The sequence below is a fragment of the Allomuricauda sp. CAU 1633 genome, from assembly GCF_017313225.1.
GTDB lineage: Bacteria > Bacteroidota > Bacteroidia > Flavobacteriales > Flavobacteriaceae > Flagellimonas.
Map to the genome: position 1 here is coordinate 1 of NZ_JAFLNE010000006.1, position 57,671 is coordinate 57,671.

Genomic DNA, 57,671 nt, shown 5'->3' on the forward strand with positions numbered 1-57,671 from the left:
TCGTTCTCTTTAAGTGCCCGAATGATCTGGCTCTCGGTAAACTTGCTTTTTTTCATGTGACAGTTAAAATTTAAAGTTAGAAAATTCTAATTTTAAGCTGTCCTATTTTTAGGGAAGGCTACACAATAGATCGTCACCACCTTCACAATTAGTATCAATATATATTTTGGAAGGTTCAAATTCTAATTCATGACTGATGTTGCCATCAGTATCGTAGAATTTCCACAAACCTGTTCGATAGTAGTAGTATTGTGCACAAGCCCCACCAAAACAGCATTGCACATATGAACCTAATTTATAAGTTCCTTCTTTTTCTAAAATCCCATTTTGATAATATTCTTTCCAGTAACCTACACGAAGATTAGTTGATTTGTTTTTTTGAAAGGCTACTTTACCAACTCCGATAACTTTTCCTTGTTCATTTCTCAATTCTATACTTCTTGAATTGTCGGGTAATCCATCGGTAATATCTCCATAAATATTGTCGTCTAAAATATAGATTGATTCTTGACCAACTACGTATGATGAAAAAAGAAGAACTATAACCCAAAATAGAATTGTGCTTTGTATTCTCATCGTTTATTTAAACTAAGTATTGGATTGTAATCCCATAGAACCATTTCCATTCCTGCATACATTTATTGTTAATTACTTATCGAAGTATAAATATTGTATTCCTTTAGTATTTCACCATTAATCCAGTTAATTTCCAATATTTGATATCGCCTACTAACACCTGGTTCCTTTGCAGGAAATTGAATTTTCCAAGACATTGTATTGTTTCCAGAATCGTATATCAAGTCCACATCATAATCATTAGAATCAAGCTTTTTCTTTTCTGCCCATTTCAGCACTCTCTTCTCAATCTCAACACGTGATACAAAATCATTTGGTTTTCCAAACCGCTTTCTTGGCCAATTACAATTAATTATTTGTCCATACTCATCCATATCAATTTTTAATGGATAGTTCACAATTCCAAGTTCAGGTACTTTTAAATTATATACAAATTGATATTTCGTAATAATCCAACCACGATCAAAAGTATTTGGGTTTTCCTTGAAATATCCTGCCAAATCTGAAATATAACCATCACGAAATTGAGCATTTACATACAATTTATCTAGGATTATACTCAAGTAGTTTTCAAGATTGAATTTGATTTTTTCGGGTACTTTTTTTAAATCGCTTATGTAAGTACTATGGTCAATCAAAGAAGAAAGGTTAATAATGTCCTTGTCAACTACTATTTTCTTCTGCGCATGAGACTTGAGGCAAAAGATCATCACTGTTATTGTAAATATTTTTCTCAAGAACATATAACAATTCCGTATTTTTTAAATGTAGGAAAATTCTATTTATCAAGAATTAGGTTTTCGGTGAAATTGAATAGGAAGCAGTCAACTGGTTTTGATTTTCCTTTTGTGCTTTTTGCAATAAGCTTTGTCGAAAGCTTGGTTCTTGTCCCAAAACAAATCTCCGCATTCCATACACTTTCTTCTGCCTTGGTGAGCGAAATATTTATAAAGGGTCTTTTTAGAACCAACATCAATAAGTTTCATGATTTCTTCAATGCTCAGCTTATTGTCCCTGTAGTATCGTTTATTTGAACTATTGGAAGAACTGGATCAGGGCTTTTCATAGGGCACTGTTCATTTATTCTTCAACTTTTCGTTAAAAGAGCTATTTTCTGCCAAGATTTTTTTCTGTGAATAACCTCTAATTAAAAATGAGATTCCAGCTGTTAAGATTATTACACCAAATAAGAGAGATATAAATAATAAAATAAGAATTCCAGATACTGTTAAAAAAACTCCATAATTAATGTTTTTTGCTGGTTTCAACGAACCATTTTGGCTCCTAGAAGGTCCAGCAGCGTTAAGTTTAAGGTTTAATTTTCTTTCAGCTTCTTTTTCGTCTTTGATGAAAAATTCGCACTCATCCTCAAAATCAGGTTTGTGATTTGTTAAACTACAAACAAGTCCAATTTTAAAATCAGTTTTTCGGTTTGTACATATTTTACAAAAATCTAATCTTTCTTCTAATGTCATATTTTCATATCAATTTTCACATGGAGGTTGGTAAAATGTTGCGTAACGTAGGGGTATGATCAATGTTTGTATATGCATTATGCCTTTAAGTTAATAATCGTTTATTTGAACTTTTAATCATTTTTCTTTAGCTCCTTTCAATTTTTTTGAGGGGCCCCTTCTGTAAAAGAGAAATGTTATCTAAAGAAAAATCAATGATTTAATCGAATAAACAAACATAAATATCGAAACCCCCTACATTAAATGTTGAATTTTAAGTTCCTTTTCTATATTTGAAAAATGAAGAAAACTCTCCTCTTACTTTCTGCTTTATCAGTTAGTTATTTCAATTTAGCACAGGAAAAAATACCATTTGTTGACTTTGATTCAATTATTAGTCAGGTTGCCGATGAGCAACAAAAAGGGCAATATGAAAAAGCACTTGAGCTATTAGGTCAAATAAATCCAAATGATTCCTCTTATTTGTCCAGCATTGTAACCAAATCATATTTTAACATTTTGCTTAAAAAGTATGATGAGGTGATTCGGTTGACTGACCTTGGTCTTCAGGAAGATTGCAAAGATTTATGCAGCTCATATATCATCAATAAAGTAGTAGCATTACTTGGCAAAGAGAAATACCAAGAGGCTTTAAACCTATGCGATCAAGGGCTTGAAAAATTTCCAATGAACAAAACCCTTTGGTTCAATAAGGGGTTGAGTTTTGAAAGCTTAGGCCAGATTGAAGATGCTGTCAAAATGTATCAAAAGGTCATCCTACTAGATCCGCTATACAAAAAAGTGTATTTGCAATTGGGAAATATATGTTACAAGCAGGAGTTGATGAGTCAAGCATTAATGTGTTTTGATATTTACCTACTGCTTGAACCAGATGCGTTTGCTACTCTAAAATCCCTTAATAATGTTGTAAGTTCCAAAAATGAGAACTCTAGAAACCCTAATTTGACGGTTTCCATTGACGACAACAGCTTTGAAGAGATTGATCTGATTCTTAACAATAGAGTGGCTATGAATGAGAAATATGAAACTGGTAATGAAATTGATATTGCATTAACCAGGCAGAATCATGCTCTCTTGGAATCTTTAAAGAAATTTTCAGGTAATGGTGGGTTTTGGGATAAAAAGTTTGTTCCATTTTATCAGTGGATTGTGAACAATGGACATTTCGATGTTTTCAGCTATACACTTTCATACTCTATCGAAAATGAATCTTTCAAAAAAATAGTTGAAAAAAAGGCAGATGAGATTTCTGAATTTTACGGCATGGCCAAACAAAAATGGGCAGATGTTGTCCAAAAGAACACCGAAGAGTGGTACGGAAAAAAAGAAACCATTACCTATTACTATGAAAATGGAAAATTGGGAGCTATTGGCAAAATGGAAGATGATACCCCCTTTGGGAAATGGAATTTTTATAACGACCAGGGCAGACTAACGGTTAAAGGCAATTTTAATTCATCAGGAAATAGGGAAGGAGATTGGACATGGTACAATTATAAAGGAGAAAAAAGCGAGACAGGAAATTACATTGATGGTAATTCAAATGGATTGAACCACCAATATTATGAAAATGGTAGGAAAAAGCTTGTTGCTTATTATAAAGATGGCAAGCTTGATGGCGAGTATAGATATTTCACAGAAAAGGGTGCCTTACAACAAAAAAAATATTTTAAAAATGGAGTACTGGATGGAACCTACCAATCTTTCTACAACATTGGTGAAGAGCTGTTAGAGTCAAAAGTAGAATATATTGAGGGTAACGCCCAAGGCACTTATTTTGAATATTACCCAACAGGTACTGTTAAGTCTGAAATAAATTTTGTTAATGGTGAGAACAATGGCCCCGAATACAGTTACTACCTAAACGGAAAGCTTTCCATGGATGCAAATAGCGTAGATGGATACTGGAACGGACCTTATAAAACTTATCATCCTAATGGTAATCCCAAAGAAGTAGGACAAACCAATACCGGTTATTATGTTGGTCACTGGCAAACCTTTTACAGTAATGGAACACTTGAAAGTGATTTCTATTATGATGATGAAGGAGAAATAACCGGGGAATACAAGTATTATGATAAAGACGAAAAAATCCATTACGAATACGAATATCGAAAAGGAGAGGTGATCGCATATAAGTTTTATGACAAAAAAGGTGCAGTCATAGAAGAAAACCGAAAGAAAGGAGGCGAATTCTACTATAAAGGATATTCTCCATATGGAAAAATAACTTCCGAAGGCTTATATGACATCAAAGGGGGTAAAATCGGTATGTGGAAATATTATTCATCTCATGGGGTGATTACTGGTGAAGGAAATTATAAAGACAATAAACTGAATGGTGAGTATAAAGAGTATTATGGCAATGGTAAACTTCATTCTGTTTCTCCCTATAAGAATGATACGCTAAATGGATACTATACAGATTATCATCTTAATGGCAAGATGAAGACACAAGGGTGGTATAAGAACAATCTACATCATGGTGAGTGGAGAACGTATTCTCCTGATGGCACAGTAACAGCCATCAACTTCTTTCACAAAGGAATGTTACATGGAGAACAACAGTTTTTTTCTGGAGAAGGAATTAAGAAGACTTCTAGCATATATGATTTTGGAGAGAATGTAAAAGATATTGCTTATGATAAACAAGGTAATGTTGTTTATGAAATCAATCATCAAGGACATGATGGAAAATATGAAATGATAGTATACCATTATAACAAAAAACCGAGTGTTAAATATACTTATGTAAATGGTGTAAAGCATGGTCCATGTACTCTCTTTGATTTTTATGGGAGAAAAAAGACGACGGGTGAATATTTAAATGGAAATATGCATGGTAAGTGGATATGGTATCATGATAACGGAAACGTTGAAACAGAAGCAAATTATCTGAATGGTGAATTGGATGGAGATTACATATTTTACTACAAAGATGGAAGTATAGATTTTAAAAATAATTACTTGTTAGGCAAACGGGAAGATGAAGTCAACTCCTATTATGAAAATGGAAATATTTATACAAAGGTTAAGTATTTAAATGATGAATACCATGGAAGAAGAGAAACATATGGCCCAGATGGGAACCTGCAAATCGTTAGGTTTTATGAATATGGCCGCATGATTGGATATAGTTATTTGGATGAAAATTCAAAAGAATTACCAATGATTCCAATTGAAAATGAAACGGCAAAAATTTTCACCTATTATGACAATGGCAAGGTTTCGAGAGAAATGGAATACAAAAATGGTGAACTCATTAATCAGTATAAGGAATATCATTACTCGGGCCAATTATTAGAAGAGGTATTTTACATTGATGGAGAGTTTGATGGGAAGAGATTGGAGTATTTTTCAAATGGAAATGTAAAAGAAGAAGAGGTTTATCAGTTAGGGAAAAGGGATGGAATTGCCAAAGAATATTATTCGAACGGTAATCTAAGAAAAGAAGTGAACTACTTGTATGACATTAAGGAAGGAGTTTCCAAATCATATAATGAAGATGGTAAATTGCAAAAAGAAGAATTATATTTTGATGACAGTATCGTATCATCTAAGACCCTGTAGGGAATTTTTAGTCGCTTTATGCGCTTACTTTTTTGTGTTTAGTTCATACTCTCAAATTACTTCTGAGTATAAAAGATATAAGGAACTATACCCAAATTCGCATTCAATAAGATTGAGCCAGGAATCGACATTGACGATTGGCCTTGATGATGGTAAATTTAAGATAACTCAAGACTTTTCTGAGGAAGACATCTACTTGGACGATGGGGCAAAAAATAATGCCAAACAATCTTTGAGTTTTTCGACCTTTTATGATTTAGAGAGTATAGAAGCATCTTCTTACGCTATCGAAGGAGATCAGTATCAAGAATTCAGTGTTTCTGACTTCAAAGAAAAGGATGATTTGGACAATGCATTCTACGATGACTTAAAATCCATAAATTTTATTTTTCCTCGGTTAGGTACAGGAACCAAAACCAAGTTAAAGTATGAGCAAACCATAAAGAACCCAAGGTTTTTGAATGCCCACTATTTTGGGAGCTTTTACCCTATCAAGAATAATAAGTTTACGATTATTGCGGATAAGGATATAAACCTTCGTTTTAAGGAATTCAACACGGATAGTATTCCCATTAAGTTTTCAAAGAGTCAAACTAGAAAAAGTAATATCTATACTTGGGAGTTGAAGGATATGGATGAATTTAAGTATGAGAGCCGTTCGCCAACTTATAAAAGCATATTGCCACATATCATCCCTATAATTTCTTCCTATAAATACAATGGTGAAACAATTGATGTCGGGAACGATGTTTCTAACCTTTATAGCTGGTATTACTCCTTAACTAAAAATATCAATAAAGAAAAAACTTCAGATGAGTTGGTTCAAATTGTAAATGACTTAACCAAAAACAAAAAGAATGAACTGGAAAAAGTCAAAGCAATCTACTATTGGGTCCAAGAAAACATCAAGTATATAGCTTTTGAATATGCTTTAGGAGGGTTTGTGCCAAGGGAAGCAAATGAAGTTTTCAATAAAAAGTATGGGGATTGCAAAGACAATACAAGCCTACTATTTAAAATGTTGGAGATTGCGGGTATTAAAGGAAATTTAGCTTGGATAGGCACGAGGAGTATTCCTTATAGTTATTCGGATGTTCCTACTCCATCCGTTGACAATCACATGATTTTGTACTACGAAAACCAAGGCAAATCATACTATTTAGATGCAACAGGGAGATATAACCCTTTAGAGGTTCCTACTTCATTTATTCAGGGGAAAGAAGCCCTTGTTTCTATTGGAAGGGATTCATTTATGCTTAAAAAAGTGCCTGTTATTAAATCGCAAAAAAGTGTATATAAAGATTTTGCCACTATAAAATTGAATGGAAATGATTTAACGGGAACATCCAAGGCAGAAATGACAGGCTATACCAAAATAAACTTTTTCTATGATCTCGAAAAACAAGATTCAAAGGATAAAATAAGGGACTACTACAAGTGGTTTTTTGAAAAAGGGAACAATAGTTTTTTGATAACTGAATTCGCAGAAACAAATAGGTTTGACTATGACAAAGATTTTATCGTTGATTATGGTTTCAACGTGTCCAACTATGCCAAGAAAATAGGTGATGAAATCTATATAAATCTAAACCTTAACAAAGGCATGGCATTATTGAAAACAGACGATGATAGAGAAATGCCCTTGGAACATAAATACTTGGATTCATTCGATTTCCAAAACACTTTTATTATTCCTGAAGGATACAAAGTAGACTATCTACCTGAGAATATCGATATTTCAAACGAATACATAAGCAGCAGCATTAGATATGAATTGTTAGACAGCCAAATAATTTATAAACACCATATAGATCATAATAGCTTAATACTTGATATCAATACTCAAAAGAAGGTCAACGACCTTATAAAGAAGATTGAGCAGGGGTATAAAGAAGTTGTTGTATTAAAGAAAATATAATTGACAATGAGCATTTTAAATAAAAGACTACCCATATTAATCATTCTCCTCTTACCTGCTTTGGTAACTTATTCTCAGAACACTCTTTATGTGTCCAATTATGATTGGGATAGCAATCCGAGTTATTCTATAGATACTTCGAATGAGAAGCCAATGATGGCATTAAAAGAAAAATATGTTGTTGAGTTTGCCTATTCTGAAGATGGTGCCCTTGAGGAGTATTATTTAGAACATAAAGCTTTATGGCTAAATAGCAACGAACGAATAGATGCATATAACAAGATATATCTGCCATATTCCAATACATCCGAATTGCTTAAAAGCAAGGCCCGAGTAATTACAAAAGGAGGAAAGATAATTGAGCTTGATGATTCAAAAATATTGAGCGCTCAAGATGAAGAGACAGGTAAATATTATAAGTATTTTGCCTTTGAAGGCGTTGAAAAAGGGAGTATTATAGAATATTTTTATGTTGAAAAAAAGCAGCCAAGTTATAGAGGGACAGCTTTTCGATTGCAGACTGAATATGACAAAAGAGATATAGGTTTTGATTTGTTCTCCCCTTCCAATTTGATATTTGCATTTAAATCCTATAATGGTTTGCCGGAGGTCACTAAGGACACTTTGGTGAAAGATCGATTGCACTGGAAACTGGATATTGAGGCCATAGATGGTCTTGATAACGAAACACAGTCTCCTTACGATGCGTCGAGAGCCTATTTGGTCTATAAATTGGATAGGAACACCGCCAAAAATCTGAGTGATATTTCCTCGTATGGAGATGTGTCACAAAACATATATAATTATTATTACAATGAACCCACAAAGAAGGCAACATCATTAATCGAAAGCTTTATTGCACAGACAATACAAAAAGAAGATGAAGGCGTCGAGGCAAAAATTAGAAGGCTCGATAATACCATAAAAGCTGATTTCTACTTGTCAAAGGGAGGCGACGAAGCGCTAAAGGATTTGGAGGAGATTTTATCTAAAAGAGTAGCCAATTCCAGTGGTATGATGAAGCTATATATTGCACTTCTTACCCATTTGGGGATTGAACATGAAATTGTAATCACGAGCAATAGGGAAAGCTTAAAATTTGATAAGGAATTTGAGGCTCACAATTTTTTAAATGACTACCTTATTTATTTTCCAAGGTTCAAAACATATTTGTCCGCAACGGAAACAAACTCAAGATATGGGTATCCGCCAGCATGGTTAACCGACAATTATGGCCTATTTATAAAGGAGGTTAGTGTTGGAAGTTTTAAGTCAGGAGTTGGCAAAATAAAGTATATAGACCCGTTGAGCGCAGATAAAACCATTGATGAAATGGTTCTTGACGTTCAGTTTGACACTGATGATCTTACTTCTAATTCCATTGCTTTGGATCGTTCTTTTACCGGGTATTATGGCCTTCCAATACATCCGTATATGAATCTGGTCAAAGGGGATGATAGAACCAATATCATTGAAAGTTTAGCCAAATTCATGAATGAGAACGTGACAGTAGAAGAGTCTACCATAGTGAACGAAGACCCTAACCTTTTTGGTGTAGAGCCCATTCATTTTGTAATAGATGCCAAGTCAAACGCATTTGTCGAAAAAGCTGGGAGAAAGTATCTGTTCAAGATTGGCGAGCTGATTGGTCCGCAAATTGAAATGTATCAAGAAAAGGAACGAAAGCTACCGTTGGAAAATGAACATACCAGAAGCTATATCCGTACCATAAAGTTAACTGTTCCTAAGGGATATAAGGTGGCCAATTTGGATGAATTGGTAATGGAAAATGTTTATGAAGAAAATGGCGAAAACCTTTTTTCCTTCGTTTCATCCTACAAAGTTGACGGCAATACCATAACCGTCAAAGCGGATGAGTATTACAAGACCAATATTGTTCCTCCATCCATATTTGAAGAATATAGAAAAGTTATTAACAGCGCAGCAGACTTCAATAAAATTACATTGGTATTAGAGCCAACTAATTAATTTACCGTGAAATCGAAAATCGAAAAGGTGAGATTGGATTGAAATCGTTTATTTGAACTTTGTTTACTTATTATGAAGTAATGTATTTTTAATATTGTTCCTTTCCAAAGAAAATTCATCCCTTTCATCATCAAGGTAATTTATTAGCTGGAGAATGGTTCTCTCTAATCTTTCAACCGAATTGGTTTTATCATTGATGATTTTGCCGTAAAGATGGACATTAAGTTTATCCAGGTCCTTAGTATTTATATTTTTTAGTTTAATAAGCCATTTTGAGAATGGGAGTTCCAACGTTTCTTTAAGTGTAAGATTGCCCTGAGCTATCAATGCTTTTTCCAACTCTTCTTCACTAGGTTCCATATTTCCATTACCCTCAAACAATCTTTGAAGAAAATCAGCAAATGACTCTATAAGTATCCCTAATCCTCTCTCAGTCAATCCCATTCATTAATCGTTTTATTGAACTTTTGTTTCGATTAAATCTCTAATTTGGGTTACAAAACCTTCATGTTCCTTCAACCAAGTTTCAAAATTGTAATCACTAATATTAATGATATATGGAGCTCCTCCACCATGATATTCACTAAAAGGGTAAAACTCTATCCAATTGGCCTCCTCATTTTGAAAAAAGGTCAACCAGTTTTTAGAATCTATTGCCACCATTTCCAATTTTCTTGACTGTATAAAATCATCGGAAAATTCCCAAACACCAAATCCCATATAGTTTCTCATCGTTTTAGTGAACTTTTAAAAGGGATACATTATCATTCTCTTCAATTATTTCCAATACCATTCTTAAGAACTGCGGTTTAAGACTTGCTTCACTTTTGGAAAAATTTTTCCATTTAAGGATGATTTTCTCATTACAATCGAATTGACCAAAACCACCCCTCAAAACATCATTAAAAGCATCTAAATTTCTGCCGATCTTCCAATTCAAGCCATTTGTTAAAACCTTCTCGATTTCATTATAAAAACTCTTTTCACTGGTTATTCGACTCCCATTAATCACAAACTCGGCTATCATCGTTTATTTAAACTTCAATTATAAAGAAGCTGATTAAAAATAACATTTTAATTCAACCGCCTTTTAATCGCTGCCTCAACTTCTTTTAATGATTCTAGGGTAATAGGTCTAAAACTATCCCACTCATCCTCAAATTCATTATAAAATCGGGCAACCATGTTATCGAAAACTTCTTTGGTAATATTGGGATTTTCAAAATTTCTTATGCTGTCAACCTCCTCTTCCATTTTACGTCTATAAGTCTCTAGCAAGTCAAATTTGGCTTGTCCAATTCGTAAATCATCTAAATGAGTTGTATCTGAAACTGTTGATTCTGTGGTTGAGAAAGTAGTGTGAGATCGAAACAATATTGGTCTTTCGACATTGTAACGAACACTTAATCCTACTTTAGTATATATCGTAAATGAGGTTTGGGTAGAATCGTATTTATAATCGGTCCATCGCAGTTTTTTGTTGTCGGACCAAATAATTTTGTCTTCTAATGTCTCCTTTTCCATTTCGTCAAATGGGTTTGATTTTCTTTTGCAATGTATTCCCAACATGCAAATAGAACATCCAATAATAACGATTTTCAAAGTTTTCGCCATGCAAGTTTCAATTGGTATAACGTTGTATAGCTGAATCGTTTATTTGAACTTTAAATACATTTAATTGTAAACAGTATTTGCAAAACTGTTGTCCCTTATTCTGCCCTCTAGTATACGTTTTAATTCGTTAACGGATTTTTGCTTTTCCGAACTATAACCAAAATGAACCATTCCAATTCCAAATGCAATCATTATCAATGGTACAATTGCGAACACGGGATTAGTGTCTTGGGTAATTATCCCATAAACTGTTCCTATCAAGAAAAAACCAATCATGCTTAGCCAAATAGCCATAAATACTATTACGAACCTATGAATTGACAAATCAATCTGTACTTTGGTTCCGTTTAATCCTTCCTGTATTGTTCCTTTTATTTGAGGTAAAAAGGAGTTTTTGCCATTTATTACTCTTTGTATTTGGAAACCGTTTTGGGTCAAAACACCTTCAAAAGCTTTCTGATTTTTAGGTTTGGTCAGTCGTATCTCAATCCCTCTCTTAGGTTGAATATTTTCTTTTAATCTATATTCCACTTCCGCTTTTGTATGCGGGCTTATAATATCAATTTGGTCTGATGGTATTAGCTTCATTTATTTATCTTAATCATCTTCAGCGTAATGAATGAAATCGTTTATTTGAACTTTATGATTCATTAGGGTAATCAAATGAATCTTCTGATTGAACCCATTCTTTGGCTGCTTGAATTGCTCTCTCTAATTCTTCAATTGGAAACCGAATGATATTGTCACTGCCATATATTTCAAATTGAACAGTGCCTCTTTTTTCGGAAACAAATCGACACAAAGGATAAAGACCAACATCAATTTCATCTCCCTTCTCATCTGCGGCCAACAATTCTAATTGTGTTCCAAAATTGACTTCTGATGTGGTTTGATTGATAATTCTCTTAAGTGAGACTATATCGTTGTTGTCCATTTTTTAATTTTTATTCCAATCGTTTATTTGAACTTTGTTTTAAGTGAAAATTAATTTATCGAGGGATAACAATATTACTATTGTTCCAGAAATAGCCCAATCACGAATTTTAATACCGTAAAAATCTCTAATTGGCCTTAGGGTCAAAATGACCACTAAACCAAGTAATAGGAATATAATTATTCCTGTAATTACGTAATCTCCTCGGTCTTCCAACAATTCGATACCTTCACTAAATCTATCCCTCAATATTAGAATTATCGCAATAGGGTACACCAATAAACTTGATACGCTTGTAATCCATCCCAATCGTTTACGCTTAATCAAAAGAATGCCTGACACCAAACCAAGCAATCCTATTAAGAAAACAAAATGGGATTGCTCAATTAGTTTAATAAAGGATACTCTTTCCCTGCTCAATCCAAACTGTTCCAAATTGTTTAGAATCATATACCAACTGAAAATGGATAATATCATAACCGAAATACCGAATAGAATTTCGATTATTCCCAATGATTTATTTATTGCACTCCAGTTTTGATTCACCCTATTTTTGGTTTTTCAATAATCGTTTATTTGAACTTTAATATCTTTTAGGTTTAGAGATTTTGAATTTCATTCCAGTCTAATTTAGTGATTGTATTTCCTTTCAATATTAGGATAGAGACCTCTTTATCTTTTGCTGTTCCATAATAATCCATATTTATTAACGTATAAGGTCCAAAAGTTTTAGTAGTTGGAGTATGTGTATAAAATCCATCATTGAACAGGGGGCTTACAATCTCAATTCTTTGATTTTTTAATTCAACGATGAAGGTCATATCATTGATATGTGCTAAATATAATCTACGGTCATCAACTTCAAAAGTTGAAAAAAGTAATATTTCGAAGCCTTTAAACCTATATTCGAATGCAGAAGAATCGTCATAGTAATTCAAAATTCTTCCTTTTCTCCTTTTATTCAAGAAGCTTTTAGTACACTTTTCCAGTAAACCCAGATTCTTGATTTCCTTTATGCTCGTGGAACCCATCATATGCCCCATATGAGCTACTACTAAGTAGCTAGTTCGATCTTTTATTACAGTATTAGAACAAGTTGACTCGGTGAAGTATATATCTTCTGTTTCCTTATCATAAAAATACACTATGCCTCCCCATTCACCATTGCAATCATTGAATACAATATAATCTTCATCCTCAAACAGTTTTGGTTGGCTCTCCAATGGGAATCTTTCTTTATACCTTATCCATCTTCCATTGCTGTACAGATAGATTGTACTACCTGATAAAGCTCCAAGTTCTCCATTGATTACCCAATGGTATTTAAATTTTTTGGAGTTCAATTTGTTCTCAAAAGTTATATCTCTGCTGAAATCCTTTAGACTATGACATACAAATCTGCCATTACGAAATAAAGAAACAAGGCGGTTGTCATAAATTACAGAATATGAAACAGGGTAATTGATATAATTATCATCATAGTCTTCAAAATCATCAGTAAAGGAAGGATTTATTAAGACTTTGTGGAAGGTGTCGAAGGGAATAGGGTTTTCACTAATTGATAACTTAAACTCATCAGTTTCATAGAGATTTTGTGGACTAACCGAATCATTCACTCGACCTGAAAATGGGTCCCACTTCAATGATTCGGTAAATTTTTCAATAATCTGATTAAACCCAGATGCATTACCTTCTGACTTCTTCTGTGCTAACGTTAATTTTGAATAGAACACTAATATTAAAAGGCAGAAGATTTTCTTCATCGTTTATTTGAACTATAAAAGCCTAGACTTCTATTGTTTTTTATTTGAAATATTTTTAAATAATAAGTTTAATAAATTCAATACAACCAATGTTGGCAAATAAATCATTAAACCGATTACCAAATAGGTATATGTTGTCCCGCCTAACAAACTAGGAATTTCAAACTCTGATAAATTCCATAGCCAAGTCACAAGTATTAAAATTAGCCCAACAATTACTTGTATCAAAAGTGAAATATTCAATGATTTTAAAAGCCGAACAAAACTGAATGAACTCCAAAGACCCTTCTTTTTGGTACTCCACAATATTGGAAGTCCAAATAATAAAATGGTGATAACAGTTACTATTCCAATGTTAGATACAATCATTTTTTATTATCCTGGTCATTTTTGTTTTTATAAGATTGATCTTGACAATCGTTTATTTGAACTTTGATTATTTAATTCGCAAGTCCCCTAATTTAGGAGACAATATTTTTTTCCAACTTTTTGGGTATTCCGTTTTCAAATCATTATCAAAATACTTAATTCGCCTGTTACTCTTGATAATAAAAATCTCAGGAGTCTTACTCGGGTTATCCTTATCTTTTAAAATCAATGTATCTCCAATAACCTTGAATTCCCCAAAAGTCCTTTTCAAATCCCAGGGAAGTTTCTTCTGGTACAATTTCCTTGTTAAATAGGATTCATGGATTTCTACATAAGTACTATCTCTGTTCAATATCAAAACACTTCTTTGAAACATTGCACCAGCAGATCCATAATTCCATCCTTTATTGGAGTATCCGAGACTAAAAGAATCTTGAGAAAAGATTTCAGTTGAAACCAGAATAATAAAAACTGACAAACAGAAATATCTCATTGAGGTATTAATTCTTAAATTATACTTTACTTCTTTTTCCTTTTGAAAATTATGCTGTCTACATAATTTAAAGCATTGCCTATGGCCTTCCATAATTTTCTAAGGACTACTTCCGAAAAGAAATCAATAATTGCCTCAAAAATCATTTAATCGGTTATTTGAAATATGTACTGATTCAGTTTTTATTAGCGCTAGTTTTTCAGTTTATTTAGAATTTCTGTTTCATTTGGTGATAGGAGCTTTATTGGCAAATAAATTCCTTGATCACTTTTCGTTTTCAATGCAAAGTATGTTTTCCTTTTCAGCACTTTTTTTAAATCCGAATAATCCAATTCAGATTTACTTTTACCCGATTGAACGATTATTTTGTCAGGTTCAATTTTATAGTCAAGATCAAAATTTTTATACCACGATTTTTGTGTTAAAATAATGACCAAGGGTTTTAGCAAATAATAAAATCCGAACAAAACCATAAATCCCGCATAACCAATTCCTAGTCTATTATTTTCATTGAAATACAGGTGAAGTCCGTATATTAAGATTAAAGGGCCACCAATCACTCTTGTAACAGAAATATTGGCTCCATGTCCAAAATAATATTCATAAAAAAATATTTTTACCCTGTCTTTTTGAGATATTTTCTGCTTAATCACTTTCAGTTGTATGTTATCGTCTATTTGAACTTTTATCACCAATCCCTAGTGGCTATCAATTCTTCTATATCGGCATCAAAGCCATATGCCATTGATATAAATTCAAAATCCCTCGCCAAACACTCTCTCGCTACTGTTTCAATCTCGCTATTATTTGCGAAAAACTCGTCTTGTAAATCATTTAATTTATTAGTCGAGGAATGCGATAGTTTATATAATTCTTCTATGCTCTTTGGTTTCTCTGTTTCAATGTTGTAGCTCAACTCCAAAAGGATATTCATGCATTTATCTACTAATTTTTCAGGGAAGTATGTGTCATTGTACATGCAATCCAAAAATGGATAGTCTTGAATTTTGGTATTTAACAGCTGACTTTGTTCTATCATCTTGGAGGATGAATTTTGTGATTTACCAATGTTACACGCTGTAAAAAATATAATCAGGATTAAATAGTATATTTTCTTCATCTAGAGTAATCGTTTATTTGAACTTTTATAAATGTAGGAATTTTCTATAAATCCCTGTTCGGTCAAATTCCGAGGAGCTGTAGTTTTAAAGTTTATGAAATTTTAGAGACGATCAGATTCCAAATAACCATAGTGATGGAACGATTTTCAATTAGGCATAGAATTAAGAAAAAGTTGATCAGTCCAAATCCTATAACGAACATTCCCGCCAAATATACAGAAGCCCAGTCCTTCTTTCCTTTGTATTTTCTGTAGTAGTATCTGATTACAAATACCAGGGCTATTTGATACAATATAAATTCAAACATCACCATTGGCTAAGTCATCGTTTATTTGAACTTTAGTTGACTATTAATTCTTGTAATCAGTTATTTTTTTCAATTATTCTTTTCCTGTCCACCCAGCTAAACTTAGAAGTCCAGTTTCCAATTCAAACATTAAAGGAGGATAATTTTGTAATAGCGATTCTCCCGCTCCATATATCTCTACCCATTTTTCTTTATGTGGTGAAAATTCAATTCGTAGGAAACGAATCCCATTTAATTCTACACCATAATAAGTCCTGTTATATTCGTCGAATTCTCTTTTAAGTTTTCTTTCCGCTTTTCTCCCTGTTTTGGCTCCTCGGTTTTTGTAATCTACCACTTCTCCCCAGCCTTCCTTGGAAAAATCTTCACGAAATTCCTTCTCTCGTTCATAGTAGAGTGTGTGATGTTTCTCTATTGCATCAGAGTATTGTTTTAAGAACTCCTGCTCGAACTGTTGGATATCTGATTTTGAAGGCATAAAACGGTTCTTTGGGAAAATATTTCTTTGGCCTTTCGGAGTGTACCACTCTGGTTGGATTACACCTAAAAAACCATCAAAATATAAGGTGTCTGCCATCACTTGGTTTGATTGGGCCAGACATAATATTGGGAGAGATAATGAAAATATTATTAAAAGTCTCATTTTCAAATTTCGTATAACCTGTTTATGTGAATCGTTAATTTGAACTTTTAGCGGTCTCGTATAACCATTAGGTACGGATTCAAGTTAATATTTTTCGGTTTGGTAATTGCGGTTTTGCATTTTTGTAGCACGTTATTATTCTAATTCAATTTCTATCGATAAAGTTGAGTACTTCTTTATTAAAATCATCAGGGTTTTCACCTTGTAATCCATGTGATGAATTCGAAAGGGTATACGTCTTATTTTGAGGTAAAAATCTATCAAGTTCGTCAATAATAAGTGAAAATCGTTTTGGGGAAAATTCCCCTTTGATTAACAATACAGGAATATTCAGCTTTTTAAGCTGAGTAGTATCAATTTTTGTAAATTCTTGCTTTGATACTAACCCTCTTAAATCTACATAATTGTCCATCCACATTTGTTTGACTTTTGGTGAAACTTTATAAAAAATAGAACTGTCACCCATTACACCTCCAACAAAAGTTGCCACGCCTTTTTCATTATCACCCTTATTGAAAGCATCTTTTGAAGGTTCAAGCGCATTTAGTTTAAGTTCATTAAACAAGCTATCACCTCGCCTACTATTTTTCAATAATGGAAGTACGGGAGGTTCTCCTAATACAAGCGATTTTACCCTATTTGGATTATTTAGAGCCGTTTCTAATGCAGTATATCCACCATATGAATGACCAACTAGATGCACCTTGTTAAAGCCGAGAACATTAATGAGTTCCATTAAATCTTCACTATGAATTTTTGGCGAAAAATCGTTTTTTTCATTGAATACCCTTTTATTAGGGTAGGCATACCTTCTGGAATATGCTACGACTTTATATTTTGTTGAGAATGTATCAATTTGATTTTTCCAAGTACGATAGTCAGATATGTGTCCATGAACAAAAATTAAAGGTTCACCATTTCCTTTTATGATATAATGTAATTTTTCTGAATTGACAATTATTGATTGAGTTTCAATATCGTTTGGGTTTTCTTTTACATTTTGATTACTTTTTTGTTTGCAAGAAGTAAGTCCAATAAAAAGTAGAGCACTTACAATGGTGGTTAGTTTCATGGTTTTGTACTTAACATATTATCAGATATTTATAAAGACAAGAATATTTAGAGGATAGGTTTTAGCTATATGCTATACAAGTTGTTGTACAGGCTTTTTTATTCAAACTCAAGGTTAGTATCAAAAAAAGGAAGCATATCATTTAGAGCGCGTCCATCATCAGTCCATAGTTTATTTCCATGGTTTCCAATGTATTCCTCTGCATAATGTTTTATTCCTAAATCCTCTAATTTTCTGCTTAATTCTCTACAGCCCAATAGAACAAAGCCGAATTGGTCATTTCTTCCCCAATCTAATTTTATGGCATTTAGTTTTTTGAGATTGTCAACATATTCATCAGCCATATTATGTAAAAACTGTTTATTCCATAAACGGATAGTGTTAGCATCTGTAATTAAATTGTCAGATTCGTAATAAAATGGCAAATCCGCATAAAAGGGCGGCTTATCTTTATTTGGTGAAAATGCTTGTCCCATCGCAATTATTGCATTTTCTAAAAAGTGGTCATAATCTTTGATTAACTTTTCTCTTGAATCAATTTCTTGTAACTTCTTATATACGGCACCATTGGCTCCAAGCTCATTGTATAAACTTAAACAACCTGAAAAAGAATAAACATTAGCGAATGTATTTGGAAACATCATGGCTAATTTTACTGCGCCATAGCCTCCCATTGAAAACCCAGTAATTCCCCGACTTTCCTTTTTTCTAATTGTTCTATAATTCTCATCAACATAATTAACTAAATCTGTTGCTGTGAAGTCAATCCAATTTCCAGTCAAAGGTGAATTGGTGTGAAAACTCCCTCTGTATAAAGTATGGTAATTAGGTATAACAACAATTACAGGTTTTATTTTTCCGATAGCTATTCCTTTATCAAGCAAATTATTTAATTTGAGTTCATTTATTTGCTTTGAATCACTCCCTGAAAAGCCATGCAAGTAATAGATAACAGGATATTTTTTTTTGGTTTGTTCGTATTCTGGTGGTAGATATATATGAACACTTCTTGTTGGTTTTTCACCAGCAATGTTTTCTAAAGATTTAGAATATAAACTATCTACTTGAACGGTGCCAGTAGGATATTGTGCAAAAACTGAATATCCCATAAAAAGAACTACTATTATTAAAATATTCAGTTTCATATTGTTATCTGTTTGATTATTAGCCCTTAATAAAGATATGAAATATGTTGCACAACGATATAGCACGTTATTGTCCTTACCTTATTACTATTGATAAAGTAGAGCACTTCCTTATTATAATTATCAGTTTTTATGTAGCCTTATCCCTTTTGTTGCATTTAATTAATCAGATTATAGAAGAATAAATTTTTAGGGTTTACTTATGGTATATATTAGCATCATCGTTGATTTCAACTTTCAAAAAGGATAAAAAAAGACAGTACAATCTTACCCTTCTGATGATTCTACAGAAAGCTCATAGGTGAATTTGGTTATTAAGCAACCAAATAGACTTATCGTAGTGTTTTGGGAGCCGCGTTGCCGAGGGGCTATTTCAAATTCGCTACTTTATTAATATGAAATTGTCCTTTATACACCACGCCTTTTACTTTAATGTCCTTAATTTCCATTGGATCTATCTTAAATGGATTCTTAGCTAAAATGGTAAAGTCGGCTTGTTTGCCTTCTTTTATAGAGCCAATCTTGTCCTCAAGCATTATTGTTCTTGCGGCATCTATGGTAATACCTTTCATACCATCAAAAACGCTGATACGCTGGTCTTGTGAGACCTTAGTGTCTTGTGAAGTTACACGATTAATGGCAGTCCATGCTAAAGTAAGCGGTTCAACAGGTGCCATTGAAAAATCGGAATGAAAGGATACTGGAATGTCTCGTGAAACCAGAGAATTTACCCGCACTAAATTTTCACCTCTCTCTTTCCCTAGTCCTTCTTCCGAATATTTATCGGCTAAAGCCCATAGGTAATAAGGGTTCACCGAAGCTTCTATGCCTAGATTAGCTATTTGTTCAGCCATGTCATCCGAGAAATATCCCATATGATGCAAGGTAAATTGATGGTCCTCTCGAGGCTGTTTCCTTTGCAGCTCTACTACATTATCTACTACCATTTGAATTCCTAAATCACCATTGGCATGAACATGAATTTTATAACCATCGCTCCAATAGAGTTCTGTTTGCTCTTTAAATAAATCCAGTGGGGTCATCCACTCTCCTTTATGGCCATCGGTATAGTCTCCCTTCATCTGCATCAATTGGGAGTAAATAGCGCCATCAGAAAATAGTTTGATTTGTTTTGGCAAAAACTTTATGTTTTCGGTATCCAAGCTATCTGTCAATGTCTCGGAAAATTGTTTAGCCTTTTCGTTGCTGTTTCCTCTCATACCATATAACTGCGTACCATTTGGAATGATATAATAATCGTAGGGAGGCTTCTTGTCCATTTCGGTTTTAAGGAAGTTGTATTCCAACTCAAAACTTGAATTCGGAAAACCTGGATCAGCAACGGTTGTAATACCATTTTTTGTTATTAACTGACTCATTTGTTCCAAGCCATATAGGTATTTGTCTTTAGCAAAGAATAAATTCCCTATTCTGGGCACTAAAGCCAGCCAGCCACCTTCATAGAAATGGCCATTTTTCCAATCTACTTGCGAATTGTCCTTAAATTCCTCTTCATTAATGCCCATCATATTTATAGCAGCATCGTTCACAAAAATTTCATGAAAGGAACGGTGGATAATACCTACGGGTTTATTGCCAGCAATTTTATTTAACATCTCCCTATTCAATTCTCCATGCCAGAGTTGATGATATCCCCAAATTATATAAATAGCATCTTCGGTAGCATTTTGATTGATTGACTTGGTGATGCGTGCAATGTAATTTTCATGCCCAGAAACACCTTTTTTGGTTTCATTAGGCAAAACCCAATCATATGGAGCAATAATTTCGTTAGGCAACATAGTTGCTGCAATTGATCCATGAATATGTGGCTCAACAAAACCTGGCATCATGGTTTCTCCATTAAGGTTATGCTTTTTAGCGACATCTTCATATTTTTCAAAAGCTTCATCTTGGCTTCCTACAAATATTATTTGCCCTTCTCTCTCTACTACAGCTTCAACATATTGTGGTTCATCACCTTCCATTGTAATGATTTCACCATTGTAAAAAATGGTTTGTTTTAGTTGATATGGCTCCGCCACAGCTTCAACAGATCCTTCACCTTTTTTGGATTTATTGTTACATGATATTAACAGTAGACAAATTCCGAATAAAAATGCAAATGTGTTTTTCATCTTATGGTACTTATTATTGACAATTTGTTTAGTGAAAGGGTGTTTTTTAAGCTAACGTCTTAGAATTTTACTGAGGACCTAAAGCCAATGAAAACAGCGGTATCACTATTTTTTAAAATTGGCTTGACGATTTGTACATCGGCACCAATGGAGACCCAATTATTTAACCAATATTGGTAAAAAGTTTCTATACCTATCTCATCTCGTAGTGGGATTCCTAATTGCTCCGCACTGTCATCGACAATACTACTCAGGGAATATTCGTAAACTGCTACACCCCATTTGTCTTGAGTTCTGTTTTTAATAAAACTGTTACCTCCAACTCCTAATTGAAAGCTAAAATCAATGGGGTTTGGATTTCCGTCAGATATTGCAAATTGTCCAAATAGTCCCCAACTGTGTTTTTTATCAATAGTCATTAGTGGGTGATTAAAGCTGTAACTAACGTAAAATCTATTATCTTTATCACTTAAAGGAACATCTACCGGAGGGTTAATGTCGCCCAAATTGTAAAGGTTGGTTCCATCTTGTGTACTGTAAGCTAAGCGAACAGCATGACTTCCTTTAGAGTTACCAATGTTTACTTTCCAACTAGGCGAAACAGAGAGCGTAACACCTTCACTAAAAGGAGACTCTAAACCTGTTTTACCAGCAACACTAGCAGGATCGTAAACCATAAATGTCCATTTTAATTTTTCACCTGTAATGTTGGAAATAGCCCCAAATATATAAGGCGGAGTGATTCCCGAAACAGGAGCAGCAAATGCTAAATTCCAGAAAGCATCTAAACCTGAGCCACCACTATATGCAGTGCCAGCAACGAGATCAACCATATTTATTTTTCCAAATAAAACTTGATTACCAGGTTTCCATCCATATATAAAATATACACTACTTATATCGAAGCGTTCACCAGTGGTAAATCCTGGAAATGTTACAGCGGTATTTTTGGGTATTAGAACATTGCCAGAACCATCTAAAGCATTACCAAAGTTGTATTCAAACTTTGTAACCAAAGTCCAACGGCTTAATCCCAAGATTTTACCATTGAATTTTCCATCCAATTGTGCCTTTCCATTAAATGCATAGTCACTTGATCCCGTACCGGCCACAAAATTGTGACTGAATACAGTAAGCCTAGGGTTTAAGATAATTCCATTGGCTTCCAAACTGTCCCTGGTCCCATTCCAATTACCCGTTAGATACTTGGAATTTGATTCCGTTTGGGCATAAAGAAACCCACAAAGACAAAATGCAAATGGAATGAGAAGCTTTTTGATTCCCATGGACTACATTTTATATATAGATTTTCCTTCCTTTATACTTTCAACAACTTGAATCGTGTGAATGTCCATGGGGTCAATCTTTAAAGGATTTTTATCTAAAATAACCAAATCAGCAATTTTGCCCACTTTCAAACTTCCCTTGGTGTCTTCTTCAAAGTTTTGCTTGGCACCCCAAATCGTTAAGGATTTAAGGGCTTCGTAAGGTGTAATTCGTTGGTCTGGCCCCAAAACAGCTCCAGTACGGGTCACACGGTTAACGGTAGCGTCATAAACCCTCATGGATTTAGGAAATATCACCGGAGCATCGTGGTGGGAAGTTAGGTTGATACCGGCGTCGATAACATCTCGACAAGGTGAAATATAACCTGCACGCGGTTCTCCTAAAACAGATTCCCTGTGCCAATCGCCCCAGTAGAAGCTATGTGTTGGGAATAGTGAACAATACACTTCAAGCTCTTTTACAATTGGAATCTGGTCTTTACGTAAGGTTTGCCCGTGTATGATGGTGGTTCTATGGTCGGGATAATTATAGTTTTGCTCTACATTGGCAATGGCATTGAGGTATTGGTCTATTGCTGCATCCCCATTGGTATGACATATAATTTGCCATTGGTTTTGAAATGCTTTTTCTATGTACATTTCAGCCTTGGCATCATCCATGATCGGAAATCCTTTGTAACACCCTTCTTTACCCACAGGATTTACATGGTAACAATCGGTCAGCCATGCTGTTTTTCCTTGTGGAGATCCATCCAAGGTCAATTTTACCCCACCTGCACGATAATGGTTTTTATAGGTATGGTCTTTACTGTAATAAATGCTGTCCATAACAAAGTTCGACACATCGATATCGGGATAAGAAACAACATCTAAATAGAATTTTCCTTGATTGGCAGCCTCCCTAAAAATGTTCATTTGTTCTGGTGTGGTTCGCCCATCTTGAACAGTTAAATAGCCATTGCTGGCATACTCCTCTTGCGATTTATCAATACAACGCATTGCAAATTCTGCATCTGCTTTCCCCAACAAGGGAAAAAGTATTGCGTACATCGCCTTTTCTTCCAAAACCCCATTGGGGCTGCCATCTGGATTTCTTCTTAGGTGACCACCTTCTGGGTCTTTGGTTTCTTTGTTATAGCCAGACATTTCCAATGCCTTGCTGTTCATTACTCCCAAATGTTCCGACTGGTGAATGAGTAAAACAGGCAGGTCCGTACTGATTTTGTCAAGGTCAGTCGCTTTTGGATGATCTTTTTCCGTTAATTGGGAATCGTCATACCCATGACCAATAATCCATCCAAATTTTTCTACCACGAACTTTCCATCATCAGTTTCTTTCCATTCGTTCATGGCATCAACAAGCTCTTGAACATTTCCTCCGGGACCATCGGGTGGAGGCAGTAAATTGGCAACTATTGACGCAAAACCAGTATTGTAAAAATGCCCGTGTCCATCTATAAATGCAGGAACCATGGTTTTGCCAGCAAGGTCCACTTGATTGGCATTCGCGTAATTTTCAAGGGCAGCACTTTTGTCCCCAACAAAAATTATTTTTCCATCTTCTTCGACAAGAGCCTCTGCATAGTTGGGGGTATCACCCTCAACGGTAATGATATCACCATTGAAGTAAAGCGTCAAATTTTGATCTATCGCAGTTTCCTTTTCATTTTCTGAGTTTTTGCACGAAAAAAGAAGCATAAACAGACCTAAGAGTATACAAGATTGAATTGATTTTTTCATGATTGATGATGTTTACAATTGATTATATGTATTGAATATCCATTTGTATTTGCAAATTAGAAAGAGGAAATCAATAAAATTCTGGGGGGGAGTGTTTTTTAAACCGATGAAAATCGGTTGATTGCTATAAATTTAAATAATTAATAGAAGTTTTAAGAAATATGAAGTAAGTATTTTATGTTTTCTTTTCATGCTTTTTGCAATAAGCCGTCTCCAAGTCTTGTTTCTTGTCCCAAAACAGGTTTCCACATTCAATACACTTTCTTCTGCCTTGATGTGCCAAATATTTATAGAGAGTCTTTTTAGAACCAACATCTATTAGTTTCATGATTTCTTCTATGCTCAGTTTGTTGTCCCTGTAATACCGTTCCGCCAACATAGCCTTGTTCAATGACTGTTTACTGAGACCAGGCTTCCGACCAATTTTCAATCCACGCCTTCTTGAGCTTTCCATTCCTGCCCTTGTACGTTCAATAATAATATCTCGTTCCAATTGGGCAACAGATGCAAAAAGGTTGAAGATGAATCTTCCGTGAGGGGAAGTGGTATCAATAAAATTTTCCTGAATGCTTTTGAAGTGGATTCCTTTTTTCTCGAAGTCCTCGATGAGTTTGGTCAAGTGTGAAAGGCTTCTGGCGATTCGGTCCAGTTTCCAGACAACAAGGGTGTCACCTTCCCTCAAAATGGATAAAAGTTCATCGAGTTCCTTTCGTTCAGCTTTTGCTCCTGATGAAATATCGGCATAGATGTTCTTGGGTTTGATTCCTTCCTTAAGAAAGGCATCCACCTGCAAATCGTGTTTCTGTGATTTTGTGCTCACCCTTGCATAACCGAACTTCATCTTAGGGGTAATAAAGGGTATATAAGGTAAACTATTTAAGTGTACCGAAAAAGTAAACTCTTTAGAATCAGTGAACTTGTATTGGATGAAAGTTCAATAAAACGGTAACCTATTTACCCCCCCCCTCCCAAAATTTCTCCTGAGTAAAATTTCCACTGGGGTGCGATGTTTAATTAAAAAACATAAAGTTGTTTCTACCCCATACCCCTTTTTTTAAAAAACAAAAAAATAAATACTATGAATCCTCGATTATTCTTTTTTAATATTTCTTTTATTATTCTTTTATCATGTAGAAATATACAATCCAGTTTGTAGAAATCAACATAGGGAATGTAGATTTCAACTGCTTAAAAACATTTGGCTCCTATCATTGAAAATCTTGTTGCAGTAATGGCTGAACACAGGAAATCCATCAAGCTGCGAATCATAGCTGGAGAAATTATTCAATGCGTGAGGCGTATAGTCCTTTTCATCAAGTAAATTATCAATATAAAACCCAAAGGTCTCCAGAATTGTATCCACGTTATATCTTAATCTTAACAAATTCATTTGATAGAGAGATTTGTTGTTATAATCCAGGTTGGCGTTGAGCGTTAAGTCACTACCATGGTTCAAACTATTGTATACATGCCTACATTCATTGTAAACACTGTCCATTCGTGTTATCAAGGCAAGAGTCATTTCCCTTTCTTCTTCGGATATGGATTTTGAATCCTTAAAATTCAAAGTCCTAACCTCCGAAAGAAATTCTTCGAGGTAAATTCTCCTTATCATATCGCCGGCAAGATTACTGATGAAATCGTAGTTGACATAATAATGGGTCATGTTCAAGGCTCCCCTTCTTTCAATCATCAATCCATAATCCAGAAACTTTGCCCTAATGGTTTCCAGTCTTGACCTTTTGATTCCTATTTCATCAATGATCCTCTTGGTTTGATAGTAAAAGAAATCATCGCCAAAACATTTTTGTTTGACAATCAACCATTCAAAAAAAAGTACTTCATCAATGGAAAATACATTTAGGTTGTACTTCAACAATTTCTTGAAATTAACGGCCAAAGGATGTTTATCCACGGTATTCTTCATAATTAAATTTTATTATAAATTAAGGATTTACCGTTAGGCGTTTGATAGAACTTAAACCATCTTTCAGAAAGTTTTAAACAGTTATGATTTTCAAATGTGCATCGTCTTGAAAGTTTAAGGGGAAATCATTTGTGTAGATGCTCGTCGTGGTCCTTCTCTTGTGCCCGACAATCTGGGCTGTGACCCTTTCATCAATCAACAATTGTTGGGCACGATCAATAAAAGTGTACCTAGCGGATTTGGGTCGTAATTCAATGCTCAAGTCCAACTTCCTGCTAAGTTCCCTCAACCTCCTGCAGAAATTGCCGGAAAACGTCTTATAATTCGAGGAAAGATGTATTGGTACAAAATACGGACAGTCTGGTTTCTTGTATTGCTCCAGAATGGTCCAAGCTTGTTCAGCTATTAGGTTGTTACAAGCGGTCTTGGATCTTCCCTTATCCCTATTAAAGACTATCCGACCATTAATTAGATGCTTATCATATCTGAGCTTTGCCAACACCTCTGGGTCAATGCCGCCTAGATAAAACATTAGCAACCAATAGTTTCTATAGTGGTAAAAACCACTGAATCCGGTATTGTTAGGAATTTCTGACTGAATTAGTTTTAATAAGTCTTGGTGAGAGGCTACCCTTTTTACAGTGTCCGGAATCTCTGTTACCACGCCTTTAAAAGGGTTTGGTTTATTGGACAATCTGTTCCATAGAGCTTTTAAAGAACGTATATAGCTGTCAACACCAGATGGTTTGTTCCCTTGCTTTAACAGTTCATCTCTAAATCCAAGGGCAATTTCATTTGAAACATTAGTAAAGGATGAATATGGATAATATTTATTAAATCTCCTTATTGCACTCCAATCAGTTCCCCTATACCCCTCTTCAAATAAATTCATTGCAGACTGATAGAATGAATCCCTATTTTCATTAAAAACCCAAGTTTTTGCCTCTTCAAATGACAAAGGCCTTTTAGTGGATTCCAAGCTGATTTCATTCAATCTTACTTTTAATGCATTAAGGTAATCAAGTAAAAAATAGTATTGGGGATGCTTTGCCTTTGGTACAGAGCGTTGCGAATTCCAGTCAGAAAGTTCAGTATAGTATCCTGTTCTCCATTCTTTATCCTGGTAATCATGCGACGCATAGACAATAATGGGAAAACCCTTCTTTGTTTTCTTTGATTTTCTTTTATTGACAGTAATTGACAGGTTCATAATGGGTCGGAAATAGGTCGGAAATAATTCTGTTAAGCTACTTATTTATACGGAATTTCGCCCTATAATTGTCTAACAAAAAAGTATAAAAAATGAAAAACCCCCATAAATACTGGGGGTTTCGGGTGGTGATCGCGGAAGGATTCGAACCTTCGACCGTCTGCTTAGAAGGCAGATGCTCTATCCAGCTGAGCTACGCGACCTTAATTCCTCCATCGCGTGGCGAAACTGCCTGTCCCGAACCTGTTTCGGGAAGCTACGCGACCTAAGTTTGCGGGCGCAAAGATATAAAATTGCTTACGTTGAAAAAAGATAAAATTGATTTTGTATTCAAATCCCTTACTTTAAATCTTTTACAAGTAAATTTTTAGTCTCCCAATAGGCATCATCATGAAAACCATATTGGGTCGGATTGTACTCCCCAACTATATCAACGTCTGCATTTTGTGGTGGCTCTTTGCCTAGCATATAATAGACAGAATTCACAAAAAGCCTTCGCACATCTTCATCCAAAAAATCGGTTGCGGCCCCGAGTGTCGATGTCAGCGCTTTGCCTTTTTTCCCGCTTTTCAATTGATAGGAGTTTAGCCAAACAATAGGGGGCATATTTTCATTGGGGTCATAGGTTTTATTATTTGAGCCAGAAACCTTGGCGGCAAGGGAGTCAGTTTCACGCATGCCATACAAAACATCGGCTTCATCAAAGGAACCTGCTCGTTCAATGGACTTACCATATACCAATATTTCGGCATCATCACTAATCGGGGTTCGAACCCCATATACATCTGTTGGCCCCCAAAGAGCTCCATCTTCAATTCCCGTTAAAATGGGGTGGTCTTTTGCACTTTCAGCGAATATTCCCCTAGTGCTTTGCTGTTTATGGTTTCCATGATGCACATACCAAGTTTCACCCAGAATCTGCTTACCAAAGCCCCATTTCCATGCTTCATTATCTCCTTCATAGTTCCATCCATAATGCACAAAAGGATGGGTTTTATCCTCAAAGTTAAACGCATGTGTAGCAGTACGAATACCAATAAGCGGCTTTCCTTGCAAAAGATATTCCTCAACATAGCGCATCTGCTTTTCTGGAAGTTCCCTAAATCGGGTAAACCAAATGACCAAGTCAGCTTTGTTTAATTGCTCCAATCCGGGAATATTGAAACGATGATTAGGATTTACAATTCCAGGTTTGGTTGAATCTTGCGCAAATAACACCATACAATCGAAACCATGTTTTTGACTTAAAATTTTGGCCAGTTGCGGCAGTAGTTCTTCAGAGCGATATTCTTCATCACCGGAAACCAGCACTATCTTTTTTGATGTTTTCTGGTCCCCTCCGCTTTTGAACGACAGGAAGGTTTCTATTTTGGCTTCCAACGGTTCATTATTTGTTTCGGCTTTGCTCCGTTCCTTGCAGGACATTGAAACGACCAATGCCAACCCTATAATCCAAAGTTTCTTCATGGCTCCCATTAGTTTACCAAGGCTTTGCCTTCTACTTTTTTATGTGGATGTGCTTTCAACAATTCTTCGGCGGTATAAAACCCTTGTTTATCCTTGATTTCCTCTCGTACCGTTTTAACCTTTTCTGGGCTAATGACCGAAGTTCTGTTACTGAAAGAATTTCTAATATAGGTCAGTACTGCTGCGACTTCTTCATCGTTCAACATGCCACCAAAAGGAGTCATGGGAACTTGACCATCGTATTGAAGATTTTGAACTTCCATAGGTCCCATGATGCCATTCAAGGTTATTTTAATTAGCCTTTCCTCACTTTCAACCACCCATTTTGATTGTCGTAATGGCGGATATCCAGTTGCTGCCAGACCCTCACCATTCTTTTGATGGCAGGTAATACAAAATCCCTCCCGTTCGTATATTTCCTTTCCTTTTAGATATACTTCGCGGTCCGCTCCTTCTAAATGGGTGAAGACTTCTTCGGTTTTTGGGGCAAGATTCTCCCCTTTCACATGTGCAATGGCACGCTCGTATGGAACATTGAGCCATTCATCCATAGGTTGGTCACCAACCTTTTTCAAAATCTCCAGAGCATCCTCTTTTGGCATCCATGATGCTGCTACCAAAGTTTCCATTCTTACACGACTATTCCCATCTTCAGCCATTTTAAGCAAAAGTTCTTTCTGGTCATTGATTTGGTGTCCCGCATAACCCAAAACATGAACAGCAGCCGCACGTACTCGATAGTCCGTGGCTCCAAGTAAGCGGTTTAGTACATCTGAATTGATTTTGTTAGCACCCCAGCTTACCCACAAAGCTTCCAGAAGATGGTGCTCATAGCCTTCATCGGATTCATCCAAATTCGACACCCAATTTTCAATGGCCTTAGTAACCTCATCTGCGTTACGCCCTCGCAGCTCTCTCCTAGTTCTATACCTTGTTCGATATTCTGGTAGTTTTAAATTATTGAGCAGGGTTTCTACAGGAGCTCCATCAATAACCGCAGGCTCTACCAAGGGTCTATCGGGGTAAGTAACTCTATATATTCTACCATGCACATGGTCTCGAAGGGGGTCTCTGGCATTATGTTGCATATGCCCAATCAATACATTGTGCCAATCCACCAAATACAATGAGCCATCTGGGGCAAACTCCATATCAACGGGTCTAAAGTTTTTGTCCGAACCCTCAATCAAGTCTTGTCTTTTTTCCAATTTGTAACCACTTCCGGTGTCCGTAATTTTATGTTGACGCATTCCCAGAAACCCAATGGTGTTATTCAAGAGCAAATCTCCTTGGACTTCATCCGGAAAATGTCTGCTGGAAATAAACTCCAATCCTGAAGTGGGCCGTACCATATCTTCTTGTCTGAGAAGACTGGGGCCACGATCATTAAATTGTCCATATCGATTTTTAATACTGCCCGGTAACATCCATCGTACCTCAGGGCCCGATGTTTCCAGAAAAAAGGGTTGTCCCCAGCGATCAAAAGCAGTTCCCCATGGATTAGGAATGGAAACTTGGGCTACACGTTGCAATTTCTTCTGCTGTGGACTGTATCTATAAAAACCTCCATTTGTTGCCCGAACGGGCCCATATGGGGTTTCTACATTGGTATGTAAAAACACACCCTCTCCCATTAGTATTGCTCCGGATGGGTCTGCACAAAAAGCGCTGATCACATGATGGGTATCATGGTCGTCAAAACCACTTAGCACAATTTCTGTTTTATCTGCATGGTCATCCCCATCAGTATCTATCAATAATTTTAGATTGGTTCCTTGAGAGACATAAACTCCTTCGGGGGCAAGTTCAAATCCAGCTGGAATATGCAGGCCTTCAGCAAAAATTGTTTGTTTATCGGCTTTATGGTCCCCATCGGTATCTTCAAGGATCAAAAGCTTGTCATTTGGTTTGGGGTCACCCGGTTTATAGTGCGGATAGGTCGGCATCACCGCCACCCATAAGCGCCCTTTATTGTCAAATGAGAGTTGTGCAGGGTTTGCCAAATCAGGGAAATCTTCCTCTGAGGCAAACAGTTCAATTTTGTAACCATCTGCCATTTTTAGCGTCTTCAACGATTCTTCTCCATATAAATATTTAGCTTCTCCCCTACCATAGTCCCCGTTGGTGAAATTGGTTTCGACTTTGGGCAATTTGTGGGTTCTGGCATCGGCTACTGCCAAATCATACGATTCACCTTTAGCTGCACTCCAAATGGCTGTATCGCGAATTGCGGTCATTTCCCGTTTCTTTTTTATCTCATCAGGATAGTTTTCAGGGCCAAAAGGATTGTACCTACGCCCGAAAACATGTACTCCGTTGGGGCTTTTGTAATCGTCGTGCCAGAACCAATTCTTTTCTAAAACCGCTTGTTTTACCAATTCTCGGTTTTCTTCCATGGTCTTCTGGCCTTCCCCAAACACCATATCCACCAAAAGCTTGGAAAACTTCTTATATCCCTTATCGTTCAACTGAAAACCATCAATGGTATAGATTTCATCACTGGCAAACCACTCTTTTGTGGGGTGAAAAACATCTACAAATCCTACGTTGCTTTTTTCGGCCACTTCTTTCATGGCCTGAGTGTACATTTCTAGATTCTGGTTTTCCACTTCCCCATTGGGCAAGTCAAAATCGTTGGACCTATCCTCAAAAGCAATTGGGGATACCAAAATAAGCTCTGGGGCTGTTAATCCATTGTATTTTTGATTTAGGGAATGATCCACAAAATCAGATAATTCTTCTTTGAATGCTTGCAAGCCCTCTGCTCCATTGAATGACTCATTGTACCCAAAAAATGCCAAGATCTTATCCGCTTTAAGTCTTGTCAGCCATTGGTCTGGTGTTTCAAAATGACCTTGACTGTTTGAAAAGTTCGCCAATTCATCTTGATACTTTTCTGCCCCTGGAAATGCCCAAGGGGAAAACCTACCTGAATGCGCCCTGAAACCTGGGGTATCCCCTCCATCGCACATGTTTCTGATGTATAATTGTTTTTCAGCATTTCTAAGATGCATCTCAGTCTCAAAATGGCCAAAGTTCATCATACGAGAACCAAGGTTATTTCCTATAAGAACTATATGCTCACCTTCATCAATAACAAGGTTCAAAGAATCTACTTTCTCTTTACATCCGAAGAAAACAAAGGATAGGAACAACAAGGAATAGCTTAGGCTACTGACAATCTTCATTTGGTATTTAAGTGGTTTGTTTTATAAAATAAGATAGCCCTGCTTGGCAGGGCTGTGACTTAAAAATTGTACTACTGATTATTCAAATCCGTGTTTGGCTAGGCCTTTACGACTGATCTTTATAGCCTCCAACGGTTTTAGGCCGTCAAAGGTTTGGTCTTGTTCCACAAAATAGTAGAGCATACCAGACTCTTCTTTTTCTGCCAATATTTTTGCAAAATCGATTGAACCCTGTCCAACTGGAGCAAAACGACCCTCATCATCCATATCCTTTACGTGCCAAGCTTTAAATCGACCTGGATACTTTTCAAAGTAGGCCAGTGGGTCAGCTTCTGCCTTGGTCACCCAGTATAAATCCATTTGAAAGTTTACATACTTTGGGTCAGTGTTTTCCAATAAATAGTTAATAGGAGCAATCCCTTCCTCATTCTTTTTGAATTCAAAATCGTGGTTATGATACAACAATTTTAAACCGACAGCCTCACATTTTTTTCCCATTTCGGTAAGGATTTCCGCTAAATTGGCGGCAGTACCCTTCATGCCCATAGTCCTATTTTCAACGTTAAAGGTGAAAAGTCCCATTGGAGGGACGGGAATGGTAAAATATTCAAAGCCAGCCGCTTTTACAGCTTTGATTTCGTCATCGATATTATCCAAAGTAGCAGACCCTTGATGAGTACTTACGGGTTTTAGCCCTAAACTTTTCAGATAGGCCTTAAAGTCCTCTGGGGTCATCCCATAGAATTTCCCATCACTATATCCAGCCGCCTCAATATAGGCATAGCCAGCATCAGCCACTTTTTTAAGCGTTGTTTTGGCATCTTCTCCCATATTGTCCCTTACGGTATAGAGTGCTAGACCGCCATAGTTCTCCTGAGCGGAAATTGCAATTGTACATAGTGCCAAAAAAAGAGTGAAAATTCCTTTTGTAGTTAAAATCCTGTTCATTGTTATGGTTTGTAGTTAATTGTAGTCTTAATATGGTGACAATATACTGTTTTCCTAGCGATATCCTTTGGTATAAATGCTTCGGTTTGTTGTAGTCAACCCGCCCAACACGCCTTCTCTGGTGGTTTCCACAATCAATCTTGGTTCCCATGGGGTTTGGGTCGGTGGTTCCAGCCAAAGGGTTTGGGTAATCTTACCTTCCAGCCAATTGCCATTTTTAGGATTCTTGAAAGGATGGATTGTTACAATTTCCAACTTATTGCCCTTCCATGCTGCTGTTGATGTTGGCACTATATTGAACCGCCCTATATTCACCTTGTTCTCCGTTTTGGAACCATCCAAGGCATACTGGTACTTGACCAAAGGCTGAATTTCCCTTGGTATAAAGACCACTCGTTCCACGTTCAGCTGATTTGGGGTTTGTTGAATTGAAATCTGATCGCCCCAGCCACTGCCCAAATCCGGGACTTTGGGTGTATCCACTCTATTGATTACCGATACAGTATGAAGTACGGTGGTCGACCAAGTTCCAGAAAAATCTGGATTTTCCATAGCCGGGGAGCGTTCACCAATACCTCCCCTATCCGTTCGAGTATAAATTTCCACAGGTTTTCCAGAACCTACAGGAGCCGGGGTATAGGGTTCTGCTTCGTTGGCGCTTTCGGGGACTCTTGGGTATTTTACCAAGGAATCCTCATAATCCTTGACAATACTGTCCATTATTCCAATTACCCATGGATAGTAATCCTTCATATCGGTTTCCTCTCTCGGATCCACCTGTAAATCAAATAAGCGTACCAGATTATCGGGATTAGGATCTGGAATTTCTGTTTTAAAGTTGTACCACAATTTCCAATCGTGCCACTTTACCGCCATCACATTGCCAAATCCATTCATGAAAAGAACACTCTCCCGATTTGAATTTTTATGCTTTCCCTCAAAAAAAGGCAGTTGGTCCACACCATCCATGGCCCGGTCTTTAGGAACAATTTCAGGTGCATTGGCCGCAGCAGCTAAAGTTGCGAACAAATCCACTTGGTGCACCAAATCGTTGGAGACTTGCCCAGGTTTGATTCGGCCTGGCCAACGAATAACACAAGGTGTCCGTACTCCTCCCTCCATAGCTGAGTTATAGAACCCCCGCCATGAACCCGGATTGCCGCGCCATGGCCTTCGCATCTCCGCACCATTGTCAGTACACCAGATGACCAACGTATTGTCTTCAATACCCAGCCGTTTTAATTCTGAGAGGATAAGTCCCACGTTATAGTCCACATCAGCCATGGAATCGCCCATATCCCCCGCACCCGTTTCCCCAATTTTGTCTGGGTGTGGTAACGTAGGGAAGTGCAATTGGGTCATGGGATAATACACAAAGAAAGGCTTTCCCTCTTGCACGTTCTTTTGCATGAAAGCTATGCTTCGTTCTGCCGCTTCCCGGTCTATAGTGCGTCTGTTTTCTAGATTGAACGGTTTCACCTTTTTGGAAGGAGACCCTATTTTCCCTTCCCAGATATAGGGAACGGGGTGTGTGTTTTCATCAAAACCTTCCATGGATGAAAACTGGGCAACATGACTGGTTCCTGGGATACCATACCATTCATCAAAACCTTGGTGCATGGGTTCACGAACCCCCTGCCAGTTTGGTCCCCCCACATCATATTTTCCGAAGAGACCGGTAGCATACCCAACAGATTTTAATCCTTCGGCTATGGTCTTCTCCCATAATGGAATGCCTTTAAAGTAATTCTCACCGGTTCTAGTGGCATATCTTCCGGTTAAAATGGCAATCCGAGAAGGAACACAGGTATACTCCACATTAAAATTGGTCAATCGTATCCCTTCTTCTCCAATTCTGTCAATATTTGGGGTTGGTACACCTCTCACACCACCATACGCCCCTACTTCACCCATGCCGAGATTATCTGGAAAAATCAATACAATATTGGGCCGTTCCTGCGCTTTAAGGGAAGTCCCGATTAGGAATAAAATAAATAAAATCTGGAAACATGCACTTTTCATAAGGCTTTGGTTATCAGGATGGACAATTACTTTAGTAAAGTATTAAATTCTCCTGATTTTGGAGGTGAAAATGGCAAATTATTGGAAATAAAAAAACACCGCCAACAATTAGTTGACAGTGCCTTTAGTTGAAAAAAGTTATGAAATTCTAAGCTTCCTTAATGACCAAGGAAACATTTACTTTTATATCATTGTCCACTTTTATCATGCCCAAAGCTTTGCGGGGCGGTTCCAGACCAAAGTCGCTCAAACGGAGTTCCAAAGTACCGTTAACGCAGATGTTCTTTTGATCCTCACATTTTAGGTTTGCTTTGTATTGACGAGTAACTCCTGCTATGATGATTTCCATCCCAACGCCAATTTCTTTGGTTTCCGGTTTTGGAGGTTCAACATACAAAAGGCGCAATTCCACTTGGGGATGCGATTCGGTCTTGAGTAACTCTCTAAAATCTTTATTGATCATTTTTCCGCCACAGTCAAAACAATCATTGGCCAACTCCAATTTTGCATTCTGAAAAAGAATGCGATCATCCCGCTCATCATATACCATTCGGATGGGCAATTCAAGCTGCTGCAAATTGTATTTACAATTGAACGAATTGATGTTGGTTGTTCCTGAGATGACCACTTCACTTTCGGAAGCAACAGCAACCTTCATCTCCCGTTCGGGGTCTGAAAAACCCATGGCCACCAAAAAAATGGACGCGGCCAAAAAACTCTTGATGCTATGTGGAACTAAAGGTAACATGATAACTAAATATACAATTTTTTAAATGCAAGACCTAGGACTTTGGTCAACCTTCCATCCTAGGTCTATACAATCAGTTTGATTTAGAAGCTGATCACGGCTTCAAGAAGAACGCCATTAAATTGCCCTTCATTAAAGATACTTGTGGGGTCATATCCATCGTACTGTTGGTTGACATATTCAATCTTGGTTAATATGTTCTTGGTCAAGAATACCCCGCCTCCCAGTTGGAATCTGTCAATAGTTACTTCAGAACCTGATGGGTCATCAGAAGTTACAGTGTTGTACCGGGTACCGAGATAAAAGTTTTCATTGTTTCCGAATCGATAGATCAATTCACCAGCCAATTGGGTAGCATTCCTGTCATCAGTCTCAGCATCGGTCTTACCTGAAGCAGTTTCAAAGGTTCCAAAGAACTCCAATCCTTTCCATTTTACAAATGGATTGATCATGAAGGCAGTAATCTCGTTGTTGAATCCTGGATTGTATCTACCTGATCTAAAATTGCTGGTTGCTGAAGCATCTACATCTTCCATCACCAAATAATATCTAGATCCTGCGCGGTCAGCACTATAGAGATAGACCCTAGCAGATTTTGAGGTGGAATACATGGATCCTGTCAATCTAAATCTCAGGTCATCACTTAATTGTTTGTCATAACCCAACTTGGCCAAGATTGATACTCCAGTAGTTCCCGGATTGTTAACAGCTTGGTTCAATTTACCATTGGATAGCCCAAACATTCCAATAAATCCATTGTTTCTATAGTATACCTCTCCACCAACTTCTGTAGTAAATGCATCCATAATTAAGTTGCCCACAAAAGGGTTGTGCATAGCTTGGGAGTTGTCACTTCTTCTAAAGTGGGTATCACCATAGTTATTCTCCATGTGACCTACTTTAATGGTCAAATACTTCATGGCTTCTTCCAAAAACCCAGGGCTGATAAAGTCCAAGTTATCAACTTGAAAATACCCTCCTTTTACATAAGGTTCTGGGTGGTGGCGAGAAGACAAATAGGTTCTTAAGTGCATACGAACCCCTTTGGCCAAGGCTACATCCAAATCCAAGTTAGCGGTAGCAAGGTTAAAGTTGTCACCTATTTCGATTAGTTCAACAGCACCGGAATTCTCATGATCCAAAGCTTGAAACTGTAAGGTAGATGAACCTCCCACTCTTACTTTTACACCATCAAAGGTGCTTACTGTATCCTTGGGAGCTTCAAAAACATTGACTCCATTCTTATCGGGTGATCTAAAGTTGTCCAGTTGACGACTCTGTGAATACCCCAGTACACCTGCTAAAAACGCAGTTACCATTAATCCGTGTTTTACATATTTTCTCATCGTTGTAGATTTATTAGTTGAGTATTAAAAATTTAATTATTTCCAAACTGTGTTATAGTGAATCTCTATTTCATCACCTGTGGTAATTGTTCCCAAAAGTGCTTTTGGAGGTTCAATGTTGTAATCTGTCATTTTTAAGGGTTTCTTTCCCTCTAACAATACCTTACCATTAGTAATGGTTAAATTAAAAGGAAGGTCTATGGTATTGGTGGTCCCTGAAATGGTCAAGCTTCCGGTAGCAACAACCTTATATTTGTTGGCTGTGGACACTACTGGCGAAATGCTTTTTACTTGCTTCATCTCAAATACAATTTGCTTGTAGTCGTCTGTATTGAGCGCTTTGTATGTATTCTTGTCCATAGCTCCCTTTCCACTCTTCAAACTTTCCGCTTCAACTGTAAATTTTAGGGAATTGATTTTTGGTAGTTCACCTGAATTGTCCAAAGAGATGGAACCCGATTTTTGTTCGGCGACTTCTTCCCAATCATGAAGTGTGGAAGTTCCCGTCACCGTAAGCTCTCCCTCACTATTGTTCAAGGTATAGCTCTGGGCAGAGATTGTTATGGGTAGCAGGCTCAATGCCATTACTAGGACAGCTATCCGAAGTGAAAACTGACGATATTTATTGTGTGATTGCATAATATTTGGTTTTTTAAATCGAGACAAAGTTCACACACGAAGTTTTCCTAAAAGATGATAAATGTCAGTGTTTTCCTAAATTGTTGGTTTTTACTGATCTATGTCATGAAAATCTTATAGATGTTTGATTTACAACACATTACACATTACTGTTTACGATGTCACCATAAAAACAGTCAATAAATAGCATCAAATACCATTGTTTTCCTTTTTGCAGCACCTTGAATTTAAACCTAGCAAAGGTCAATATGCAAAACCCTGATTTTTATCATGTTCTGTGGTTTGCATAGCTGCTACTTTTACATATAGATTTCTAACACCAAGTACAATCATAATAGATAAACAATGGAAACACTTACTGATAATAACCTCAGCGTGTACACCTTCGGCAATAAAAAAGCAGATGGAAGTCGCAAAATGAAAAATCTATTGGGAGGCAAGGGGGCCAATTTGGCGGAAATGAGTCGCATTGGTATTCCTGTACCCCCAGGGTTTACCATTACCACTGAAATTTGCACACAGTACAATGAAGATGGCAAAGAGGCTGTCATTGAACATATTGAGCCTGAAGTACGTAACGCTATCAATAATATAGAGGAAACCATGGGAGCCATTTTTGGCGATGATGACAATCCCTTATTAATTTCTGTCCGTTCCGGAGCGCGGGTCTCCATGCCTGGGATGATGGACACCGTTCTCAACCTTGGATTAAATGATGAGTCCATTAAAGGCGTCATTAAAATGACAGGCAACGAGCGTTTTGCATGGGATTCCTATCGAAGATTCATACAGATGTACAGTAGCGTGGTCATGGGCCTTAAACCAGAAACCAAGGAAGATTTGGACCCTTTTGAAGAAATTATTGAACACTTAAAGGATAAACGAAGAATTGAGCACGATACCCAATTTACCGTCCAGGACCTTCAAGATTTAGTATACGACTTTAAGGATATCGTTAAAAAAAGAACTGGGAAACCCTTCCCCACCAATCCATGGGACCAACTGTGGGGCGCTATTTTGGCTGTTTTTGATAGCTGGAATGGTGACCGAGCCATTTATTATAGAAAAATGCATGGTTATCCCGAAGATTGGGGTACCGCTGTAAACGTTCAGGCCATGGTATTTGGTAATATGGGTGAAGATTCCGGGACCGGGGTTTGCTTTACCCGGGATGCCGGAACCGGTGAAAATGTGTTCAACGGAGAATACCTCATCAATGCCCAAGGTGAGGATGTGGTTGCCGGGGTACGTACTCCACAACAAATCACCTTATTGGGTTCACAGCGATGGGGTAAACTTGCCCAAGTAGATGAGGAAGAACGAAAAGAAAAATATCCTTCCTTGGAAGAATTGATGCCAAAAATCTATAAGGAACTGTTCGAATATCAGAACAAACTGGAGACCCACTATCAGGACATGCAAGATATGGAGTTCACCATTCAACAAGGTAAACTCTGGATTCTTCAAACCCGAAATGGAAAACGAACCGGTGCAGCCATGGTAAAAATTGCCATGGATCTATTAAAAGAAGGCCTTATTGATGAAAAAACTGCTTTAAATCGCATCGAGCCCCACAAATTGGATGAATTGCTTCACCCTATTTTCGACCCAGATGCTCTAAAAGAAGCTGAAGTGGTCGCTCAAGGGCTACCAGCTTCTCCCGGTGCTGCAACAGGACAAATCGTTTTCTTTGCTGATGAGGCTGAAAAGTATAAAAACAGTATCCTTGTCCGTATTGAAACTTCTCCAGAAGATGTGGAAGGTATGAACATTGCCAAAGGTATTGTAACTGCTCGTGGGGGTATGACCTCTCACGCTGCGGTTGTGGCCAGAGGTATTGGCAAATGCTGTGTGTCTGGAGCTGGAGCTTTAAAAATCAATTATAAAACCAGAACCCTGAAGGTTGACGACCACGAATACCACGAAGGCGATTGGATTTCCATCAATGGTTCCACCGGAAATATTTTGGAAGGAAAAGTCGCTACTAAAGAGCCTGAGCTAACTGGTGAGTTCGCTGAGTTGATGAAACTCTCCGACGCTTATGCCCAAATGGAAGTCCGCACCAATGCAGACACGCCAAAAGATGCAGAGATTGCCCGAAGCTTTGGAGCTACCGGTATTGGTCTTACCCGTACCGAGCATATGTTCTTTGAGGTGGACCGAATTAAGGCGATGCGCGAAATGATTTTGGCCGATACCATAAAGGGTAGAAAACAAGCTTTGAAGGAACTGCTTCCCATGCAGCGTAGCGATTTTGAAGGCATCTTCCGAGCCATGAAAGGATATCCCGTGACCGTTCGGTTGTTGGACCCTCCATTGCATGAGTTTGTGCCTCACCAATTGGCCACTCAAAAAGAATTGGCCGAGGATTTGCACATCTCGCTATCCTCGGTAAAAACAAAAGTGGCCGAATTGGAAGAATTCAACCCTATGTTGGGACACCGTGGATGTCGTTTGGGAAATACCTATCCTGAAATCACCGAAATGCAGACCCAAGCCATTTTGGAAGCCGCCTTGAACTTGAAAAAAGAAGGTATCGATACCAAACCAGAGATTATGGTTCCCTTGGTGGGCACCGTTGAAGAGTTCATTCAGCAAAAAGCCATAATTGACCAAACTGCAGAAGAGGTGTTCAAAAAACGTAAAGATTCTGTTGAATATTCCGTTGGTACCATGATGGAGACCCCAAGGGCGACCTTGGTGGCCGATGAAATTGCCAAACATGCCGATTTCTTCTCCTTCGGAACCAATGACCTAACCCAAATGACCTTTGGTTATTCAAGGGATGATTCAGGTAAATTCTTGCCTGTCTACCTTGAAAAAGGAATCTTAAAGGCCGATCCTTTTGAGATTCTTGACCAAGAAGGTGTTGGACAACTCATTGAACTAGGTACCCAAAGGGGTAGAGAAAGCCACCCTGGCCTTAAGGTAGGCATCTGTGGGGAGCATGGTGGCGAACCCAGCTCTGTAGGTTTCTGCCAAAAAGTGGGCATGAACTATGTGAGCTGCTCACCCTTTAGGGTGCCTATTGCTAGAGTTGCCGCAGCACAAGCAGCTTTAAATGAGAATTGACCAATCGACTTTTACTTGGTTGAATCCCCGGTTTTGAAAGAATTAAAAAGCCGGGGATTCTTTTGTTTATGGTGGGAATGGACTATCTTAAACCTTTAAAAATCAACCACCATGACCAAATTCTTCGCTCTCTTTTTTAGTTGTTTTCTATTCTTGATTTCCTGCGGTCCAACTGATAGTTCAAAATACAATATCGCGGTAAGTTTTGATGAATCCGCAAGTTCTGAAAATAATGATGGTAGATTGCTATTGATGCTTTCCACAGACGATAGTAAAGAACCCCGTTTTCAAATCAATGATGGCCTAAATACACAACTCATCTTTGGTATGAATGTGGATGGTATGGCTCCCGGCGAATCCATCGTTTTTGATGAATCCATTTTTGGATACCCCTATTCCAGTTTAAGCGAGGTACCTCCTGGGGAATATCATGCTCAAGCGCTTTTGCATGTGTATGAAACCTTCGACTTATCCACGGGGCATACCGTAAAACTGCCCATGGACAATGGAGAAGGGCAGCGTTGGAATATTTCCCCCGGCAATTTATACAGCAAACCTTTTAAAATAACCGTTGGTGAAAATGGGATTGAGAACGTTTCTTTAGTGATGGACCAAGAAATTCCGCCAATTCCAGAGCCAGAGGATACGGAATGGATAAAACACATCAAGGTGAAATCCGAAAAATTATCGGAATTCTACGGAAGGGATATCTATTTGGGAGCTCATGTATTGTTGCCCAAAGGTTTTGATGAGCATCCCGAGGCAAAATATCCACTGATGGTCTTCCATGGGCATTTCCCAAGTGACTTTGGTGGCTTCCGCACTACCCCACCAGACCCCAACTTGGAACCGGAGTATTCTGCGCGATTTGATTTGGACGGTTACAACATCATACAACAACAAGAAGCCTACGATTTTTACCAACGATGGAATGAACCGGACTTCCCTCGTTTTCTTATTATTGAAATTCAACACCCTACCCCCTACTATGATGATTCCTATGCGGTCAATTCTGCAAGTCAAGGACCATACGGGGATGCTATTACCTACGAATTGATACCTGAAATAGAAAAGCAATTCCGAGGCATGGGTGAAGGTTGGTCCCGTTTCTTGTATGGAGGTTCCACTGGAGGCTGGGAAGCCCTGGCCGTGCAGGTAAAATATCCTGAAGAATACAATGGCTGTTTTGCTGCCTGCCCAGACCCCATCGATTTTAGGGCGTATTGCCTCACCAATATTTATGAGGATGATAATGCGTATTACTATGATGCCCCACACAAAAAATTGGAGGTGCCAGCACATCGAAATTATCTGGGCGACATTCAATCCACCTTACGGCAAGGCAACCATTTAGAGCTGGTTTTGGGCGACAAATCCCGATCAGGGCAACAATGGGATATTTGGGAGGCCACCTACTCACCCCAAGGTGATGATGGCTATCCAGTTCGAATCTGGGACAAAATGACCGGAGATATTGACCACGAGGTGGCCGAATATTGGAAGGAAAATTACGACTTGCGCCATATCCTAGAGCGTGATTGGGACAAATTGGGCCCACAATTACGAGGCAAAATCCATATTTACTGTGGTGATATGGACAACTACTACCTCAATAACGCCGTCTATTTAATGGAAGATTTTTTGGAAAGTACCACAGAGCCCTATTATGAGGGCGAAGTATTGTATGGTGACCGTGCAGAACACTGCTGGAACGGCGACCCAAATGAGCCCAATGCCATCAGTCGGTTACGGTACAATTCCATGTACGTACCAAAAATCATGGAACGGATAGCCAAAAGCGCACCCCAAGGCGCCGATTTAAAGAGTTGGAGATACCAATAGGAGGCTTCAATTATTCGGAAAATAAGGCAAGTGCCCTACTGACACAGCTCAATGCAGGCCAGTGATAAGTGATTTATATTTGTTTTATGGATCAGATGCTGATACCCATTCTTATTGCTCTTTATGTCCTTGTTGCACTAACAATGGTAGTAAGTCTATTATTCAATGGGGTCAGGCCAAGTAAAACCTTAGCATGGCTTTTGGCTATATTCACAATTCCTGTGGGAGGTGTTCTTCTTTACATCTTATTTGGACGAAACAGGAGAAAGAACAAAATGTTCTCTTTAAAAAGTCGGTTTGACTCAGAAAATACTACCGACTCCATACATTGCGCTCCCGAGGTTTCGGCAAATAAACTTAAAATCACCCAACTGATCAACAATACTTCTTGGTGCCCTGTTACCTGTCATAATGATCTGGAGTTGCTAAAAGATGGGAAAAACACTTTTGAAAGTATTTTTGAAGCATTGGAGGAAGCCAAAGAGCACATTCACCTACAATATTACATCTTTGAGGACGGGGAATTGGCCGATAAACTTCTTCAAGTGTTTGAAAGGAAGATAGCGGAAAACGTTACCATCCGCCTTTTGTACGATGGCATTGGCAGTTATTCATTGAGCAAAAAATATTTGAAAAAACTCAAGGAAATAGGTGTGAAAACTGCACAGTTTCTTCCCTTTAAATTTGGTAGGTTCCTAAGCTCCCTGAATTATAGGAACCATAGAAAAATTATTGTTATTGACAACAAAGTTGGGTTCACTGGGGGAATCAATGTGTCTGACAAGTATTTAAAGGGAGACCCTGCCCTTGGAAAGTGGCATGACACCCATCTAAAAATTGAAGGCGAGGCTGTTGGTTTTTTGAATAAGACCTTCATCAAAGATTGGTTTTTGGCCAGTGGAAACCATGTGGATATTTCAACATTTAAGACATTCCCCACTCCAGAGAAAGGATATTCACTACAGATAGTTCCAAGTGGTCCGGATGATGATTTTGATGTGATGGAGCAGGTGTATTTTTCCATCATAAATAGTGCTAAAAGGTATCTCTACATCGTAAACCCATACATCATTCCGAATCATGCCATTTTACAGGCGCTTATGACCGCTGCATTAAGTGGTGTGGATGTTAGGATTCTCATGTCCAGCACAACAGATATTAAACTGGTGGATTGGTGTGTTAGGGCCTATTTTGAATCTTACTTAAAGGCTGGCATCAAAATTCATTTGTATGCTGATGGCTTTTTGCATAGCAAGGTAATGCTATGCGATGATGAGATTGCCAGCATTGGAACCGCAAATTTGGACAATAGAAGTCTCCAACAAAATTATGAGGCCCAAGTTTTTGTTTATGATGAAAAACTTTGCCAACAGATGAAATCCAATTTTTTAAAAGATTGCGAAAAATCCATAATACTTGCTGATTATGGAAAATACAAACAAAGACATTGGTTTAAAAAATTGATTGAAGGTTTTGCCAAATTGCTGAGTCCACTTTTATGAAACAAAGGTTTCATAGCCCAATTCATTTTTACAGCTCCTGCCCTCTTGCCAGCAATCTAAGTTATATACGGTGGTTTCCGCAATTCGAGTCAGGGCTTCCTTAGTGGCAAAGGCTTGGTGTGGAGTTAAAAGTACATTGGGCAATGAAAGGAGTTCCAAAAGTTGCTCATCCTTTATCCCCGTGGTACTGTTATCCTTGAAGAAAATACCCTCTTCGGCCTCATACACATCGGCAGCATAGCCTGCCAGTTTTCCATTTTTGAGAGCTTGGATAACGTCCTTCGTCTTTACAATGGCGCCCCGGGCCGTATTGATCAGCAGGGCATCCTTCTTCATTACTTTTAGCAAGGAGTTTCTAAAAACATGGTGAGTGTCGTAAGTAAGCGGAGCATTGATACTGACAATGTCCGATTTTTTACACAACGCTTCCAAACTTACGTACTCAAGATCATAATGGTTCTCCAGATATTGGTTCTTTTGAACATCATTGGCCAATAGTTTGCAACCAAATGCATGGAGGATCTTTACAACAATGGAACCAATCCGCCCAGTTCCAAAAACTCCCACAGTTTTTCCGTTTAGATCAAAACCCACCAAATCATCCAATAAAAAGTTGTGCTGGTGGACCTGAACATTGGCCTGAATCAGTTTTCGGTTCAATGCCAACAGTAAACCTACGGTATGCTCTGCAATGGCGTGTGGTGAATATTCTGGGGCATAGGCCACTCTAAGACCAATCCGCTTTGCTGATTTAATGCTGACATTGTTGTATCCTGTTGCTCTTAAAGTGATATACTTCACCCCCAAATCTTTTAAAATTTCGAGCACCACCAAAGAAGCATCATCATTGGAAAAAATGGAAATGGCTTCATAACCTGCCGCCATGACCGCCGTATTGGAATTCAATGCATCTGGCACAAAAGTAATCTTATGCTTACCATCATTAGCCTTTTTAATGTTACCAATCTCAAAATCCTTTGCGCTATATACTAGTACTTTCATCACCGATGCATTATAAACAAAGCCCTCTCGTGTTGCTACAGGAGGAGGCCATGTTTAGTTGAGTAGTCTTTTTTGTTTTTTTCTTTTGATGACCTGGGATACAATATCAAAAATCTTGGTCTTGGCATCGCGATATTTATCAAAGTAGGATGCCAGTTCCTTAGACAATTCTGAATGGGTATCCAAATAGGCATTTTCCATCTTGCTTTGATCTACATCATCGACCATGATTTGTAGCTGGTTCTCGTGCAACTGGACTTTTTTGAAGATTTTGATCAATTCTGACTCGGACTTTTTCAGAGATTCAACAACGGGCTGCACAGTATTGAACATATCAGAATCCAGTATGTCCAATGTATAATCCTTGATCATGCTGTCCAAGAATTTTTGTTCGTCCCTGGCAAATTTGAGTTCCGAGCACCATTTTTTGGATTCTTCATGTAGTTCCTCTGCGCTGAACCACTCCCTAAAGGTTCCTTTGTGGGTTTTTGATTTCATAGCTTTTAGTATTGTTGCGGCAAATGGTGAACCATTTGCCGCGTGTTCCTAACTAGACAACCTCAATGACCTTTTTTTGGTTTTCCTTGGCTTCCTCCATTTTAAGAAGGTTAAGGTTTAGAATACCATTTTTATAGGTTGCTTTTACCTCTTTGGAACGATCCACCGAATTGGGCAACTGCATGGTTCTAGTAAACGCACTATAGTTGAACTCTCTTCGGGTGTATTCCTCATCTTTTTCGGTTTCCTCTTTGCTTTTTTTGGCGGAAACTTCCAAGATGTCATCCTTCATGGTGATCTCAAAATCTTTTTTTTCGAACCCAGGGGCCGCAATCTCAATTTCAAAATCACCATCATGCTCCTTCACATTCATTGAGGGGCTTGATTTTTCCAAATTGAAGAAATCATCGTCAATAAATGCATCTCGATTAAAGAAATCGACCAAGCTTTCATTCCATGGAAACCGTTTTCCATTAAATTTAACAAGTGACATAATTATGGGTTTTAGATTAATGAACCTTAGTTTAAAAACATTCACCGTGGAATGGTAGTCATCAATCCACGGGCTTCCTTCGTTTTAATACAGATCCCGCATAACCGTACACCTTGGTTTTGAGGTTTAGGTAATCGTCCAAAAATTGCGAGACCCTATTCTGTAATTTGTTGTGCTTTTCGTAGTATTTGTCGTCACAGGTCTTAGCGGTACACTCAAAGATGCCTCCCAAATGGCTTTCATGCCCACAAATCAGTTTTTTAAGCCGCTCCTTTTCCTTTTTTGATTCTGCGAACCCCTGCTTAAACTGTTCCAGTCGCTCAAACAAATTGGGAGTCCTGGGTTCAAAAACATACGAATTCAACAACTTCTGAATAAAGGACATTTCATCCTCGATGAACTGAAGATGGGACTTCCAGTTTTGTAACTCAATGTGGAGATCTTCTATTTTGTTCTGTACAACCATGACCCAATCCTTTTCATCAATTTTAATTTAACCATGAATGTAAAGCTTGGTTGGTTCTTGTGAAATGATTTAAATCAATTTGCCTGATGGGGTAAGATCAAAAATGGGACGGACAGTTTTGTGTTCAGTTCCTTAATGATTCCATTGCCGATAAACTCCAAGAAAAAATGATGTGGGTAATATACCATACAGAGCATATCTATGCTCCAAAGGTCCACAAACTCCAAAATGGTCTTGGTCTTGTCCTCAAAAACAGGCAATACCACCTCTTTGGATATATTGGAGAAGGCCTTCATAAAACTGCCTTTATGTTCCAAAACAATCTTGTCCCCTTTTCCATCATCAATACTCATGGGCACTATGGCGCAATCTGTAATCGTTTGAAAAAATTGTAAGGCGCGAATGTTCTTCTCTACTATTGGATTACTATAATTGGAGATAAAAGCCATTTTCTGCACATTTTTAAAGTCTATTTCCAAAGGAACAATCAATATGGGGCAAGTGGTGACCTCACGAACCAACTGCATGGCATTGGTCCCCAACAAAATATGTTTCACCTCTTCCTTTGCCTTGTTTCCGATTACCATAAGATCTACCTTATGTTTTTCCGCATAATCGGAAACCCCTGTGGTCACATTTGAACATAAGGAGACTTTTTTTAGTTGATGTTTTTTGTTCTTTCCAACATCCCTGACCAGCCTGTGACAGATGGCATCGAGACCTTGGGCAGACGCTATCTTGGCTTCCTCAATTTTTGAATCGGCTTCATTACCACAAACATTCACAATATGGAAACTACATTTCTCCTCTTTGAACAATTGAGCGGCGTAAAACAAGGCATTGTATGAATTGTTGGAAAAGTCGGTGGGCACTAAGATCTGTAACATGGCTTACGGGTTAAAGGTTGTACGGAAGCACCAAAAAGGGAATTTTGCTGTGCAGTCCTATATTTCTAATTACAGGTTCCACAAAAAGGCGTTCCAAAAAGGAGTGCTTGTTTTTTACCATGACCAACATATCAACGGGCAGCTCTTCCTGAAATAGATTTATGGCCTCAATGAGTTCCTGATCAGGCAGATCATAGATTTGATGGTCATTTTCCTGCACCAATTTCTCAAGACTGGTTTTATTCTTTTTCTGTAGAGATGTAAGACCATCTGGCGGGGATACATGCATCACATGCAGTTTGGAGCCCCATGATTTTGACAACTTCAACAAAAAATCTAAATCAGTTTTCGAATAGTTAACCTCATAATCCGTTGGGAACAATATTCGCTTTGGCGGATTAAACCCATAATCGGATGGAATAGCCAAAATCGGAACAACAGCTTTATTAAGGACATGCACTGTATTTGATCCGAACAATATCTCTCTAGCCCCTGTTGCGCCCTGGGTTCCCATAATGACCAAATCTATATTTTCTTTGTTGACCATGGTCTTGACCTCATCTTCCAAGGTATTAAAGGCTGCATGGGTCACATATTCGTGTATGGGGTTATCGTACTTTGCCTTAATCCGTTTTCGAATTATCTCCAAAGTGTTCTCCGCATTGTACTTATGGTCATCGGGAAGTCCTAACTGGCCAGGGCTCCCCAACGCATAATCCACACGATAAATGGGCGGCGTATAGGCATGCAAAAGATAAAAAATGCACGTGATATCCTTGAACAATATGGCTGCATATTCAATGGCATTGAAGGCATTCTCTGAAAAATCCGTGGGCAATATAATTCTCATCATGGCGTGCTAATTTTATCAAATCTACAGCACTGTTCCCTCTTAAACCATGATTTTCATCAACTCCTAAAAAAAGGGAATTCATAAATTGCATTATCAAAATGTAGTATCCATGAAAGGAAATTTTAATGCTCTTATAGACGCTGATCAATTGGTGCTGATTGACTTTTCCGCAGAATGGTGTGGTCCTTGTAAAATGTTGGCACCCATCCTCAAACAAGTGAAGGATGAATTGGGCGACTCTGTAAAGATTGTAAAGATTGATGTGGACAAAAACCAGTCCTTGGCCAGCAAGTATCAAGTGCGGGGTGTACCCACCATGCTGTTGTTTAAAAAAGGTGAACAGCTTTGGCGACAATCTGGGGTGCTCCAAAAGTCAGAGATTGTACAAGTGGTAAAATCCTTTATGTAGATCGATTAATATTTCTGGTTACTCAAACAGATGCAACACCAAAAAAGGTACTTGGGTATTAAAGGAGACTTTTTTGATTACGGCCTCATGGGTGAGTTTATCAAAAAATCCATGGCCATAATTGATCATGGCCACCATATCCACCGCTTTGTTTTCGGCTATGGTGTTTTGAATGGCACCATGTATTGAACTTCCTTTTTCCACTTCAACAAATTTGTGTTTTACACTTTTCAGCTTCTTTTCCATGGCTTTTTTCGACGCAAGCTGCTGAGAAGTAAATTCTTCAGGATTTCCAGCATAGGTCACCCATATTTCAGAGTCAAACAGCTCTGCCAACTTTAAAAGGGGATTTAGTTCATAGGTTTCAAAAAGGTGCTCATACCCCGTTGCCAATACAATGGCACCAATGGAATCCTTGGCCTGAAATTCTTCTGGAACGGCTATAATTGGACAGAAATCAATTTCATTGATGATTTTATATGTATTGCTGCCCATAAACACTTCTTTGAGCCCAGACGCCCCTTTGGTCCCCATAATAATGTAATCGATTTCTTTGTTGTAGACCGTCTTCCCAACGGCATTGACAAGATTATCCACAACGGACATGGTTTTGAAACTGTGCTTGGGATTGCTGTTGACTTCTTTGATTTTTTCCAAAACTCTCTTGAGTTCCCGTTCCGATTGCTCCTTCATCAAACGGAACAAACGGGTATCGTTGGCCCTGCCCATTTTGGTAGCCAAGTCCGAAGACCCCACTTGGTAGGCATTCACAATAAAGAATTCACATTCCACACCTTTAAAGATGGACAGCGCATATAGAATGGCATTCCATGCATTTTTGGAGAAATCGGTAGGCAATACAATTCGTTTCATGTCTTTATTGTTTCTCTGTTATCCCTGAAAATCTGGTAGTACCATCAAAGGGATTTCGGTTCTAAAAGTTACATTTTTTACCACGGGTTCCTGCGTCAGCCTATCAAAAAAATCATGGGAATAGTTGGTGAGCACAATCAGGTCGGTCCTCTCCTCTTCCGCAAAGTGCCGTATGGCCTCAGCCACTGTAGTTTTTATTACCACTTTATGAAAGGAAGTGGGATGGGCTTCAAACCGTTTCTTCAAGATTTCCTTATTTGCCTTTTGTCTATCTGATAGACTGAAGGTTTGTGCTACATGGAATACCTTGACTTTGGAGCTCCAAAGTTTAACCAACTGCAGTAGAGGACGGAGTACATTTTTTGGAAAAAAATGGGCATACTCGGTTGGGAAAACCAGCGATTCCAATTTTTGGAAATCATACGATTCAGGGACCACTAGAATTGTACAGTTTTTAATATGCTTTAAAACTTTTACGGCATTACTGCCCATAAAAATTTCTTTGGCACCGGTTGAACCTTTGGTTCCCATAACAATGGTATCAATATCGTACTTTGGAATGAGGTCGCGAATGGTCTCTACCAGCCCTCCGGCCATGGAAATCTTATCAAAACTATGCTTCGGGTTCTTATGGTTTTCCTCTAAATATTCCATAATCTCCCCAAGTTGACCCAATGAGGCTTCGGACAGGGATTGGTACACCACTCCTGCCCTTGTACTGCTTTTAAATCCTGCAATATTCTCTTTTTTGGGCTCATAAGCATGCAATACATAAAATTTGCATTCTAATTCGGCATAAAGCTTAACAGCCATGAAAATGGCATTCCAAGCATCTTTGGAAAAATCAGTGGGTAAGAGTATATTTTTCATCTCCTAGTCTTTAACATTCATCGATTAAGATTTTGCATGACTAAAAATGGAATCTTCACTTTCAGTCCAAGTAAATCAACAGTGGAACGGTACAGCATATCTTCAAAAAAGGAATGTCTGGAATTTACCATGACCAACATGCCTACCTCCCTTTTTTCTATATAATCCATAATGGCGTCCGCTTTGTTTTTTACCGATGTGGTCTCAAAGGACAAGTAGGCTTTGGAAAGTGCATCTTCCAAAAACCGTTTGTTGTCCTCCTGTCTGGGACTGAGGTCCTCAAAATCTGTAAAATACAGGCAATGAACCTCAGACTTGAACTTGCCGGCCAAGTCGCCCAAGAGTTTTAATTCCCTACGTTTATAGGGCAGCATGTAATCTGTGGGGAAAAGAATGGTCTTGGGCTGTTTATATTCAAAATCCTTTGGAATGGCCAAAACGGGGCACTTTACATACTTAAAAACCTCTATGGTGTAACTGCCAAAAGTGGTCTTGTGATCACTGGTCTCCCCTTTTGTTCCCATGATGACCAGGTCAATGTTCATCTCGTTTACAAAATCATTGATGCCATCCACAAGGCTATCAAAGGAAGTGACCACCTCAAAATTGTGTAATGGGTTTGAGGGATTTCCCATAACGGTTTGCACCAGATTGTCCAATTTTTTCTCCGATTCCTTTTTCTTTTCTTCTTTTTGTGTTTCCCTATTTTCAGTAGGAGCAGTTTTGTAGGCTACATACACCTCATCCATATAGGTATGTAGAATAAAAAAACAAGTGCGCTCACATTTGTAGAGTTCCTGTGCATACTGCATTGCATGCAATGCATTTTTTGAAAAATCTGTGGGAATGAGTACCGTTCTCATGATGACCTCTTTTTCCAAAGATAGCTGTGCTTGGAACGGTAAAAAATGATTTTGGTCAACCCGGAAGAGACAAGAATCCCTATTCGTGGATCACATAAAATGGGATTTTGGTATGAAAACTGATTTTTTCCACAATGGAGTCGAACAATATTTGCTGTATGAAATTCAGGTTTTTGGCCACCATTATGATCATTTCAATATCCCTACTTTCAACAAAACATTGAATGGCAGATTTTACACTTTTATTAGTGATGGTATGAAAACTGTATCTGTCTGGGAATGTCTCTTCCAAATAATCAAACAGGTATTCCTTATTTGTTTCTTGTTCCATACTGAGCAAATCGCCATCTTTCAGAGCATTCATTATTCTGAATTTGCCACTGCCCAATTGCAACATTTCGGCCATAGAACTTAAAATTCCGTGTGAGTAGAAAATATTAAAATCCGTGGGGAAAGCTATCTCACTAGGCTTTGAAAAAACAACCTCTTCAGGAATTACCAATGTATTGCACTGCACTTTTGTAATGACGTCCCCTGCATTGCTTCCCACAACTTTTTCCTTAATTCCGGAAGCGCCTTTGGTGCCCATTACAATTAAATCGATTTGATGTTCCTCCAAATTCCTTTTTATACTCTGTATAAAAAATCCATACTCATGAAGGGCATAGAAATAGTGGTTTGCTTCTGTGCTGTGCCCTTTAAGCTCCTCCACCAAATCCATCAATATCTCTTTGGTGCTTTCACCAGGCATGTCTTTGGCCCTTTTATTTGAACCGCTAATTGAATCCTTTTGTGTGTCCAAAAGTGTCCCGACATAAAGCACATAAAAATTGCACTCTACAGAACTGAACAAGACTTGGGCATACTGTAAAGCATTCTTGGAATTTGATGAAAAATCTACAGGGATCAAAATGTTTTTCATAACCCACTAAATGACGGTGCAAGTTTATCATTCCAAATTTTTCATGGAATGATAAATGTCATTTACACCTAGTGGACCTGTTTGAGAGCCTCGCTGTCCAAAACCCTAATATCTCGATTTTCTATGGCTATGAGCCCTTCATTCTTAAAATCGGACAAGGTCCTGATCAGGCTTTCCGTGGCTATGCCTGCAACCCCTGCCAAATCGCTCCTCGCAATTTTTAAGGGAGTATTCTTTCCTTTATTCATTGCTTGGGAATACAATAACAAGGTCTGAGCCGTTTTTTTCCGTACAGAGCTATAGGCCATTTGCAGTAGTTGTTTTTTGATATGCACCAAATCTTCGGCCATAACATTAAGTAATTCCAAAGAAACACTTTGATTTTCTTCGAGAATGGATTTTACATGGGTCTTGGAAATTCCGGCTAGTTCCACTTCTTCTATGGCAATGGCATACTCGCGATACGGGAAGTTCTCCGTTAAAGAGGTAAATCCCAAAAAATCGTCTTCGGAATACACAGAGGTGATAAGCTCCTTGCCTTCTTCATCCAGTCCGCAACATTTTACCACCCCTTTTAAAATTAGGTATACCATGTTGGAATGATCGCCTATGGTATAGATGGTCTCATCTTTCTTAAAGGAAAACAATTGTCCGTGGTCATCAAAGAAATTCTTCAGCTCGTTCAATGATCGAATATCGTGCTGTTTGTCCTGTTCCTTTCGCTGCAAAAAAATACTTTCAAGCTGTTTAGCTTTTTCTAGACGAGTGTGGATGGCGTTTAAGAGTTCTTCTTCTTCAAAAGGTTTGGTCAAATAGTCATCGGCTCCTAAATCCATCCCTTTTCTCACATCATTACGCTCGGTTTTGGCCGAAACAAAAATAAAGGGAATGTGCTTGGTGCTTTCACACGAAGAAAATTGCGCAAGGACCTCGTAACCATCCATCTCAGGCATCATTATATCGCACAGAACAATGTTAGGGGTCTCTTTTTCGGCAATATCCAGGGCCATTTTTCCATTTGGAGTGGAAAACACCAAGAACCCTGAGAGCTCTAACATCTCCTTTATGTTTTCACGTAATGAGGTGTCATCCTCAACCAGTAGGATTTTTTTCATCGTCACTGTTCTTTATGGGTATGGTCACTGTAAATGTTGAACCTTCACCCAATTTACTTCTAAAATTGATATCTGCCCCAAGATTGGACATATGCTGTTTTACAATGTTAAGCCCTATTCCCGTGCCTTGGTTGGTGAGCACGTTGCTGGCCCTAAAATAGCGTTCAAAAATAAACGGTTGGTCTTCTTCAGGAATCCCGAGCCCTTGGTCAACGATAGCAATTTGGAGGTTTTTATCGTTTTCTGCGACCTGAATTTTTATACTGGTATCCTCCAAAGAATATTTTATGGCATTGTGCAACAAATTGGACAGCGCCAAGGCCATGATTTTTTCATCAAAGGATACCGTTATACCATCAATATCTTTTGGATATTGAATTCGTTGGCCTTCCTTTAAAAGTGTATTGGAATTATAGACCACTTCATTAATGAGCTTGCTCAAAGGAAAGGAGGTGATATTGTACTTTACCTTTCCCGTATCCAACCGTTCTATAGATAAAAAATCCGTAAGGATACTGTCCAAATACTTTACCTTCTCTTTTATTGTATTGATGTGTTTGTCCCGTTTTTGTTGCTCTTCGGTCTCTGTATATTTAGACAGCAACGAGGTAGAGGTCAGTATACTGGTCAAGGGCGTTTTGAACTCATGCGAGACCAAGGAAAGGAACTTGGTCTTAAGCTCATTCAACTGTTTTTCCGCTTTTAAAGCTTCCCTGAGTTGTTCAGTACGCTCTTCTACCTTGTTTTCCAAGTGTTGGGTATAGTTTTTCCGCTCGGTGATATCCAGTACAATGGCAAGAAACACCTGTTTTTTTCCAATGGAAGACAATTGCAAGTGTACTTCCACGGGGTAGGTAGAGCCATCTTTCCTGCGGTGGATGGTTTCAAAATCAACCTTTTCCCTGGTTTTATTTGCCAAGGGGGCAATCAACTTTTTGAAGTTCTTTTCGGAAAGGTCGGTTTTGATATCGAGCACGGACACTTGTTTCAATTCTGCCATACTATATCCCAAATTAAGCTGGGCACCACGGTTTACATTGATAAACACCAAGGATTCCGCATCAAAAATATAGATTTCGTTAAGCGACTCGTTAAAAACTTGAAACCAATGATCTATGGTTTGTTCTGACTTTTTTCGTTCCGAAATGTCCACGATAATGGCCATTATATATCTCCTTTGTAGCAGTCTAAATGGGTTAAGGCTTATTTCAAGGGGAAACTCTCCCCCATCTTTCTGAAGACCAACAAGATCTAAGCCTTGCCCCATCTTTCTTCTACGTCCCTTTTGTATGAAGCCATCTGCATCGCCCTTGTGCTGACTCTTGATTTTTTTTGGAATTAAAATTTCCAAGGGCTTACCACTGAGTTCTCCTTCTGGGTAACCGAACATTCGGTTGGCCACCGCATTGCTGGCCACAATATGCTGTTGATCATCAACAATAAGAATTCCTTCAGAAATTACTTCTGTTAAGATTCTGAAAACATCGCTTTTCTCGAAGAGTTTCACAGACTAAAGTTAAAAAAACTGATTTAGATCATGGGAGAAAGTACTTTCCATATTTATATTTATTCAAACCCTAAAAACATCAAGATGATGGATTCAAAAAAGAGACTTGGAAACGAATTTTACCAAAATTTGGGGAAGCTTTTCTATGCAGTGGCCATGGCAGACCATAGTATTCACGTAAAGGAAATAGATAGATTAAAGGAGGTGGTTCGTGAGCACTGGTTGGATGTGGACGATGTTGAAGATGAATATGGAACCGATGCCGCTTTTCAGATAGAGAGCGTTTTTGACTGGTTTTTGGAATACGGAAAAGACAGTGAGGAAATCTTCGAAGAGTTTGAAGCTTTCTATAGCGAGTACAAAATCCTGTTCCCAGAAACTGTAAAACAGCTTATAATGTCTACAGCTAGAGCCATTACCTCTGCTTTTGCAGGCAGTAACAAATCCGAGCTTATTCTATTGGGTAGAATTGAACTGCTATTCAGAACTTGATAAAAGTTTTAGGGTAAGTACGGGTAACTTGGCATGGTTGGAAACATTTTCGGCAGTACTTCCGGCCAAGAAATGGGCAATTCCTTTTCTGCCATGGGTTGGGATGATCAAAAGATCTATAGCATGTTCTGAACAAAAGTTGAAAATACCTCTTTCTACACTGTAGTGATTGTAAATTCGTACAGGCACTTCTTCTCCTAGTTTATCGGTAAAGTTTTTAATTTTCTTTTCAATATCGGAATACCCTATATAATTGGCCCCTAAAGTGTTCACATAAAAAGTTTCCAGCTTGGCCGAAAACAGTTGGGCAAATGAAACAGCTTTGATATAGGCCGAAATGTTCTCCAAGTCCAAATCGTAGGCAAAAGCTATTTGTTTGATGTTGAAATCTTTGTGCGGTTGTTTGATCACCAAAACAGGGACTTTTGAGGTTCGAATCACCTTTTCTGTATTAGAGCCTACAAAAAACCGACTAATACCACCGGTTCCATGGGATCCCATTACAATGAGGTCACAATTGTGTTCTTGGGCCACATGATCCACTTCACTGAATATTTTGTAATTCTGGATAATGGCCTCCACAGGAATATTTTCAAGAAACTCTTTCTTTGTGAACTCTTTTATTTTTTCCTTGGCTAAGTTCATATAATATTTTGCTTCTTTCAGTTCCTCCTCTTCAGATTTGGCCAAGACGGATTCTGACAATCCCAGCATGTGCAAAATTAGGATTCCCGCTCCGTGTTCCTTGGCAATGTGCGAGGCAACTTCCAAGGCATAGCCCGAATGTTCGGAAAAATCGACCGGGACCAATATCTTTTTCATGATGGTCATATCAGCTGTTAAATGAACTTGACTTTTCCATGGAAATGAAAAAGTGGAATCCAAAGTTTTAACTCCAGAAGCCATGATTGTTTCTTTTGAGGTTTAACCCCAAATGTAGATGCTCCATACATCTTTTTCCATGACCTAGGTCATTTCAGAAATAACTATTGGGCATGATCTTTATAAGAATCTAAAAAAATAGCGCCATGAAAATAGTACTATCCATATTCACCGTTTTATTTTGTATTGGAATAAATGCCCAACTCCCGAAAGATTTGGATTTCGTAGCTCCTTTTCATGAGGGACTTGCCCCGGTACAGAAAGGTAATGAGTGGGCTTTTATAGATGATGTAGGCCATATCGTCATTAATTTTAGGGATGATCTCTATTGGAATAAAGATACCGAAGAAACCTATGATGATGTTCGGTCGGTTCATTATCCCAAATTCTCAAATGGCCGTTGTATTGTTCAAAAAATGGTCGACGAGATTCCCGTATTTGGATTCATCGACACAGAAGGGAATTTGGTCATTGAACATCAATTCTTAAATGTACGCCCCTTTGAGAATGGAATGACAACAGGTATCATTTTTGAAAAGGTCCATAGAGGCAAAAATGAGTTCAACCTTGATATTTATGAATACAAGTTCCATGAGATTTTGATGGATGTGGATGGCAACATCCTTGAATTTTTAAACAGGCGCTACAATATTCAAATGACTAAAAAACGGTATAAAATACCTCCCATTTGGTCCAAAATGCTCAATAACAAATTGATTGCCGTTAAAAAAGACAAGAACTGGGAAATCAAGAAACTAGATCTCTAATCAGAAAGTATTGAGAATTGCTCCAAGGCTTCCAATGCCTCACAACCATAGACCACTGCGGGCCCACCTCCCATAAGTACGGCGACCCCAATGGTCTCCGCTATCTCACTGGAGGTTGCACCAGACTCCAGGGCATCATGCACATGAAAGGCAATGCAGCCATCGCATCTCACAGTAATGGCAATGCCCAAAGCAATCAGTTCCTTGGTCTTTTTGTTGAGTACCCCATCTGCAATACCAGATATATGGAGTTGTTCAAAAGCTCCCATTGTATCAGGAATCTTACTTCCCAATTGCTCCATTAACCCGATGAGTTCTTTATGTTTTTTTGGATGATCTTTTAACATGACAAACTGTTTTTAGGTTACGTTTTCTTATCAAAGCTATCGCTAAGCATTGTGTTGTGTAATGACGTAGATCATTTATTGAAAACCACCTGTAAACTACCTTGTTGTATTAAATAGTACGTCATGAAAAAGTTTGTTTTTTATCCCGTTTTGTTTCTTGCCTTATTGGGGTTTCAGGCCTGTGGGCCCGTAATCGTATCCCACAGATTGGCAGACCCTCCACCACCATGGTTTTACCCTCACCGAGTTGAAACGGTACGCTATATTTTCTTTCCTGAGTTGACCATTTATTATGATCTATCCACAAGAACCTATTTGTATTTGGATGGTGGTGTTTGGGTACGGCGAAATGCCCTTCCAT

At 37.9% G+C, this 57,671-nt stretch carries 54 protein-coding genes and 1 tRNA gene (1 of these 55 running past the window's edge); 10 read left to right on the forward strand and 45 right to left on the reverse strand.

From position 1 onward, the window contains the following. Positions 1-108 precede the first annotated feature (108 nt). The 3 genes from J0X14_RS15190 to J0X14_RS15200 all read right to left on the reverse strand — a co-directional run bounded on the left by J0X14_RS15190 (position 109) and on the right by J0X14_RS15200 (position 2,051). Positions 109-576 (reverse strand): hypothetical protein, encoded by a 468-nt coding sequence (locus J0X14_RS15190; RefSeq protein WP_207098667.1) that lies wholly within the window; start codon positions 574-576, stop codon positions 109-111. 68 nt (positions 577-644) lie between these two features. Continuing rightward, entirely contained in the window at positions 645-1,319 is a 675-nt protein-coding gene (locus tag J0X14_RS15195) for a hypothetical protein (protein WP_207098668.1), read from the reverse strand. Positions 1,320-1,652: 333 nt separating this feature from the next. Further along, entirely contained in the window at positions 1,653-2,051 is a 399-nt protein-coding gene (locus J0X14_RS15200) for a hypothetical protein (RefSeq protein ID WP_207098669.1), read from the reverse strand. 279 nt (positions 2,052-2,330) lie between these two features. Between J0X14_RS15200 and J0X14_RS15205 the strand changes: the two genes are divergently transcribed. The 3 genes from J0X14_RS15205 (at position 2,331) to J0X14_RS15215 (ending at position 9,528) form a co-directional block, all read left to right on the forward strand. Beyond that, positions 2,331-5,621: a toxin-antitoxin system YwqK family antitoxin gene (locus J0X14_RS15205; protein WP_207098670.1), complete on the forward strand. Its 3,291-nt coding sequence runs from the start codon at positions 2,331-2,333 to the stop codon at positions 5,619-5,621. Next, a complete protein-coding gene (locus J0X14_RS15210; protein WP_242528053.1) occupies positions 5,518-7,539 on the forward strand; it encodes a DUF3857 domain-containing protein in 2,022 nt (673 codons plus the stop codon). The genes J0X14_RS15205 and J0X14_RS15210 overlap by 104 nt, the downstream gene beginning before the upstream one ends. Positions 7,540-7,692: 153 nt before the next feature. Then, positions 7,693-9,528, forward strand: coding sequence for a DUF3857 domain-containing protein (locus tag J0X14_RS15215; RefSeq protein WP_207098671.1), 1,836 nt, complete (start codon positions 7,693-7,695; stop codon positions 9,526-9,528). Positions 9,529-9,591: 63 nt separating this feature from the next. On the opposite strand, the gene J0X14_RS15220 is transcribed toward J0X14_RS15215, so the two are convergent. The 28 genes from J0X14_RS15220 to J0X14_RS15355 all read right to left on the reverse strand — a co-directional run bounded on the left by J0X14_RS15220 (position 9,592) and on the right by J0X14_RS15355 (position 37,648). After that, on the reverse strand, positions 9,592-9,972 hold the full coding sequence (locus tag J0X14_RS15220; RefSeq protein ID WP_207098672.1) for a hypothetical protein: 381 nt from the start codon (positions 9,970-9,972) through the stop codon (positions 9,592-9,594). Positions 9,973-9,984: 12 nt separating this feature from the next. Next, positions 9,985-10,260 carry an Imm27 family immunity protein gene (locus J0X14_RS15225; protein ID WP_207098673.1) on the reverse strand — a complete coding sequence of 92 codons (276 nt, stop codon included), beginning with the start codon at positions 10,258-10,260 and terminating at the stop codon, positions 9,985-9,987. Positions 10,261-10,264: 4 nt separating this feature from the next. Continuing rightward, positions 10,265-10,555, reverse strand: coding sequence for a barstar family protein (locus tag J0X14_RS15230; RefSeq protein ID WP_207098674.1), 291 nt, complete (start codon positions 10,553-10,555; stop codon positions 10,265-10,267). Between the two features lie 47 nt (positions 10,556-10,602). Then, positions 10,603-11,142, reverse strand: a complete 540-nt coding sequence (locus J0X14_RS15235) for a hypothetical protein (protein WP_207098675.1) — start codon at positions 11,140-11,142, stop codon at positions 10,603-10,605. A 60-nt stretch (positions 11,143-11,202) separates the two neighbouring features. Continuing rightward, positions 11,203-11,730, reverse strand: coding sequence for a hypothetical protein (locus tag J0X14_RS15240; protein ID WP_207098676.1), 528 nt, complete (start codon positions 11,728-11,730; stop codon positions 11,203-11,205). A gap of 52 nt (positions 11,731-11,782) precedes the next feature. Then, positions 11,783-12,076 carry a hypothetical protein gene (locus J0X14_RS15245; RefSeq protein ID WP_207098677.1) on the reverse strand — a complete coding sequence of 98 codons (294 nt, stop codon included), beginning with the start codon at positions 12,074-12,076 and terminating at the stop codon, positions 11,783-11,785. 39 nt (positions 12,077-12,115) lie between these two features. Beyond that, positions 12,116-12,622: a hypothetical protein gene (locus J0X14_RS15250; RefSeq protein ID WP_207098678.1), complete on the reverse strand. Its 507-nt coding sequence runs from the start codon at positions 12,620-12,622 to the stop codon at positions 12,116-12,118. Positions 12,623-12,675: 53 nt separating this feature from the next. Beyond that, positions 12,676-13,839 carry a hypothetical protein gene (locus J0X14_RS15255; RefSeq protein WP_207098679.1) on the reverse strand — a complete coding sequence of 388 codons (1,164 nt, stop codon included), beginning with the start codon at positions 13,837-13,839 and terminating at the stop codon, positions 12,676-12,678. Between the two features lie 436 nt (positions 13,840-14,275). Then, positions 14,276-14,686: a hypothetical protein gene (locus J0X14_RS15260; RefSeq protein ID WP_207098680.1), complete on the reverse strand. Its 411-nt coding sequence runs from the start codon at positions 14,684-14,686 to the stop codon at positions 14,276-14,278. 206 nt (positions 14,687-14,892) lie between these two features. After that, complete coding sequence (locus tag J0X14_RS19215; RefSeq protein ID WP_207098681.1) at positions 14,893-15,354, reverse strand: YcxB family protein; 462 nt, start codon at positions 15,352-15,354, stop codon at positions 14,893-14,895. A gap of 35 nt (positions 15,355-15,389) precedes the next feature. Further along, positions 15,390-15,740 (reverse strand): DUF5713 family protein, encoded by a 351-nt coding sequence (locus J0X14_RS15270; protein ID WP_207098682.1) that lies wholly within the window; start codon positions 15,738-15,740, stop codon positions 15,390-15,392. Between the two features lie 462 nt (positions 15,741-16,202). Then, complete coding sequence (locus J0X14_RS15275) at positions 16,203-16,709, reverse strand: hypothetical protein (protein ID WP_207098683.1); 507 nt, start codon at positions 16,707-16,709, stop codon at positions 16,203-16,205. Positions 16,710-16,917: 208 nt separating this feature from the next. Continuing rightward, positions 16,918-17,844, reverse strand: a complete 927-nt coding sequence (locus tag J0X14_RS15280; protein ID WP_207098684.1) for an alpha/beta fold hydrolase — start codon at positions 17,842-17,844, stop codon at positions 16,918-16,920. A gap of 98 nt (positions 17,845-17,942) precedes the next feature. Then, positions 17,943-18,989 (reverse strand): alpha/beta hydrolase, encoded by a 1,047-nt coding sequence (locus tag J0X14_RS15285; RefSeq protein ID WP_207098685.1) that lies wholly within the window; start codon positions 18,987-18,989, stop codon positions 17,943-17,945. Positions 18,990-19,357: 368 nt separating this feature from the next. After that, positions 19,358-21,127: an amidohydrolase gene (locus tag J0X14_RS15290; RefSeq protein ID WP_207098686.1), complete on the reverse strand. Its 1,770-nt coding sequence runs from the start codon at positions 21,125-21,127 to the stop codon at positions 19,358-19,360. 59 nt (positions 21,128-21,186) lie between these two features. Further along, positions 21,187-22,413, reverse strand: a complete 1,227-nt coding sequence (locus J0X14_RS15295) for a carbohydrate porin (protein WP_207098687.1) — start codon at positions 22,411-22,413, stop codon at positions 21,187-21,189. A 3-nt stretch (positions 22,414-22,416) separates the two neighbouring features. Further along, positions 22,417-24,153 carry an amidohydrolase gene (locus J0X14_RS15300; RefSeq protein ID WP_242528054.1) on the reverse strand — a complete coding sequence of 579 codons (1,737 nt, stop codon included), beginning with the start codon at positions 24,151-24,153 and terminating at the stop codon, positions 22,417-22,419. Between the two features lie 175 nt (positions 24,154-24,328). Beyond that, positions 24,329-24,994 carry a recombinase family protein gene (locus tag J0X14_RS15305; RefSeq protein ID WP_207098688.1) on the reverse strand — a complete coding sequence of 222 codons (666 nt, stop codon included), beginning with the start codon at positions 24,992-24,994 and terminating at the stop codon, positions 24,329-24,331. A 339-nt stretch (positions 24,995-25,333) separates the two neighbouring features. Further along, complete coding sequence (locus J0X14_RS15310) at positions 25,334-26,080, reverse strand: hypothetical protein (RefSeq protein ID WP_207098689.1); 747 nt, start codon at positions 26,078-26,080, stop codon at positions 25,334-25,336. Positions 26,081-26,153: 73 nt separating this feature from the next. Further along, positions 26,154-27,290 (reverse strand): site-specific integrase, encoded by a 1,137-nt coding sequence (locus tag J0X14_RS15315; RefSeq protein WP_207098690.1) that lies wholly within the window; start codon positions 27,288-27,290, stop codon positions 26,154-26,156. A gap of 126 nt (positions 27,291-27,416) precedes the next feature. Continuing rightward, positions 27,417-27,493, reverse strand: a tRNA-Arg gene (locus tag J0X14_RS15320). Positions 27,494-27,629: 136 nt separating this feature from the next. Further along, the gene (locus J0X14_RS15325; protein ID WP_207098691.1) at positions 27,630-28,757 is read right to left on the reverse strand and encodes a ThuA domain-containing protein; all 1,128 of its coding nucleotides are present in this window, start codon (positions 28,755-28,757) and stop codon (positions 27,630-27,632) included. A gap of 8 nt (positions 28,758-28,765) precedes the next feature. Further along, positions 28,766-31,945 carry a PVC-type heme-binding CxxCH protein gene (locus tag J0X14_RS15330; RefSeq protein ID WP_207098692.1) on the reverse strand — a complete coding sequence of 1,060 codons (3,180 nt, stop codon included), beginning with the start codon at positions 31,943-31,945 and terminating at the stop codon, positions 28,766-28,768. A 78-nt stretch (positions 31,946-32,023) separates the two neighbouring features. Further along, the gene (locus J0X14_RS15335) at positions 32,024-32,893 is read right to left on the reverse strand and encodes a sugar phosphate isomerase/epimerase family protein (RefSeq protein ID WP_207098693.1); all 870 of its coding nucleotides are present in this window, start codon (positions 32,891-32,893) and stop codon (positions 32,024-32,026) included. A 54-nt stretch (positions 32,894-32,947) separates the two neighbouring features. Further along, entirely contained in the window at positions 32,948-34,915 is a 1,968-nt protein-coding gene (locus J0X14_RS15340) for a sulfatase-like hydrolase/transferase (protein ID WP_207098694.1), read from the reverse strand. 148 nt (positions 34,916-35,063) lie between these two features. Further along, positions 35,064-35,663, reverse strand: coding sequence for a YceI family protein (locus J0X14_RS15345; RefSeq protein ID WP_207098695.1), 600 nt, complete (start codon positions 35,661-35,663; stop codon positions 35,064-35,066). An 83-nt stretch (positions 35,664-35,746) separates the two neighbouring features. Further along, the gene (locus tag J0X14_RS15350; RefSeq protein ID WP_207098696.1) at positions 35,747-37,009 is read right to left on the reverse strand and encodes a hypothetical protein; all 1,263 of its coding nucleotides are present in this window, start codon (positions 37,007-37,009) and stop codon (positions 35,747-35,749) included. A gap of 36 nt (positions 37,010-37,045) precedes the next feature. Next, positions 37,046-37,648: a YceI family protein gene (locus J0X14_RS15355; protein WP_207098697.1), complete on the reverse strand. Its 603-nt coding sequence runs from the start codon at positions 37,646-37,648 to the stop codon at positions 37,046-37,048. Positions 37,649-37,993: 345 nt separating this feature from the next. On the opposite strand from J0X14_RS15355, the gene ppdK reads away from it, so the two are divergent. The 3 genes from ppdK to cls all read left to right on the forward strand — a co-directional run bounded on the left by ppdK (position 37,994) and on the right by cls (position 44,064). Continuing rightward, positions 37,994-40,720 (forward strand): pyruvate, phosphate dikinase, encoded by a 2,727-nt coding sequence (ppdK, locus tag J0X14_RS15360; protein ID WP_207098698.1) that lies wholly within the window; start codon positions 37,994-37,996, stop codon positions 40,718-40,720. A gap of 111 nt (positions 40,721-40,831) precedes the next feature. Then, a complete protein-coding gene (locus tag J0X14_RS15365; protein ID WP_207098699.1) occupies positions 40,832-42,562 on the forward strand; it encodes an alpha/beta hydrolase-fold protein in 1,731 nt (576 codons plus the stop codon). 95 nt (positions 42,563-42,657) lie between these two features. Next, complete coding sequence (gene cls, locus J0X14_RS15370) at positions 42,658-44,064, forward strand: cardiolipin synthase (protein ID WP_207098794.1); 1,407 nt, start codon at positions 42,658-42,660, stop codon at positions 44,062-44,064. Here the strand turns inward: cls and J0X14_RS15375 are convergent. From J0X14_RS15375 to J0X14_RS15400, 6 genes are all read right to left on the reverse strand, one after another. Next, entirely contained in the window at positions 44,059-45,066 is a 1,008-nt protein-coding gene (locus J0X14_RS15375) for a 2-hydroxyacid dehydrogenase (RefSeq protein ID WP_207098700.1), read from the reverse strand. The genes cls and J0X14_RS15375 overlap by 6 nt on opposite strands. 54 nt (positions 45,067-45,120) lie before the next feature. Beyond that, a complete protein-coding gene (locus J0X14_RS15380) occupies positions 45,121-45,564 on the reverse strand; it encodes a hypothetical protein (RefSeq protein ID WP_207098701.1) in 444 nt (147 codons plus the stop codon). A gap of 52 nt (positions 45,565-45,616) precedes the next feature. Further along, positions 45,617-46,057, reverse strand: a complete 441-nt coding sequence (locus tag J0X14_RS15385; RefSeq protein ID WP_207098702.1) for an Hsp20/alpha crystallin family protein — start codon at positions 46,055-46,057, stop codon at positions 45,617-45,619. 61 nt (positions 46,058-46,118) lie between these two features. Continuing rightward, on the reverse strand, positions 46,119-46,523 hold the full coding sequence (locus J0X14_RS15390) for a hypothetical protein (protein ID WP_207098703.1): 405 nt from the start codon (positions 46,521-46,523) through the stop codon (positions 46,119-46,121). A gap of 74 nt (positions 46,524-46,597) precedes the next feature. After that, positions 46,598-47,410, reverse strand: coding sequence for a universal stress protein (locus tag J0X14_RS15395; RefSeq protein WP_207098704.1), 813 nt, complete (start codon positions 47,408-47,410; stop codon positions 46,598-46,600). 10 nt (positions 47,411-47,420) lie between these two features. Continuing rightward, entirely contained in the window at positions 47,421-48,263 is an 843-nt protein-coding gene (locus tag J0X14_RS15400; RefSeq protein ID WP_207098705.1) for a universal stress protein, read from the reverse strand. Positions 48,264-48,372: 109 nt separating this feature from the next. On the opposite strand from J0X14_RS15400, the gene trxA reads away from it, so the two are divergent. After that, positions 48,373-48,672, forward strand: coding sequence for a thioredoxin (gene trxA, locus J0X14_RS15405; protein ID WP_207098706.1), 300 nt, complete (start codon positions 48,373-48,375; stop codon positions 48,670-48,672). Positions 48,673-48,690: 18 nt separating this feature from the next. On the opposite strand, the gene J0X14_RS15410 is transcribed toward trxA, so the two are convergent. The 6 genes from J0X14_RS15410 to J0X14_RS19220 all read right to left on the reverse strand — a co-directional run bounded on the left by J0X14_RS15410 (position 48,691) and on the right by J0X14_RS19220 (position 54,822). Then, positions 48,691-49,545: a universal stress protein gene (locus tag J0X14_RS15410; RefSeq protein ID WP_207098707.1), complete on the reverse strand. Its 855-nt coding sequence runs from the start codon at positions 49,543-49,545 to the stop codon at positions 48,691-48,693. An 18-nt stretch (positions 49,546-49,563) separates the two neighbouring features. Further along, positions 49,564-50,415, reverse strand: a complete 852-nt coding sequence (locus J0X14_RS15415) for a universal stress protein (RefSeq protein ID WP_207098708.1) — start codon at positions 50,413-50,415, stop codon at positions 49,564-49,566. 17 nt (positions 50,416-50,432) lie between these two features. After that, entirely contained in the window at positions 50,433-51,278 is an 846-nt protein-coding gene (locus J0X14_RS15420; protein ID WP_207098709.1) for a universal stress protein, read from the reverse strand. 79 nt (positions 51,279-51,357) lie between these two features. After that, the gene (locus tag J0X14_RS15425; protein WP_207098710.1) at positions 51,358-52,200 is read right to left on the reverse strand and encodes a universal stress protein; all 843 of its coding nucleotides are present in this window, start codon (positions 52,198-52,200) and stop codon (positions 51,358-51,360) included. 68 nt (positions 52,201-52,268) lie between these two features. Beyond that, on the reverse strand, positions 52,269-53,315 hold the full coding sequence (locus tag J0X14_RS15430) for a response regulator (RefSeq protein WP_207098711.1): 1,047 nt from the start codon (positions 53,313-53,315) through the stop codon (positions 52,269-52,271). After that, positions 53,293-54,822 carry a PAS domain S-box protein gene (locus J0X14_RS19220; protein ID WP_207098712.1) on the reverse strand — a complete coding sequence of 510 codons (1,530 nt, stop codon included), beginning with the start codon at positions 54,820-54,822 and terminating at the stop codon, positions 53,293-53,295. The genes J0X14_RS15430 and J0X14_RS19220 overlap by 23 nt, the downstream gene beginning before the upstream one ends. A gap of 84 nt (positions 54,823-54,906) precedes the next feature. Between J0X14_RS19220 and J0X14_RS15440 the strand changes: the two genes are divergently transcribed. Then, complete coding sequence (locus tag J0X14_RS15440; protein WP_207098713.1) at positions 54,907-55,314, forward strand: hypothetical protein; 408 nt, start codon at positions 54,907-54,909, stop codon at positions 55,312-55,314. On the opposite strand, the gene J0X14_RS15445 is transcribed toward J0X14_RS15440, so the two are convergent. Further along, positions 55,300-56,220 (reverse strand): universal stress protein, encoded by a 921-nt coding sequence (locus J0X14_RS15445; RefSeq protein ID WP_242528055.1) that lies wholly within the window; start codon positions 56,218-56,220, stop codon positions 55,300-55,302. The two genes, J0X14_RS15440 and J0X14_RS15445, sit on opposite strands and share 15 nt — an antisense overlap. A gap of 122 nt (positions 56,221-56,342) precedes the next feature. On the opposite strand from J0X14_RS15445, the gene J0X14_RS15450 reads away from it, so the two are divergent. Next, entirely contained in the window at positions 56,343-56,963 is a 621-nt protein-coding gene (locus J0X14_RS15450) for a WG repeat-containing protein (RefSeq protein ID WP_207098714.1), read from the forward strand. Here J0X14_RS15450 and J0X14_RS15455 read toward each other — a convergent pair. After that, positions 56,960-57,310, reverse strand: coding sequence for a carboxymuconolactone decarboxylase family protein (locus tag J0X14_RS15455; protein ID WP_207098715.1), 351 nt, complete (start codon positions 57,308-57,310; stop codon positions 56,960-56,962). The two genes, J0X14_RS15450 and J0X14_RS15455, sit on opposite strands and share 4 nt — an antisense overlap. Positions 57,311-57,433: 123 nt before the next feature. Between J0X14_RS15455 and J0X14_RS15460 the strand changes: the two genes are divergently transcribed. Continuing rightward, positions 57,434-57,671, forward strand: the 5' portion of a protein-coding gene (locus tag J0X14_RS15460) for a hypothetical protein (protein ID WP_207098716.1). It continues 143 nt past the right edge of the window; only the first 238 of its 381 coding nucleotides appear in the window; it begins with the start codon at positions 57,434-57,436; the stop codon falls past the right edge of the window.

What these genes read in the sequence shown, in the direction of transcription:
- J0X14_RS15285 (WP_207098685.1), bottom strand. Translation starts at nt 18,989, where the DNA reads ATGAAACTGAATATTTTAATAATAGTAGTTCTTTTTATGGGATATTCA.
- trxA (WP_207098706.1), top strand. Translation starts at nt 48,373, where the DNA reads ATGAAAGGAAATTTTAATGCTCTTATAGACGCTGATCAATTGGTGCTG.
- J0X14_RS15195 (WP_207098668.1), bottom strand. Translation starts at nt 1,319, where the DNA reads ATGTTCTTGAGAAAAATATTTACAATAACAGTGATGATCTTTTGCCTC.
- J0X14_RS15365 (WP_207098699.1), top strand. Translation starts at nt 40,832, where the DNA reads ATGACCAAATTCTTCGCTCTCTTTTTTAGTTGTTTTCTATTCTTGATT.
- J0X14_RS15280 (WP_207098684.1), bottom strand. Translation starts at nt 17,844, where the DNA reads ATGAAACTAACCACCATTGTAAGTGCTCTACTTTTTATTGGACTTACT.
- J0X14_RS15310 (WP_207098689.1), bottom strand. Translation starts at nt 26,080, where the DNA reads ATGAAGAATACCGTGGATAAACATCCTTTGGCCGTTAATTTCAAGAAA.
- J0X14_RS15215 (WP_207098671.1), top strand. Translation starts at nt 7,693, where the DNA reads ATGATGGCATTAAAAGAAAAATATGTTGTTGAGTTTGCCTATTCTGAA.
- J0X14_RS15420 (WP_207098709.1), bottom strand. Translation starts at nt 51,278, where the DNA reads ATGAGAACGGTACTCATTCCCACAGATTTTTCAAAAAATGCATTGCAT.
- J0X14_RS15450 (WP_207098714.1), top strand. Translation starts at nt 56,343, where the DNA reads ATGAAAATAGTACTATCCATATTCACCGTTTTATTTTGTATTGGAATA.
- J0X14_RS15355 (WP_207098697.1), bottom strand. Translation starts at nt 37,648, where the DNA reads ATGCAATCACACAATAAATATCGTCAGTTTTCACTTCGGATAGCTGTC.
- J0X14_RS15220 (WP_207098672.1), bottom strand. Translation starts at nt 9,972, where the DNA reads ATGGGATTGACTGAGAGAGGATTAGGGATACTTATAGAGTCATTTGCT.
- J0X14_RS15230 (WP_207098674.1), bottom strand. Translation starts at nt 10,555, where the DNA reads ATGATAGCCGAGTTTGTGATTAATGGGAGTCGAATAACCAGTGAAAAG.
- J0X14_RS15245 (WP_207098677.1), bottom strand. Translation starts at nt 12,076, where the DNA reads ATGGACAACAACGATATAGTCTCACTTAAGAGAATTATCAATCAAACC.
- J0X14_RS15410 (WP_207098707.1), bottom strand. Translation starts at nt 49,545, where the DNA reads ATGAAACGAATTGTATTGCCTACCGATTTCTCCAAAAATGCATGGAAT.
- J0X14_RS15440 (WP_207098713.1), top strand. Translation starts at nt 54,907, where the DNA reads ATGATGGATTCAAAAAAGAGACTTGGAAACGAATTTTACCAAAATTTG.
- J0X14_RS15300 (WP_242528054.1), bottom strand. Translation starts at nt 24,153, where the DNA reads ATGAAAAAATCAATTCAATCTTGTATACTCTTAGGTCTGTTTATGCTT.
- J0X14_RS15385 (WP_207098702.1), bottom strand. Translation starts at nt 46,057, where the DNA reads ATGTCACTTGTTAAATTTAATGGAAAACGGTTTCCATGGAATGAAAGC.
- J0X14_RS15295 (WP_207098687.1), bottom strand. Translation starts at nt 22,413, where the DNA reads ATGGGAATCAAAAAGCTTCTCATTCCATTTGCATTTTGTCTTTGTGGG.
- J0X14_RS15415 (WP_207098708.1), bottom strand. Translation starts at nt 50,415, where the DNA reads ATGAAAAATATACTCTTACCCACTGATTTTTCCAAAGATGCTTGGAAT.
- J0X14_RS15315 (WP_207098690.1), bottom strand. Translation starts at nt 27,290, where the DNA reads ATGAACCTGTCAATTACTGTCAATAAAAGAAAATCAAAGAAAACAAAG.
- J0X14_RS15375 (WP_207098700.1), bottom strand. Translation starts at nt 45,066, where the DNA reads ATGAAAGTACTAGTATATAGCGCAAAGGATTTTGAGATTGGTAACATT.
- J0X14_RS15330 (WP_207098692.1), bottom strand. Translation starts at nt 31,945, where the DNA reads ATGAAGATTGTCAGTAGCCTAAGCTATTCCTTGTTGTTCCTATCCTTT.
- J0X14_RS15350 (WP_207098696.1), bottom strand. Translation starts at nt 37,009, where the DNA reads ATGAGAAAATATGTAAAACACGGATTAATGGTAACTGCGTTTTTAGCA.
- J0X14_RS15380 (WP_207098701.1), bottom strand. Translation starts at nt 45,564, where the DNA reads ATGAAATCAAAAACCCACAAAGGAACCTTTAGGGAGTGGTTCAGCGCA.
- J0X14_RS15455 (WP_207098715.1), bottom strand. Translation starts at nt 57,310, where the DNA reads ATGTTAAAAGATCATCCAAAAAAACATAAAGAACTCATCGGGTTAATG.
- J0X14_RS15390 (WP_207098703.1), bottom strand. Translation starts at nt 46,523, where the DNA reads ATGGTTGTACAGAACAAAATAGAAGATCTCCACATTGAGTTACAAAAC.
- J0X14_RS15190 (WP_207098667.1), bottom strand. Translation starts at nt 576, where the DNA reads ATGAGAATACAAAGCACAATTCTATTTTGGGTTATAGTTCTTCTTTTT.
- J0X14_RS15305 (WP_207098688.1), bottom strand. Translation starts at nt 24,994, where the DNA reads ATGAAGTTCGGTTATGCAAGGGTGAGCACAAAATCACAGAAACACGAT.
- J0X14_RS15335 (WP_207098693.1), bottom strand. Translation starts at nt 32,893, where the DNA reads ATGAACAGGATTTTAACTACAAAAGGAATTTTCACTCTTTTTTTGGCA.
- J0X14_RS15325 (WP_207098691.1), bottom strand. Translation starts at nt 28,757, where the DNA reads ATGAAGAAACTTTGGATTATAGGGTTGGCATTGGTCGTTTCAATGTCC.
- J0X14_RS15205 (WP_207098670.1), top strand. Translation starts at nt 2,331, where the DNA reads ATGAAGAAAACTCTCCTCTTACTTTCTGCTTTATCAGTTAGTTATTTC.
- J0X14_RS15270 (WP_207098682.1), bottom strand. Translation starts at nt 15,740, where the DNA reads ATGATAGAACAAAGTCAGCTGTTAAATACCAAAATTCAAGACTATCCA.
- J0X14_RS15445 (WP_242528055.1), bottom strand. Translation starts at nt 56,220, where the DNA reads ATGGCTTCTGGAGTTAAAACTTTGGATTCCACTTTTTCATTTCCATGG.
- cls (WP_207098794.1), top strand. Translation starts at nt 42,658, where the DNA reads ATGCTGATACCCATTCTTATTGCTCTTTATGTCCTTGTTGCACTAACA.
- J0X14_RS15255 (WP_207098679.1), bottom strand. Translation starts at nt 13,839, where the DNA reads ATGAAGAAAATCTTCTGCCTTTTAATATTAGTGTTCTATTCAAAATTA.
- J0X14_RS15210 (WP_242528053.1), top strand. Translation starts at nt 5,518, where the DNA reads ATGACATTAAGGAAGGAGTTTCCAAATCATATAATGAAGATGGTAAAT.
- J0X14_RS15235 (WP_207098675.1), bottom strand. Translation starts at nt 11,142, where the DNA reads ATGGCGAAAACTTTGAAAATCGTTATTATTGGATGTTCTATTTGCATG.
- J0X14_RS15425 (WP_207098710.1), bottom strand. Translation starts at nt 52,200, where the DNA reads ATGAAAAACATTTTGATCCCTGTAGATTTTTCATCAAATTCCAAGAAT.
- J0X14_RS15345 (WP_207098695.1), bottom strand. Translation starts at nt 35,663, where the DNA reads ATGTTACCTTTAGTTCCACATAGCATCAAGAGTTTTTTGGCCGCGTCC.
- J0X14_RS15340 (WP_207098694.1), bottom strand. Translation starts at nt 34,915, where the DNA reads ATGAAAAGTGCATGTTTCCAGATTTTATTTATTTTATTCCTAATCGGG.
- J0X14_RS15225 (WP_207098673.1), bottom strand. Translation starts at nt 10,260, where the DNA reads ATGAGAAACTATATGGGATTTGGTGTTTGGGAATTTTCCGATGATTTT.
- ppdK (WP_207098698.1), top strand. Translation starts at nt 37,994, where the DNA reads ATGGAAACACTTACTGATAATAACCTCAGCGTGTACACCTTCGGCAAT.
- J0X14_RS15395 (WP_207098704.1), bottom strand. Translation starts at nt 47,410, where the DNA reads ATGTTACAGATCTTAGTGCCCACCGACTTTTCCAACAATTCATACAAT.
- J0X14_RS15400 (WP_207098705.1), bottom strand. Translation starts at nt 48,263, where the DNA reads ATGATGAGAATTATATTGCCCACGGATTTTTCAGAGAATGCCTTCAAT.
- J0X14_RS15240 (WP_207098676.1), bottom strand. Translation starts at nt 11,730, where the DNA reads ATGAAGCTAATACCATCAGACCAAATTGATATTATAAGCCCGCATACA.
- J0X14_RS15430 (WP_207098711.1), bottom strand. Translation starts at nt 53,315, where the DNA reads ATGAAAAAAATCCTACTGGTTGAGGATGACACCTCATTACGTGAAAAC.
- J0X14_RS15200 (WP_207098669.1), bottom strand. Translation starts at nt 2,051, where the DNA reads ATGACATTAGAAGAAAGATTAGATTTTTGTAAAATATGTACAAACCGA.
- J0X14_RS15290 (WP_207098686.1), bottom strand. Translation starts at nt 21,127, where the DNA reads ATGAAAAACACATTTGCATTTTTATTCGGAATTTGTCTACTGTTAATA.